Here is a 57671-nt window from a genome sequence, read left to right as displayed (position 1 = left end):
CCTCTGCGCTCATCATTCGGTACATGGCGCTGTCGCGATCGCCTCTGTCTGCGCAGGCGTAAAACTTATGGCGCGAGACATAACAAGCGCGGAGCGGGAAACTGGATCGAGACGGCTAATCGCGTATGTGTCAGCCCCGGCTGAAGTGACGGAAGCCGAGCTTCAGAACTTTGTTGCCGAAACGCTTCCTACCTACATGCTTCCGGAAAGGATCATCCACGTCGGCTGTATTCCGCTGACCAGAAACGGAAAAGTCGATTTTGGAGCATTGCCGGACCCGACCAGTGTTCGTCCTTTATTGCCGACGCCATTCGAGGGGCCGCGAACAGAGCTCGAAGCCCAGCTGTGGCAAATTTGGGCGGGCGTTCTGCGCATCGAGAACATTGGCGTGAATGATCAGTTCATAAGCCTCGGCGGCGACTCGCTCCGAGCAATGCTCATATTGGGTCAATTGCAGACCCAGCTCGGAGTGAGAACGGATTTCAGGCTGGTCCTGAATGGAACGATACGGTCTCTTGCGGCTTCGATCGCGTCCCGAGTCGACTCCAAATCGTGCTCAGCCCCCGCCTACGGAAAGCTTGCGCGAGCACCTCTGACTCGAGTTCAGGAGCACCTATGGTTTCTATCCCAGCTCGATCCATCTGCCAGGAACTACATCATTCAAGGCGGCCTGCGAATAAGAGGCTTCATCGATCTGGCCGCGTTCAACCGTGCCTGGACCGATGTCGTTCATTTCCATCAGGCGCTTTCTGCACGCTTTATCGACGAGGATGGTCCGGTTCAGCTCTTTGATGATCCGAAATGCGCAAAGCTTGACTTGACTGACGCATCTCATCTCACGGCGCAGCAAGCCGAGGAGCTGATCACAGAGCTACGGCAAACAGAGCTGAGTGGCAGCTTTGATCTCAGCCGGGGTCATCTGTTTCGCGCGCGCATGATCCGCTTTCGCCCTGACCACCATCTGATATTGATCACCGCTCACGAAATTATTATCGATGCCTGGTCGATCTCTGTTCTGCTCAGAGACCTTCGACAAACGTACTTACATGCCGCGGCGCCTTTGCCAAAGAACCGTGCCTCACTGTCGACCTACGCGGTCTGGGAAAGACAGCGCGCGACTCCAGAGGCGCTGGCCAAGCAACGTAGCTATTGGCGCCGTCAGATTGGTGATGATCCGCCGGTGCTTTCGCTTGGAACAGGACAAGCGCGGCCGCGGACAAAGTTCCACCGCGGCGCCTCGCATGCGGTGCTGCTCGGCAGCGAACTCTCCAATCAGGTGCGGGAGTTTGCGCGCCGACATAGGTGCACTTCGTCGACAACCCTCCTCGCGTGCTTCAAGCTGCTGCTACGGATGTACAGCGGTCAGGACGATGTTATCGTCGGCATACCGCACGTCGTACGGGATCAACCCGGCAGTGCCGACATTGTCGGCTTTTTTCTGAATATGCTGCCGATCCGTTCCGCGATCGATGTTGGTCAGTCCTTTGCGGTTCATGCCTTGCGCGTCCAGGGCCTAGTCAGCGATGCCATCGCAAACTCGGCATATCCGTTCGGCTGGATGGTAAGGGATAGCCGGCTATATCGCGAAGCGGAACGATCGCCGATCTTCCAGGTCATGTTCAACATGTACTCCGAGGCCGCGGAGCCACCGGATCAGCATGAGTTCGATCTGACATTCCGCGAATACGACACCGGTTACGTAAAATTCGATCTGACCTTGTACGCACAAGATCAGGGCGATGAAATTGCCCTCCAGCTAGCATATGCCGAAGACATATTTTCCAGCGATCTCATCGCCCGCATGGGTGACAATCTGCGCTGTCTGATTGCAGCCTGCGTTGAGAATCCACTTGCGCCCATTAAGGATCTGAGCTGCCTCAGCGGGGCGGATGCCGTTATGATGGACTCGCTGGATGGCTCGGCGCAGTCATACCCGACTGAATGTCCACTTGTCGAAGCGTTCGAGCAAATCAGTGCCACTCATCGCGGCCAGGTGGCATATTTTGGTGATTTCGGTGAGATCACATTCGGCGATCTGCGCGAGCGCGTAACAGCAATCAGGTCCTTACTGGAGGCGTCTGAGGTGGGGGCTGGCGACGGGGTCGCCATGCTGGTCGACCGGTCGCCTGACGTGGCCGCTGTTATTCTTGCGGCACGAGCCTTGCAATCCATCGTTGTCCCCATATCGCCGGATTATCCGCGTGATCGGATGGACCATATCCTGCGAGATAGTCGGGCAAAGCTTTTGGTCCACGCAAGTACCACTGCCCTTGGTTTTGACCTGCCGTCGATTTGTCTGTTGACCCTGGAAGGGTGCGGCACGCTCGCGCACGAGTCTGAGTGCGGCGACAAACCATCAGATCAGGGAATTGCGAGCCTTATATACACGTCGTCCTCGACCGGGAAGGCGAAGGGGGTTCTCATACCGGAGTTGGCAATTCTTAATCGACTGAACTGGATGTGGCGAACCGCTCCGTTCGAGAGCACCGACGTGATGGTTGTCCAGAAGTCCGCATCACTTGTTGCGTCCGCTTGGGAATACTTCGGTGGGCTTCTAAGAGGTGTGCCCGCGCTGATCCTGACCCGAAAGCAGTTGCTGGATCCAGATCTGCTGTTGAGCACGTTGGCGGAACGTCGCGCGACACACTTATTTGCCTCGCCACCACTCCTGACCGGCCTCATTGCCTCCCGAGAGCGGCAGCCAAGATCCACTTCCTTGCGGTTCGTCACAAGCAGCGCTGAACCGATGCCATCTTCGCTTCCAGTTCGCTGGCGTACGTATTTCCCGGACGTGCCGTTGTGGAACTTCTATGGTGCTACGGAATGTGCGTCCAACGCTGCGGTCTACAAAACGTCGGATGCCGACGACGGCGGGTCGCATGTCCCCGTTGGGCGCCCAATCGATAACGTCAAACTCTACGTGCTCGATGCCGCGTTGAAGAGAGTCCCTGTCGGAGCCGCCGGTGAACTCTGCATCGCGGGACGCTGCGTAAGCGCTGGGTACTGGATGGATCAAGAGCGGACAACACGTTGTTTCGTGCCAAATCCTTATGGTGACGGACAGTACAGCGTTCTTTATCGAAGCGGCGATATCGCACGCATCTCAACCAGCGGCCTTCTCGAGATTTGCGGCCGGTCGGACAACCAGATCAAGGTACGGGGGTATCGGATTGAGCTGGAGGAGGTTGAAAAGGCTCTTGAGTCTCATCCCGCAATCACAAAGGCCGCGGTCGCTGCAGATGGCATGGTTGGCGATCGTCGTTTGATCGCCAGCGTGATTCCCGCGCGCGACAGTCTAAGCTCGGAAGAGATTGTCACCCATCTTAAGCAATCATTGCCGTCCTACATGATTCCCGCCGCCTTCCGTTTGGTTGACAATATCCCCCTCACGACAAGCGGGAAGATAGATCGTGCGGGCCTGTCGTCCGTTCCTTACCGCGAGGTCGGGCCTGCTTCATCCGCCGAGCCCGGCACGAGGAAGGAGCGTATCCTTGCTGGGATCTGGCAGGATCTATTGGACGTCAAGCGGGTCGGAATTGATCAGGTCTTCTTTGATATCGGTGGAGATTCTCTTCTAAGCGTGCGCTGCGTCACGTTGGCACGCAAAGCCGGGCTGAATCTTACTGTTGACCAACTCTATCGAACGCCGACAATTAGGGAATTGGCGGCAGATGGAGCGACGGTTGCACTCCGTACCGCCCCTTCCGTGGACGGCTCGTTGCCGGTTACCCCCGCAATTGCATCTTGGAGGCCTCTTGTCGGCTTCGATGAGCACTACAACATAGGCGATCTGTTCTTCCTGCCCGGCGGGATCCTGGATATCCGGCTGCTGGAGCGCGCCCTTGCTCATGTCATGGATAGGCACGAAGGCCTCGGGCTCCGTATCGCCCGAACCGACGATGGTCTACGTCTGACGATCGCAGCTTCCGTGGCCGAACGTCTCGTGGAGGAGATCAATCTTGTCGGAATGACCAGCCTGCGGCAGCGTAAGGCAATCGAGAGCATCTCAGCAAGACGTCAACATATGTTTCGTTTTGACGGCCAGACGCCTCTTGTTAACGTCACGGCGTTCCGCACATCGGAAAGCGGCGACTACTATCTGCTGGTCCTGATGCATCATTTTGTAGCGGACGGGATAGGCTATCGACTGTTCCTCGAAGCATTGGATGCGGCCTACGACGCCCTTGGCTCAGGCCACGCCGTAAGCGGCCCCGAGAATATGCAAATGCTCTCTCCATGGTTGAAGCGCCTTGAGCACTACGCGAACAGCGAGGCGCCAGCCGAACTCGAATACTGGGAGGGGATCGACTACGATCAGTTCAATTTGCATGTCGGTCCCACGTCGGCGGGTAGCGCGAGCTTTTCGCAAGGGACTGCGAGAGAACTTCACTATGCACGCCTTGAAGGCCGCGCGGGTGACGCGAATTGCCGAGTCCTTTGGGAAGATCAGGCCAAGCATCATCTGGAGATTGGCAAAGAAGCGACAGCTGATCTGCTCAATATTGCAGCCAGATCGGCGCATTGTAAGGACATCGACGTATTTCTTGCCGCCATATCCGGCGCCTGTGGACGTGTTTTCGGCAACTATTCACTCTGGATTGATAGCCTTACCTCGACCCGAGGCCGGCTGTTTGAAGATATTGATCCATCGCAGATCATTGGCCATATCAGCGAGCTCGTTCCGCTTTCCTTGAGTGTCGCCGGAACGGAGGCTCGGCCCGATCGTGTTCGTTCAATAAACCGCCAGCGCAATGCCCTGCCGCGCAGGGGAGTAGGGTTTCGGGTCTTGAAATTCGTAAACCGAGATCCAGCCGTGGGGAGCCGGATCAATCGTCTGCCCTTACCTAAAATCGGACTGAATTATCGAGCGGGTTTGCAGCGCCATTTTCCGCGCCGCCTCCTAGCCCAGGACCCGTCTTCAATCTGGATCGGCGAAGACATGGATGAAGCCGCCGCGAGTCACCTCTTCTGGTTCGACGTCGGATATCAAGCCGGCCGTCTGCAGATTGAAACAAGGTATGATCCGACCCAGATCGGTTATGAGGTGACCCGTAATCTTTGCACGGTGTTGCAACAGGAGCTGTTGCTGACGATCAGCGAATTCGGAAGAGCCGGCGACACTGTCATCCATGAATGAGCCGGATGCAGAAGTCGCCGTCGAAAGCGATCGCGATATCATGCCAAAGAACAAACAGCACATTGATCTATCGGATCCCAATCTGTCGAGCCTAATCCTGCGGCTCGCCATTCCGTCTATTGTTGGCTTATCGATCAACGCGTTACAGCAGGCCGTCAACGCGATCTTTGTTGGCGCACTTGGCGCGCAGGCGATCGCAGCTGTCAGCATGACTTTGCCTGTCGTGGTCCTGCTGACGGCAGTCGGTCAGGGAATCGGTGTTGGAACAGCCTCGTTCATATCTCGTCATCTTGGTGCTGGTGAGTACCTGGAGGCAAGTAGGGGCGCGAGTACTGCACTGGCCCTGGCCGCTCCGATCGGCATCATGTTTACGGTTGCTCTGCTTCTAAACCTGCGAGGGATTTTCGTAACGCTCGGGGCAACTCCAACCATCATGCCCGTGGCGCTCGACTATGCGGCGACGCTTTTGTGCGGGTACACCCTGATGCTTCTAAACATCGTCAACGGCTTCATCGTCAGAGCCGAGGGCAACACACGATTCAGCATGTGGACGATGATTACCGCCTTCATGCTGAACGCCGTGCTCGATCCGGCCTTCATCTTCTTACTCGACCTCGGTGTACGAGGCGCAGCCCTCGCAACACTGGTATCTCAGATCGCTGCTATTGCCCTCTATATCGCGTATTTTTCGAAGCTACGCGGGATAGTCCTCGTCAAGATATCTTACATCTCGCTGCGAACAAGTCGCATCAGGCAGCTCGCGTTCATAGGAGCACCCGCGACCATGACCGGTATTTTATCTGCCATTGCCTCAATGCTCTTGTACGGAGCTGCTGCGCCGTTTGGCGACGATTCCATCGCGGCCGTGGGAATAGCTGTGCGATTGCTGACGATCGGCGCACTGCCGGTCACCGGCTTTTGTATGGGCTCTCAAGCTGTCCTGGGTTTCGGTTGGGGCGCACGCGATCTTCCCCGCGTATGGAAGGCCGCAAAGCTCATGCTGTCCATGACTGTCGCCCTTTCGGTTGCGTATTCTGCGGCCGTTGTGATTTTTGCCCGACCTTTGGTCAAGCTGTTCAGCGATAGCGAGAACGTCACGGAAATTGCCGTTTCGGCCTGTATCGTCTTCCATCTCTTTTTTGGGCTTTTTGGTATAGAGAGTTTCGTGACGACGATGCTTCAGTCGTTCGGGAGAGCACGCCTTAGTGTGATTGTGTCCTTGGCCAGGCACGGATATTTCTTCATACCGGCCGTACTGTTGTTGCCAGTTATATCGGGTTTCAACGGACTGTTGGCCAGTCAAGCAATCGCCGAGCTGGGCGCCGGAATGATCGCGCTGTGTGCCATGGTCCACCAGTTCGCTGAGCTCAGACGAGCGCTTCGGAACCCCACTTCAGCAGCGATCGAGAATCGCGGGTCGACCTGACAACGGACATCATCGCGGACGAGAGCACTGAGCCGACCTCGTCGGAGAGGTGTTGCTCTCCAAGACGTGACGCACGTGATGTGCAAGAGCCATGCAGCTCTAGTGGTATCTCTTGGCCTGCTCACCTGTGGTGCTTGAGCGGCAGAGCTTCGCGAGGGCTGCTCCGGGACGCGGCTCTTCGCTCAGCGCCTGCTCCATATTGCCTTATTGCCTTCCACGAAGCGGACCTTGGTACGCTGCACGGTCGAGCCGCCCACGCCAACGCTCGCGGCGATCTCCTCGTCGCGGGCCTCGGCATCAGCGGCCAGCAGAACCTGTGCACGTGAACAAGGTCCATCACACCATCACCCCGGTCGGACCTCGGTGAAGACGAAGATTGGCTACATCTCGATTGAAATGGAGACCGAGCACGGAGTGATCTGAGTCTGTGGCGTCGACGAAGATGGCGTCAAGACGTTCACCGACTTCGCAATCGAAAACCTGATCGAGCTGACCAGGTTCGACAAAGAAAGCCGTGGACTGCTCGCCCGGTGACTCTGCGGTCTGCGCCGAATGGATACGCGCCAGGCGTTGAAGGTAGCGCTTGAGCGGACCGATGCTCCAACGCCGCGAGATGAGCCTTTCCAATCGATACGAATTGGCGGTCTATGGCAGACGGATCGAACCTGAAAATGGCAGGACTGCGTCAGACGTTCCACCTTGCAGAGATTTAGTGACGTCCGAAGTGCGGCGGGCGCTTTGACATCAAACGATGGTTTGGAACGCTACACTACCCCACGCGCCCGGTCTTCAGCTTCAGCAAATCAATGCAAGCTTTTTGGCTTGAACTGCCCGAAAGCTCGCAGCTTGATTCTCGGTTTCCGCCCGACTCGAGCCCCACGATCCGCGATTTCGTCATCTATAGTCGCGGCTTCCGCCGCTTAGAGCGGCGAGCGAGCAGTTTCAATCAAACTTGTAGGAAGCCTGCAGGAACGTGCCCCAGCGTTCCATGCGATAGTTCTCAGGATTGGGCCCTTCGGTAACAGGAAAGCTGCCCTCCTTCTTGGATCCGGTGTCGAGTCCCTCACTATGTTTTGAAGTCCACATGGCCCAATACCGGCCACCGACGCCGACGCTGAAATTGTTGGTGATGAAATAGGACAGGACTCCTTCGACCTGCACACCACCGCCACCGCTCCCGCGCTGATCGTTGAAAGTCGTCAATGGGCGCAACAGATGGTTGTCGCGACCCTGGAAATCGGTCCAGGGCAGGTAAGCAACATCGGCGCTGACGCGCCAACGGTCGAGCAACATGGTCTCAGCACTGAGGCCGATGCGCAGCGCATTCCAATCAGTGTCTTGGCTGCCGATAATCCGTGTATCGCCCCGCGCAAGGCATGGAAAGTCGGGGGAGGCGATCTGCGTGCATCCTGTTGTGTCAGATTTCTGGCTGTAATAGGTCCAGCCCAGGAACCCACCGACCTTGTAGGCGGAGCCGCGCAAGAAGTCATAGCCCGCATCGACCGTGTAGTACATGAACCTTCCGTTCGTTTGGCCCGCGGTCATGTTGGAATAGGCGATGGGAGTTTCAGGAGAGGGTATGCCCCAATCTTCATCGTTCATATGTCCGTTGTTGAAGCGCCCGATCCCGATATTGCCCTTCAGGAAGATCCCCCAAGGGCTGTCCACGCGTTCGAACAACTCGCCGGAGATCCCATCCAGCTTGTGATAGGTGAGCCTTGATACGAGATCGCTCCCGTGGTCCCATTGAAACCTTCCTCGGCTCAGCCAGAACCGTGTGCCGCTTTCCAGCGACCAACCGCGGGTGAAGGCAATCGGCGGCGCGCTGACGGGCGGCGTTGCCGCATGTAGCGGCGTATCGGACCATCCCGGCGTCCGTGGGTCGGCATCAAAATGGTAGTTCAGACCAACTTTGGCGATGTGATAGTTGCTGGAAAGGCTGGTGGTGTTGGCTGGGACCGTTGCCAACGGGAGCCGTGCAGTCGGAGGGGTTGCCACACTCGGTCCGCCGAACCACACATAATCGTACTCAAGTTTGACGGACCATGCAGGCGTCAGCGCTTGCTCGACGCCGGCGCCGATTGTGCTGCCGACCCGACCATACTCGAAATGGGTGGCATTCTGTGGCGCCCAGCCATCTGGGTGGTCTTCGTCACGAAACTCGTTGTTGTTGACGACATGGCCCTGATTGTGTTGCCAAGCCACGCCTCCCTTGAGATAAACCAGCGTATAGCCCTGCGAGCCAAACGCGTAACCCAGGCGACCGGTCCCGGTGACGAAGACGCTTGGACTCGCATTGCAGTTTGCGCTCACAACAAATCCGGAGGCGGCAAGACAGGTGTTTGTACCGTCCGACGCGGCCCCACTGGCATCCACTTCAACACCAAAAACCCAGCTGTCCTTCTGCCAATTGTAGCCGATCTGACCTCCCAGCAGGAACACTAGGGTATCGACAACATCCCCGTAGATTGACGGACCATACGGATCACTGAATGATGTCCGGCCGTAGCCCCCGCCAACGTGGGCGCCGAAATATCCTCCGGTCCAGCTCCACAGTACCGGTGGGACTTCTACTGCGGGCTCAAGATATGCCGAATTGACCGCACCGCTTGCAACGAGCGCAGCTGTTGCTGCACCCCAAGAAAGAACTCCAGATCGCATGTCACCTCACGAAACACAACGCGCGCGCCATCTTGGAACGAGGCCCGAATGGTCGATGTTGTTGGCGCCGCATCCACGCCGCTTGTGGTGTGCAGGATCGAGGCCAGCGGATGCGACGCGCATTGCCTGCGGGTCTTCGTTGGCGATGTCGTCTTTCCTCTCAAGGCTGGCGGATTTGAAACGCGACGCGTCTGATGACGGACACAAAGCACACGCCCCACCCAACGTAGCGGATCATGTTCGATTATCCGAGAATCTCCGTCGTTCTCAGGCCACCGCCTTGAGGTCTTGAGTGCGGTAGGTCCAGGGCAGTAGCCGGTCGGCGCGATTTGGCTGTCCGTTGATGATACCTGTCAGGACGTCGCTGAACTAGGCGACAGGATCGGCGCCGGGCGCCTCAGGTTAAGCGGTCGTCCTTGTTAATCGCTCTTAAGGACAGCAGTTGATCCCGCGTCCCGCCGCCTAGGGGCGGCGCTATGCTGACGCTCCTGCGGCTGCTTTTTCTGGATGAGAAGCTGAGGCGTCCGTTTTGTCCATTCACATTCGAGCTTTATCGGACGACCTCGATCCGAACGAATCGATTCCGCAATCGCGAAGCCGGTGCTGTCCTCGTGAGCTCGCGCTGGTGACTGTCATCACTACCGGCAAACGCAGGCTTTGTTGATGTCCGATGTTGTCGGATTTGCAACAGGGGTCTGCGGCTAGGTCGGGATCACAACAACGTTCTGATAGGCCGCTCGCGCGCACTATCTGCTTTCAAACGCACGAAATTTTTTCTCTGACGCAGTCTTGGCACGATCATTGCCAAACCTTGGCCGAGCACCGTCAACGCCAACAGGGAACTTCGAGGGGAGCATGAGTGCCGTCACCATTCGCAATGTCGCGGAAATCAGGGGCTGCGCTAGGCAACTTATCCGCAATAAGCTGCTCATCGAGCAAGGGCTGAAGGTCTACCCGGAGAAGGCCGCGAAGAGGCGCGCTTGGCCTGTCCGCTTCACTCGTATGAGCGGGAACGAGCCCGGCGGCGGACCTAGGATCATCCGCTGCAGGGACGCTATGCAGCGTGACCTCTCAAAAGCGTTCGCAGCGGTATTCAGCACACTGCATTGTGCGGACGCACTAACGAGGGCCTCGGTGAAGAATGCTCTGCTGACGATTGGTTTCGGATTTCAGCATCCTCTGTCTGCAACATTCGCACCCAAGCGATTGGTCAGGACATGGTTCGGGATCGATCCATTGAATTGGCGCTCTGTCGCGCCTCCCGTCAATATTATCGATATCCTTGGGGTGGCGGCGTTGCGGCAACCGGTCGACGATCTCGCGCGGCGTCTACCTGTCCACGTCACAGCAATTCTGCAGCCATCCAACACAGGCTGGCTCTACGCGGAGACGAACGGAACCGTCGCGAGAGCAGTCGCCTTTGGAATGATGTCGTCCGGACTTCTGGCTCAGATTGCCACAGAAGTATGTTCCGCGCGGCCATTCTTGTGAGTCGGCTACGTAGCAGGAGGCATAGCATGAGAGTGCCGGCCAAACTGCCGTCAAATCGACGCTTCGGCCTGACATTTGGCGCCGTATTTCTTGCGTTGGGCGCATGCGCAGCCATCAAGGGAAAAGTCGCTGCCGCTTACGTGTCGCTCTTTGCGGTTAGTGTCGCATTCGGCGGCATAGCATTGACCGTCCCGCGAATTCTCGCGCCGCCCAACCTACTCTGGTTCTACTTCGGCGAGCTGCTTGGACGGATAGTCAGCCCGCTGGTTCTGGGCATCATCTATTTCGGGCTTCTAGTACCGATCGCCTTCATCGCTCGCGTGCTCGGGCGCGATGAGCTTCATTTGAAGCGACGACCGGTCGCAAGTTACTGGATCAGTCGTAGCCCGCCAGGTCCGACAGGTCAGTCCTTCACACACCAGTTCTGAGGCGCATATGTTTCTCTTCATCAAGGAACTCTGGGCGTTCATGCGTGTTCGCAAAAAGATGTGGCTCGGCCCCCCAATTCTCCTCATGGTTGTCATAGCCGCTCTGCTAGTTCTGGCGCAAGGCTCTGTCATGGCGCCGTTCGTTTACACGCTGTTTTGACCAGTGAATATCCTGGGTATCTCAGCCTACTACCATGACTCTGCCGCTTGTCTCGTCTCAGACGGCGAACTGGTAGCTGCCGCGCAGGAAGAGCGCTTTACGCGGAAAAAACACGATCCAGGCTTTCCTGCCAGTGCGGCTCGTTACTGTCTCCGCGCTGCAGGGCTATGTCCAGCCGACGTCGACTATGTCGTCTTCTACGACAAACCTTTTAGCAAATTCGAGCGGATATTTGAAACCTATCTAGCTTTCGCGCCAAAGGGATTTAAGAGTTTCGCAACATCGATGCCGGTTTGGCTAAAGGACAAGCTGTTTCAAAGAACGTTGATTGCTGAGGCCCTGAAAGAGCACCTCGGGAGTGATGTTGATTGGTCGAGGCGGCTCCGCTTTTCAGAGCACCATCTCAGTCACGCAGCGTCGGCGTTCTTCCCGTCGCCATTTCACGAAGCCGCAGTGTTGACGATGGATGGTGTCGGAGAGTGGACGACAACCTCGCTTGCGATCGGCAAGGGAAAGGACCTATCCGTCTACAAGGAGATTCACTTTCCGCATTCGCTTGGCTTGTTGTACTCAGCGTTCACTTACTACATCGGTTTCAAGGTGAACTCCGGTGAGTACAAGGTAATGGGACTGGCGCCCTACGGCGAGCCAAAGTATGTGCATCTGATAAAGGAGCACCTGATCAACCTCAAGGAGGATGGGTCATTCCACCTGGACATGCGCTTCTTTGACTACTGTACCGGACTAACAATGACCAATGGTCGCTTCGAGACGCTATTTGGTGGTCCGGCCAGACGCCCGGAAAGTGGGTTGACGCAGAGGGAGATGGATCTTGCCGCCTCCATTCAGGCCGTTACCGAGGAGGTCGTCCTAAGGCTTGCAAAAGGAATCCGGACCACAACCGGCCAGAGAAATCTCTGCCTCGCAGGAGGAGTGGCGCTCAATTGTGTTGCGAACGGAAAGCTCATGCGGGAAAAACTCTTCGACAACATCTGGATTCAGCCGGCTTCTGGCGACGCCGGCGGCGCGGTGGGCGCAGCACTCGCCGCCTACCATCTCATGCTTGAAAAGCCCAGGAGCATCCATGCGGGCGACAGCATGAACGGCGCATACCTCGGACCGGAGTTCAGTCAGCGCGAAATTGAAGAGCGTCTAGGAAAGGCCGGCGCGGTATTCACGGCCGAATTCGATGAGGCACTGATTGACAGTGTCGCACATGCTCTCGTCGACGGTAAGGCGGTTGGGTGGATGCAGGGTCGGATGGAATTCGGCCCGCGTGCGCTCGGCGGACGTTCCATCATTGCTGATCCCCGCTCACCGACCGTCCAGAAGCAGCTAAATCTCAAGGTGAAGTATCGCGAGTCTTTCCGCCCATTTGCGCCGAGTGTTCTGCGAGAGGACGTGTCGCAATGGTTTCAGCTTCATTCCGACAGCCCCTATATGCTCCTTGTGGCCGACGTGCTGAGCACGAAGCAGTTGCCGATGTCGGAAAAGCAAAAGCAGCTCTTCGGCATCGATAAATTGAACGTCGTGCGCTCGGACATTCCGGCTGTCACACACGTGGACTACTCCGCGCGCGTGCAGACTGTGCACAGCGCGACCAATCCGCGGTTTCACAGGCTGATATCGAAGTTCAAGGAACTAACCGGATGCCCCGTTCTCGTGAACACCTCATTCAACGTGCGAGGAGAACCGATCGTTTGCACTCCAGAGGATGCGTTCCGCTGTTTCATGGGAACGGAAATCGAAATGCTGGCCGTCGGCAATTCGCTCTTACGGAAGGAAGACCAGAGCAGAACGTTGATGAATGACTATCGTTGTTGCTATGAACTTGATTAGAAAGCCGGGCGTTCGAGCTGTGCGCCAGGCAGCGGTCGTGATTTCTACCTCCTGTACGAACGATTTCGGCGCGCATTTCGAAGAAAAGCCATCCACATGGATGTCAAAATAAAAAACGCAATCTTCGGAATACTTTCAATAACTACTAGCCTGATTATGGCGGCTGCCCTACTGGAATTCTATGTGCGTTTAACGCAGGCAGACGGCACCAATTTCGACATCGAAATGTGGCGTTACGCCAAAGACTTGAAAGTGGTTAGTGAGATACCCGGTGCAGGGCACGAACATGCCCCTGGAAAGGGTGGGGTTTACATGGGCGTCCCAGTAACAATCAACTCAGCAGGGTGGCGTGATCGCGAACATTCCGTGGAGAAAGAGAATGGCACTGTCCGAATCATGATGCTTGGCGACTCCCTGACGTTTGGATGGGGCGCAAGACCTGAAGACGTCACATCATACCGATTGGAAAGGCTGCTGAACGCGAAGCAAAATAAATTCGAGGTCATAAATACTGGGATTGGAAATGCGAACACAGCTATGGAAGCAACGTACTTCATCAAGAAGGCGTACGTATACAAACCTGACATCGTCGTACTGAACTATTTTATCAATGACGCAGAGCCAACACCGCGAAGGACGGAGAATTTCTTTCTTGAGCACTTCTATTCAGCAGTATTCATCGCGGGTCGTTTCGATGTCCTTATGCGAACATACTTCGGCAAGGCTGATTGGCAGCACTATTACCGCGGTCTCTACCGAGAGAATGAACCCGGCTGGTTGGCTGCACAGGGTGCGTTGAATGAGCTTGCGAGCTATTGCAAGGCCCGAAACATCAAACTTATTGTAGTTAACTACCCGGAACTGCACGAGCTGTCCCCATATCCATTTCAAAACATAACGAGTCTCGTAGCCTCCAAGGTGAAAGCTCTCAGTATACCATTTCTGGACCTTCTTCCGGCTGTGGAAAATCAAGCCCCACAATCCCTCTGGGTCACGAAGACAGACTCCCACCCAAACGGAAAAGCGGCCGGACTCTACGCGGACTTGATTGCGAGAGTTCTAGTGACCCAAATTCCCGAAGACTTTCGAGGGTCTGCAAATTGAAAGGATCCTCTTCCACCGAAAACCCTATGGGAGAAAATGATGCGCTGCTGCGAACATCCGCTGCAAGGACGAAGGTCATTCGCTTGGCGGCCCTATTGAATGAAATATGGGTCGTCCTTGGTGTTGCTCTTCTTTTGCTGACGATTCTGGAAATATCGCTGACCTCTTACTACGAGAGAGCTGACAAGAGGGAACGTCAAGGTGCCGCCAAGGCTGCAGCCAATTCTGGCGTATATGCAAATGCCGACCTGGCGGAAGGCTACTTCAAAGAACTCACCGATGCCAAGGCTCGGGTGTGGGCTTCATATACGCAATCACAACAAACGGACTATACGGGCAAATTCATCAACGTACACGAAGGCACCAGACGAACGTGGAACTCCGAGGCAATCAACGATGATAGGCGTACCAGGTTAAAGGTATTCTTTTTCGGCGGGTCCACTTTGTGGGGGTTTGGATCTAGTGACGAGCTCACCATTCCCTCTCTTGTCGCCAAAAAATTGGCCGAAAATGGAATCAGCGCTGAAGTCAAAAATTATGCAGTCGTTGCAGATGTAACTACTCAAAGCTTGTTTCGCTTCGTTCTCGAACTAAGAAAGCAGAATGCTCCCGATTTAGTGGTCTTTTACGGCGGACTGGTTGACGCTATCTCCGCATGTGATGAAGGAAAACCGGGCGTTCCGCTTGGCAACTCAAACCTCGAAAGAATATCTTCTGCGAAAGAAGAAAAAGCGCGTTTAAGTATAAGGCTAGAAAACTTGGCGCTGACGAGACTGCTCACCGGCAAAAAACAGCCCGCCGGGTGCTCGAAGAAATTAGACGTGCTCTCCGACGGAGCTCTGGATGTCTATCTAGGGAATGTTCGCTTGATAGAGGCGATTTCAAGGAGCTTATCTTTTAAAACATTATTCTACCTTGAGCCCCAGCTGTCCGATAAAACACACAAGACACAATATGAAGAGGGTCAGTTTTTAAAATCAGAAAAACGGGTTCTAGGAAGAAGCGATCTTTACTCTCTGATGAGAAGCAAGTTGGTCAAGAGAGAATATGAGAGCTTGGGGCGAAGCGTGACTCATGACTTACGTACGATCTTTGCCGATGTTGCCAGTCCGATTTACATGGATGGCTGGCATTATGGCGAGGAGGGGAATGAGCGGATATCTCGGAAGATCGCAGTCGACATATTGGGACTATATGCTCCGGCGAAGTGAACAACTGAGCTGGTCCCGGTTGTCTGAACAGAGTTTTCAGTCCACCGCTCCGCGCTCATGGCCAAGAACAGCCGCCGGCACCACGGCATCCACCACCGCCGCCACAAGCTGTACTTCTTCTTCGGAAATTACCGCCTGCTGCTTCTCGCAACTGACGTCGCCAACCGAACAGCTGCGGCGGCGACATGCCGTCGGGCTATCGAACAGACTGAGTCGCCGCTCGCTACGATTTACGCAACGATTCATGCCTAGTCCTTGTCGCTCCACTTCTGCCGACAACCCGGCGTCGAGGGGGTCGTAGCTGGCGGCGGAGCAGGCACGGACGACATCATCGATCGCCGCAATGCGCTCGTCAGCCCCAAACAGGTGTTGGACCTCTGAAAACCAGAACTGGGGCGCGGCGGCGCATTCGAAGTTGTCGGTATTGAGCTGGGCCCGGATATTGAGGCGCTCGGGATTGGGAGGTGCTCTTCCCTCTATATTCGACGCGAGGCGGGCAGATGATGGACGAAGTGGCGTCCCGCGGGGGCAGCCAGCGCTTCCATGAGGGTGTGGGGCGGGTGCACCCGCCTCGAGCCGGGACACGGTTCCCTGACGCAGATGGATGTTTTTTCCGAGCTCGGATTGCGTCAGTCCGGCCCGCTTGCGAGCCCTTCGTAGAATGGCTCCCAGTTGTTTTTCGGTGCGGGCGATGTGCTGCGGCATGTGAACCTCGAGCACCAATATACGCGATTGCGTATATATGGTCAGTATACGCATTTGCGTATTTTGGTCGATCCTCTAAATGTCCGCTAAATATTCCGGAGTGACCGAGTACTTTCCCAGCCAATTCCGGGCGAAACCGTCCAGCAAGCTTTCGTCGTCTCATTTTATGAGACGCCTTCGGCCTGAGTCTGACTACTACTTAGACGCTGAAGACCGTGCCGCCTACAGCGGCCCGTCGGCATCGAAGGAACTGCGCGGCGAGAAATTCCAGGTGGTCGGCGCATTGATCTGATAGCGCTCGATTCTGCCAATCGCCGACCCCATCCAATGCGTGGCTGCCGTGCGCGGCGACCAAGCCGACATAGGCATCATCAGGCATTTCGCGCGAGTTGTGGCAGAACGGCTGTTCGATGAAAGCGACATTGAGCCGGAGAATGAGCAGGGAGATGACGACTTCCAGCCGGTTGTTTGGCATCTCCCTGTTTGCGGCATGTTGCGGGAGAAGTGAGTTCGCGAACGATCTCTGAAGGATATTTCCGAATCGCTCGGTATGCTTCCCGTAAACCTCGTTGCCAGCTGCAAATCGAATTGTTCCGTTTCTCACTGTCGCGATCTCTTCGCGCACTGTGAATTGGACGATTCAAATCCGTAACGTCTCGGAGTTTCCCCAGTTTCCGCGCGCCGCTGCGATTGGCCTGATTCTTGCTGTCCTTGTTGCAGCGATAAGTCAAAGCCGAAGACGGGAGGGGGCAGGGCGCGGCAATGGAAACATTTTACAGCGTGATCAGGCGGCAGGGCATCACGCGTCGGAGTTTTCACAAATTTTGCAGCCTGACGGCGACAAGCCTCGGGCTTGAGCCGTTGGCGGCGGGGCGCATCGCCAACGCGCTCGAAACCAAACCGCGTGTGCCGGTGATCTGGATGCATGGTCTTGAATGCACCTGCTGCTCGGAGAGCTTCATCCGCTCCGCGCATCCGTTGGCGAAGGATGCCGTGCTGTCGATGATCTCGCTCGATTATGACGATACCATCATGGCGGCCGCAGGCCATCAGGCGGAAGCGATCCTCGAAGAGACCCTCGCCAAACACAAGGGCCAATACATTCTTGCCGTGGAAGGCAATCCGCCGCTGAACGAGGGCGGCATGTTCTGTATCGACGGCGGCAAGCCGTTCGTCGAGAAACTTAAGCTGATGGCCGACGACGCTATGGCGATCATTGCCTGGGGCGCATGCGCGTCCTGGGGGTGCGTGCAGGCGGCCAAACCCAATCCGACGCAGGCCACGCCCATCGATCAGGTCATCACCAACAAGCCGATCATCAAGGTGCCGGGATGCCCCCCGATCGCCGAAGTGATGACCGGCGTCGTGACCTTCATCACCACCTTCGGCAGGCTGCCCGAGCTCGACCGCCAGGGCCGGCCGAAAATGTTCTACTCACAGCGCATTCACGACAAGTGCTATCGGCGATCGCATTTCGATGCCGGGCAGTTCGTCGAGGAGTGGGACGACGAGGCGGCGCGCAAGGGCTATTGCCTCTACAAGATGGGCTGCAAGGGCCCGACCACCTACAACGCCTGCTCGACCGTGCGCTGGAACGGCGGCGTGTCCTTCCCGATTCAGTCGGGCCACGGCTGCATCGGTTGTTCGGAGGACGGCTTCTGGGACAAGGGCTCGTTCTACGATCGCCTGACCAACATCAAACAGTTTGGCATCGAGAAGAACGCTGACCAGATCGGCATGGCTGCGGCCGGCGCCGTTGGTGCCGCTGTGGCGGTGCACGCGGCCGTCACCGCCGTGAAGCGGCTCGCCTCCAAGCGCGAAGACGCAAATCAAGATCATTAGTCGTCAGGGAAAGTAACGATGGGCATCCAGACACCCAACGGATTCAAACTCGACAATTCCGGCAAGCGCATTGTTATCGATCCGGTCACTCGCATCGAAGGTCACATGCGGGTCGAGGTCAACGTCGACGCAAATAACGTCATCCGGAACGCCGTATCCACAGGCACGATGTGGCGCGGCATCGAAGTCATCCTGAAGGATCGCGATCCGCGCGATGCCTGGGCGTTCACCGAACGGATCTGCGGCGTGTGCACCGGCACGCACGCCCTGACGTCGGTGCGCGCGGTCGAGAATGCGCTCGGAATTACCATTCCGGAGAATGCCAACTCGATCCGCAACCTGATGCAGCTCGCGCTGCAGGTGCACGATCATGTCGTTCACTTCTATCACCTGCACGCGCTGGATTGGGTCGATGTGGTCTCGGCGCTCTCGGCCGACACGCGGGCGACTTCCATGCTCGCGCAGTCGATCTCGAACTGGCCGTTGTCATCGCCTGGCTACTTCAAGGACCTCCAGACACGCCTCAAGAAGTTCGTCGAGTCGGGGCAGTTGGGTCCTTTCAAGAACGGCTACTGGGGCAGCAAGGCCTACAAATTGCCGCCCGAAGCCAATCTGATGGCTGTGGCGCATTATCTGGAAGCGCTCGATTTCCAGAAGGAAATCGTAAAGATCCACGCCATATTCGGCGGCAAGAATCCTCATCCGAACTGGCTCGTCGGCGGCGTACCCTGTCCGATCAATGTCGACGGTACCGGGGCGGTCGGAGCCATCAACATCGAGCGGCTGAACCTGATCTCGTCGATCATCGATCGTCTAACTGAATTCAACGAGCAGGTTTACTTGCCTGATGTGGCGGCGATCGGGTCGTTCTACAAGGATTGGCTCTATGGCGGAGGTCTTTCGGGCAAGAGCGTGCTCACCTATGGCGACGTGCCAGAACACGCCAACGACTACTCCTCCAAGAACCTGAAGCTGCCGCGAGGGTCCATCGTCAACGGCAATCTCTCGGAGGTGTTTCCAGTCGACCATGCCAACCCCGACGAGATCCAGGAATTCGTCGTTCACTCCTGGTACAAATATCCCGACGAGACCAAGGGCCTGCATCCCTGGGATGGCGTCACCGAGCCGAACTACGTGCTCGGGCCCAATGCGAAGGGCACCAAGACGTCTATCGAGCAGCTCGATGAGGGCGGCAAATATTCCTGGATCAAGGCGCCGCGTTGGCGAGGCCACGCCATGGAGGTCGGTCCGCTCGCGCGCTGGGTCGTCGGTTACGCGCAGAACAAGGCGGAGTTCAAGGATCCGGTCGACAAATTCCTGAAGGACCTCGACCTGCCGCTGTCGGCGCTGTTCTCGACGCTCGGCCGCACCGCGGCGCGCGCGCTGGAATCGGTCTGGGCCGGCCGCCAGATGCGCTATTTCCAGGATAAGCTCGTCGCCAATATCAAGGCGGGTGATAGCTCGACCGCCAACGTCGACAAGTGGAAGCCGGAGAGCTGGCCAAAGGAGGCCAAGGGCTTTGGCTTTACCGAGGCGCCGCGCGGCGCGCTCGCGCACTGGATCAAGATCAAGGAAACCAAGATCGACAACTACCAGTGCGTGGTGCCGACCACCTGGAATGGTTCGCCGCGCGATCCCAAGGGAAATATCGGCGCATTCGAGGCCTCCTTGATGAATACTCCGATGGTGAATCCCGAGCAGCCGCTCGAGATCCTTCGCACCATTCATTCCTTCGATCCGTGCCTGGCGTGCTCGACGCACGTCATGAGTCCGGATGGCCAGGAACTGGCGACCGTCAAGGTCAGATAAACCAGGGGTGAAGCACCATGAGGGATGCGGCTGAATGTCGCGCGAAATCCGAGCCGGATATCGCCGCGATCGCAGCGGGCGCGGTCGGTGGACGTGCGATCGGACGTCCCACGGTCTATGTCTACGAAGCACCGGTACGAATCTGCCACTGGGTCAATGCATTCTCTATCGTCGCGCTGATGATGACCGGCTACCTGATCGGAATGCCGTTGCCATCGGTGGAGGGCGAGGCGTCGGCGAACTTCGTAATGGGCTATATCCGCTTCGCCCACTTCGCGGCTGGTCAGGTGCTGGCGGTTTTCTTCCTCACCCGCGTCTTCTGGGCTTTCGTCGGCAACCATCATTCCCGGCAGATCTTCTATCTGCCGGCTCATCGCAAGCAGTTCTGGCGAGAAATGCTGGATGAAATCCGCTGGTATGCGTTCCTGGAGCACAAGCCGAAAATGTATGTCGGCCACAATCCCTTGGCGCGGACCGGGATGTTCACGGGCTTCACGCTGTTCGTGGCCTACATGATCATCACCGGCTTTGCGCTCTATTCGGAAGGCACCGGAATCGATAGCTGGCAGCACAAGCTGTTCGGCTGGGTGTTCGCGATCTGGCCGAACAGTCAGGATGTGCACACTTGGCATCATCTCGGCATGTGGGCGCTCGTGACGTTCGTCATAGTGCACGTCTATGCCGCGATCCGCGAAGACATCATGTCGCGTCAGGGCATCATCTCCTCGATGGTCTCCGGCGAACGGCAATTCCGCGACTGAAGCCGGAAACGAGGCCTATGCCGATATCTTCAACAGACCGCATTCTGGTGCTCGGCATCGGCAATATCCTGTGGGCCGATGAGGGGTTCGGCGTACGGGCGGTGGAGGAATTCCACCGCCGCTACGTCGTATCGGACAATGTCACCATTCTCGACGGCGGGACGCAGGGCCTCTACCTCGTCAGCCATCTGGAAGAGGCCGATCGTCTGATCGTGTTTGACGCGATCGACTATGGGCTCGTGCCGGGAGAGTTGAAGCTGGTGCGCGACGAGGAAGTTCCACGTCTCACGGGCGCGAAGAAGATGAGCTTGCATCAGACAGGATTTCAGGAAGTCATCAGCGCGGCGGATCTGCTCGGGCGCTGCCCGAAGCATCTCGCGTTGATCGGCTGCCAACCGTACGATCTCGAAGACTGGGGCGGCCCTTTGACCAAGCCGGTGAGCGATCAGATCGGGCCGGCGATCGAGCTGGTCTGCGCAATCCTGGCTGAGTGGGGCGCGACGGCGAGTCCGCGCAGCAAGCCGCTGCTGGAGTCCGAACGGCTGCTCACCAACGATATCGACCATCAGCACTACGAGATGAGGATGCGGCCGGTCTGACCGGCGTGCGCGACCGGAGACGCGGGATGTGCCTTGGCCTGCCGATGACGATTGTTGAGACTGACGGCGTTTCGGCGCTATGCGAGTTTCGCGGCGAGCGGCGGCGTGTCTCGATACTTTTGCTCCCCGACCTGCCGGTCGGCAGCAAGGTGCTCGTCCATATCGACACCGCGATCCATCTGCTCGATGAGGCAGAGGCGCGACTGATCGCTGATGCGATCGAGGGGCTGACCGCGGTGCTCGGTGGCGAGAATTGCGACCGTTTCTTCGCCGACCTCATCGAGCGAGAACCGCAACTGCCCGAGCATCTCCGGCTCGACCCAGCGGCCGACCTTCCAAATCCGATCCTCGATGTCACCCGCCTCGCGGGGCGGCTCGGGTTGATCCGCCGCGGATGAAAGACAAGTTTCATTCGAAACCATCCCGCTTCGCGGACGCGAAAATGAAGGATCTATATCAATGAGATCGGCCAGGAAAGGCGATAACTGATCGTGACATGTGCCTTACTAACCTCTCACGTCACAGAAATAGGCTTGCCAGGGGGCTGATGGAATTGCAGCAGGGAAAGCATAATCTGACGCGGCGCGGCCTGCCCGAGGTCGATGCCGCGAGCGTCGATCGGTTTCTTGGCGCGGCCAATGAGGCCGACGCGGTGGCCGTGCTGTTGTCGGCGGGCGATCCCGCGCGTTTTATGGAGGCGATCGACGTCGCGGTCGTGTTGCCGGAACTGATTGACGCTTTTCAGGGGCGGCTGCGGGGGGCCGTGATCGCGCGTCGCGCCGAGAACGAGCTTGGCCAGCGCTTTGGCGTCCGGGTGCAGCCGACGCTGATCTTTATCGCCAAGGGCGAAACGCTCGGATTGATCGCCAAGATCCAGGACTGGTCGGTCTATGTCGACCGCATCGCCAGGCTCATCGACCGTCCGCGCGGCGCGAGCGTGTTGTCATGACAGTCCTCATTCCCCAGCGTCGCTCACAGGGTGTCGAACTATGAAAGCAGGTTTCTGGACCGCGCCTGGAGGCGCCGGGCAGCCGATCAACGTGTTTCCGATCGGCGAGGAAAGCCTGCATGCATCGAGCGGCAGCCTGACGGCCGCGGGCGCCTTGGCGAAGCTTGCCACCCTGGACAGCGCGGAGCTGGCCAAGCGCTGTCCGAATGCAATCGATCTGCTGTCGAAAGTGGCAGCGGTCATCGCAAGCCAAAAGACCGACGTGCCGACACGAGTGTTCCGGCTCGGCAATCTCAATGATCTCGAGCGCAAGCTGATTGCGGACGTGCTCGGCCAAGGTGAGGTTGCCGGCTTCGTCGCGCTGCCGGACAGATCGCTGGCGCAGATCCAGGAATCGGCGCTGGCCGGAATCTGGCACGTGCGGTTCGAGATCGACGCCAATCATGAGTACCTCGAAGTCGGCGCAATCCCGGAAATCGTCAAGCGCGCCGCTGCTGATCTTACCACTGCGGATTTCGAGATCGGGCTGGCGCCGGAAGGCGCGATGAACGCGCTGCCGGTGCTCGCGGAAATCCGCGAGCGCGCGCTGGCCTGGCGGCCGAGCATTCGTTCGCAAATCATCAATTTCACGCTGCTGCCGATGAGCCCCGTCGACATGAGCTTCCTCCATGACACCATCAGGAATGGGCCGATCCAGCTCGTTTCACGCGGCTACGGCACTTGCCGGGTGCTCTCGACGGGTATCCGCAACGTCTGGTCGGTGCAGTTCTTCAACGCCATGGATGCCATCATCCTTGACACGCTGGAGGTTGGCGGTGTGCCGACCGTGGCAATCGCGGCTGACGAGGACTTCGAAGACTCCGCTGAGCGCCTCCAGGAAATCATCGAGGCCTATTTCAAATGAGCGTATTCGAGAATTTTGGCGTTCGCCAGGATGTCACCGAAGGCACGCGACTGGAATGCGGCATCTGCTGGACGGTGTACGATCCCGCCGATGGCGACGATGTCGCGCAGATCGCATCCGGCACGCCCTTCGCGGTCCTTCCTGACGATTGGCGCTGCCCGAACTGTGACGCGCCGAAGTCCAAATTCATGGCCATCGCGTCATGAAACCTCATGCGCAAGCGCCTGCCATTGACGCCGACGCGGCAGCTTGGGGGCAGCGGCTGGCTCACGTCTACCGGGACATCGGCGAGCGCGCGATGCGCGAGCTGCCGATCTACAACGACGGCCTCGACGTCGAGGCAGTCGGCTTCCGCGTATTCAACGGCACGATCATCGGTATCATGGTCACGCCCTGGTTCATGAACGTGGTGATGCCGGCCGGCGAATTGGCGCCGGCGGCCTCAGCTTCGACATTGCGCTCTCGCTTTCCGGCCGGCGATATTGAGTTCATCCTCAGCGACGTCAACCATGTGGGCCGCATCGCGAGCTGTTCGCTGTTCTCGCCCATGTTCGGGTTTGCCGACGTGGCCTCTGCGCGGGCAACGGCGGAAGCGGCCATCAACGAACTCATGTTGCCGGCCGACGGCAGGGAGGCGACCCGACGCCGCGAAACCGCTACAAGCGCGATCGATCGGCGTAGCTTCATGCGGGCTGTTCTGACGGAGCAGCACGAATGAACCCCGGCTTCCGCAACGAGATCGACATCACGGTGTGGCTCGCCAAGGATACGATCGCCGACGTCGCAATCCTGCCCCGGAGCCGGCTGCCGTTGACGCGTCTGTTTGCGGGCAAGCCCGTCTCGTCGCTGCTCTCCGTGCTGCCGCGGCTGTTCTCGCTGTGCTCGGTTGCACATCAGGTGGCGTTTCTGGGAGCGGTGGAAGCCGCGCGCGGCGAGGATTGTCCTCCGGAGACCATGCATCGCCGCGTCACCGCTGTCGTCGCCGAGCGGCTGGCGGAACTGTTCCGTGGTCTGTTCGTCGGCCAGCTCACCCTGGACGGCGCGAGCGCCGCCGCGGTCCGCGCCATGATGCAGGCGACCGCCGTCCTTGGTGGCCTCCTCGGCGAAGGCGGGCAGGTGTCGGCGCGTTGCGAGGCGGTATCGCGCATCAAGGCGGTGCTCGCTGCACTCGGAATCGCGGGCGAAGGAGAGGCGCTGACGCCAGGCAGCGCGCTGGCAGCGCATTTTTCGAGCTTCGATGAGCATGCGCTGCTGCAGCCGGTCGTCGAACACTCGTTTCTTTCCGTCGCCGATGATCTCGATGTCATCATGCGGCTGCTTGCGGATGGCGCGAGCTTCTCCGATGGCCCCGATCTCCACGGTCGAATTCCCGAGACCGGTGTGTGGGCACGCCGGGTCCGGCGCCAGCCGGTCCTGCCGCTGAGCGCCGGACCTGCCGAGCGGCTGATGGCGCGGATTGCGGAAGTGACGCGCCTCTGCTCCTGGCTCGAGACGGGCGACGAGGCGCTCGAGGACGGCGTCGTCGATAGCTACCGGCTTGGCGCCGGCAGAGGTGCGGCGGCCGTCGAATGCGCCCGCGGCCGGCTCTATCAAATCGTCGAGTGCAATAACGAAAACCGCATCGTCCGCTTCGAATCGCTGGCTCCGACCGAATGGAACTTCCATGCACGTGGACCGCTGGTCCGCAGCCTGCAGGGCTCGGCGCTTGCCGCCGGTCGACAGGGGCAGAATGCCGTCCGTACGCTCATCGGCTCCTTCGATCCCTGCGTCGGATTTAACCTCAGCTTCCGTGAGGTTGGCCATGCATGAGATGGCGGTTTGCCAAGGCATCATCGAGATCGTCGAGGAGGAGGCGCGCAGGCGCGCGTTCCCAAAAGTGAAGGCAGTGTGCCTCGAGATCGGCGCGTTGAGCCATGTTGCGCCGGAGGCGATGAAATTCTGCTTCGAAGCGGTCGCCGCACGCACCATTGCACAAGGTGCGACCCTGGACATCGTCGAGACGCCTGGGACCGCCTGGTGCATGGCCTGCTCGACAAGCGTCGAAATCAAGCAGCGCTATGAGCCATGCCCTGGCTGTGGCAGCTATCAATTGCAAATGACCGGTGGAGAAGAGATGCGGGTCAGGGCATTGGAGGTCGACTGATGTGTACAGTATGCGGCTGCGGTGACGGCAAAGCTTCCATTGAGCGTGGGCACGATCACCCCCATGGGCATGATCACGCGCATCTTCATAGTCATCATCACGATCATGGTCACGATGGACACGGTCATCACGGACATGATCATCGCCCTCATCATCACCACGATCGAAACCGCGGAGATCCCGGCCTGCTCGACTGCGGCGCCGACCCGGCAGAGCAGACGATCGCCGGCATGAGCAGCGACCGCATCATCCAGGTCGAGCGTGACATCCTCGGCAAGAACGACCGCCTTGCGGCCGACAACCGCGCGCGGTTCCGCGCGGATGACGTGCTCGCCTTCAACCTGGTCTCGAGCCCCGGCGCCGGAAAGACGACACTGTTGGCCCGCGCCGTGTCCGAACTGAAAGACAATTGCCCGATCGGCGTGATCGAGGGCGATCAGCAGACCTCGAACGACGCCGAGCGGATCCGCGCGACAGGCGTACCGGCGATCCAGGTCAACACTGGCAAGGGCTGCCACCTCGATGCGGCCATGATCGGCGAGGCCTATGACCGGTTGCCCCGGCTCAACGGCGGCATCCTTTTCGTCGAGAATGTCGGCAATCTCGTCTGTCCGGCAGCGTTTGATCTCGGCGAGGCCTGCAAGATCGTGGTGCTCTCGACCACCGAAGGCGAGGACAAGCCGCTCAAATATCCCAACATGTTCGCAGCGTCCTCGTTGATGCTGATCAACAAGATCGATCTCGCGGCCGTGCTCGACTTCGATCTAGCCACGACGATCGAATATGCACGGCGGGTCAACCCAGAGATCGAGGTGCTGACGGTATCGGCGCGGACCGGAGAGGGATTTGCGGCATTCTATGCTTGGATCCGGAAGCGCGCCGAGAAGGCGAGGGCGGGATCCCTGAGTGTTGTATCGGCATGATGATGAGCGGCGGAACCGCAGCGCGCGATGGTCGGAGGCTCCGCCTGCACGTGCGCGGCGCCGTGCAGGGCGTTGGCTTTCGGCCCTATGTCTATGGCCTTGCCATACGCTATCGCCTCGGCGGCTTCGTGGCCAATGACCCGCACGGTGTTGTGATCGAGGTTGAAGGTGCGCGCGCTGCCGACTTCGTCGCTGCGCTGCGACTGGAGAAACCGCCGCTGGCACGGATCGACGGGATCTCCGTGCAGCGGATCGGCGCCATTGAAAGCGACGAGTTCATTATTCGCGCCAGCGAGCAGGGCAGGGTGTCGACCCGGATCGTCGCCGACGCCGCCACTTGTACCCAGTGCCTGAGCGAGCTGTTCAATCCGAGCAGCCGCTTCCATCTTTACCCCTTCGTCAACTGCACCCATTGCGGTCCGCGCTATACCATTGCCGAGCGGCTGCCATATGACCGCCGCTCCACCGCGATGAAGCATTTCGCGATGTGCGCAGCTTGCGCCGCAGAATATGCCGATCCCGCAAGCCGCCGCTTTCATGCCGAGGCGATCGCCTGTCCATTGTGTGGTCCGCGCTTGAGCCACGGCATCGAGCAGATCGCCGCTGAGATCGCAGGCGGAAAAATCGTCGCGCTCAAGGGACTCGGTGGATATCAGCTCTTGTGCGATGCCCGAGACGACGAGGCGGTGCGGCGTCTGCGGCGGAGGAAGCAGCGGGAGCGGAAGCCGTTTGCGGTCATGGTTGCCGCAGTCGACGCTGTCGCGAAGATCGCTAACGCGGATGCAACAGAGCTGGCATTGTTGGAGTCGACGCCGCGCCCCATCGTATTGCTGACATCGCGTCGGCAACTCGCGCCGGCAATCGCGCCGGACCTGTCGCGGATCGGCGTCATGCTGCCGGTCGCGCCGCTGCATCATCTGGTGTTCCATGTGCTGAACTCGGCGCACCCGTGTGCGGACGGCTCCCCCTGGGTGATCGTGGCGACGAGCGCCAATCCGGGCGGAGAGCCGCTAGTCATCGAGAATGACGAGGCGGAGCGGCGGCTCGCCGGCATTGCCGACCTGATCGTCACCCATGATCGCGATATCGTCACGCGCGCTGACGATTCCGTGCTGTCGGTCGTTGCCGGACGCGCGCAATTCATCCGGAGGGCCCGCGGCTATGTTCCCGAGCCGATTCGGTTGGCGTGTGCCGTGCCGCCGGTGCTCGCAGTGGGCGGCGCGCTGAAGGCATCTGTCACGATCATGCGCGGTGATGAAGCCTTCGTCTCCCAGCACATCGGCGATCTCGATACCGTGGAGGGCATTCGCTTCTTCGAGGAGACGATCGAGCACCTGATCTCGACGCTGGATGTCGAGCCGGCCGTCGTGGCGCATGATCTTCACCCCAACATGGCCTCCACCCGCTTTGCCGAGGCGAGCGGCCGCGGGCTGATCGCGGTTCAGCACCATCATGCACATGCGGCGTCCGTGATGGCGGAGCACGGTATCAACGAGCCCGTGCTGGCACTGGTGCTTGACGGCTTTGGTCATGGTAGCGACGGCGGGAGTTGGGGCGGCGAGCTCTTGCGATGTGAGGGCGCGCGCTTCCGGCGGATCGGACATCTGGTGCCGCTCAGGATGCCAGGCGGCGATCGCGCCGCGCGCGAGCCTTGGCGGATGGCTTCCGGCGTGCTTCAGGCGCTCGGGCGCGGCGCGGAGATTCCACGTCGCTTTGCGGCGCAGCCGTTGGCGGCGGGTGTTTTGGCCCTGCTCGACCAGCCCGACGTGCCAACGACGACCAGCGCCGGTCGGATGTTCGATGCAGCCGCCGGATTGCTGGGGCTCTCCACGCGGCAGAGCTATGAAGGCGAAGCCGCGATGAAGCTGGAGGCGCGTGTTCGCCGGACACGCGTCGCTGAGGATGCCTGGACAATCGAACAAGGCGTGTTGTCGCTGTATCCGCTGTTTGAACGTCTTGTGGCTGATGCCCCCGGTCCGACCGTAGGCACGGAGCTGCTTCATGGCACGTTTGCCGCGGCCTGTGTCGACTGGATCGCCTGTGCGGCACGAGAGACCGGCCTCACTACCGTCGTTTTGAGCGGCGGCTGCTTCCTCAACGCGATCCTGAGCGAGGAGGTGCAGCGCGGCTGCGTCGCTGTCGGGCTCAATCCGCAGCTCGCTCGCCAGGTGCCGCCGAATGATGGCGGCTTGAGCCTCGGCCAAGCCTGGGTTGCCGCTCTCCAAATGCTCGAACAACAAAGGCTGGAAGGAAACGCCTGATGTGTCTCGCCATACCTGCAGAGGTTACAAAGCTCCTTCCCGACGAGATGGCCGTCGTCTCGATCGACGGCGTCACCAAGGAGATTTCGGTGGCGCTGATCGAAGATCTTGCCGTCGGCGACTACGTGATCATCCATGTCGGCTATGCCCTGAGCAAGATCGATCCGGATGAGGCGAGGCGGACGCTGGAGCTCATGCGTGAGCTCAGCACCGAAGGGCAGGGAGCAATGCGGTGAAATACGCCGACGAATTTCGCGACAAGGCAATCGCGCTGGGCTTGGCCAGGGCGATCCGGTCTGAGGCCAATCCGCAGAGGTCCTACCGCTTCATGGAGTTCTGCGGCGGACATACGCATGCGATTTCGCGCTATGGCCTGGAGGACATATTGCCCAAGAACGTGCGGATGATCCACGGCCCCGGCTGTCCCGTCTGCGTGCTGCCGGCGGGACGTATCGACATGGCGATCCGGCTGGCCGATCGGCCGGAGGTGATCCTTTGCGTCTATGGCGATCTCATGCGGGTGCCGGGCTCGCAAGGTGCCTCGCTGTTGAAGGCGAAGGCACGTGGCGCCGACGTCCGCATGGTCTATTCCACGGTCGATGCGATCCGGATCGCGGAAGAGAATCCGGAGCGGGAAGTCGTGTTCTTCGCGATCGGCTTCGAGACCACGACGCCGCCGACCGCAATCTTGATCCGGCGCGCTGAGAAGAAGCAGCTCGAAAACTTCAGCGTGGTCTGCAACCACGTGCGGACGCCGCCGGCGATGCAGAACATTTTGGAGAGTCCCGACACCCGCAGCATCCGCCGCGTCGAGATCGACGGCTTCGTGGGGCCCGCGCATGTCAGCATCATCATTGGCACCGAGCCCTACGAGGTCTTTGCAGAGGAATTTGGCAAGCCGGTGGTGATCTCGGGCTTCGAGCCGCTTGACATGATGCAGGCGATTCTGATGCTGGTGCGTCAGGTCAACGAGCACCGGAACGAGGTGGAGAATCAATACAGCCGTGCCGTAACGCGCGATGGGAATCCGCGCGCCAAGGAGGAGGTCTCGAATATTTTCGAGCTGCGCGATCAGTTCGAATGGCGAGGCCTCGGGCTCGTGCCCTATAGCGGATTGAAGCTGAAGCAAACCTACGCCAGATTTGATGCGGAGATACGTTTCGCCTTGAACGAGCTGCGCGTCTCCGACAATCCGGCCTGCGAATGCGGCGCGATCCTGCGCGGTGTCAAGAAACCGGTCGACTGCAAGCTGTTCGGAACGGTGTGCACGCCGGAGACCCCGGTGGGATCCTGCATGGTCTCCTCGGAAGGCGCATGTGCCGCGCATTGGACCTATGGTCGCTTCCGCGATCGTCAGCAGAAGCGGGCGTCATGAGAGCCCATCAGCGCAAGCTCGACATCAAGCACGGCTGCGTCGACCTGTCCCACGGTTCCGGCGGCCGTGCGATGTCGCAGTTGATCTCGGGCCTGTTCCACGAGGCGTTCGGCAACGAATGGCTGGCGCGCGGCAACGATCAGTCCGCCTTCGACGTCGGCGCCGGGCGCATGGTGATGACGACTGATGGCTATGTGGTTTCACCGCTGTTCTTTCCCGGAGGCAATATCGGCTCGCTCGCGGTGCACGGCACCGTCAACGACATCGCCATGGCCGGTGCCCGACCGCTTTATCTGTCTGCGAGTTTCATTATTGAGGAAGGCTTTCGGTTTTCAGACCTCAAGATGATCGCGGACTCCATGGGCGAGGCGGCGCAATCCGCCGGCGTTCATATCATCCCCGGCGACACCAAGGTGGTCGAGCGCGGCAAGGCCGATGGCCTGTTCATTTCGACCGCGGGCGTTGGCCTGGTGCCTGAGGGACTGGATCTCTCCGCCGAGAATGCGAGGGTCGGAGATCGGGTGCTGATCTCGGGCACGCTTGGCGATCACGGCGTCGCGATCATGTCAAAGCGCCAGAACCTCGCCTTTGAAACGGAGATCGTCTCGGATTCGGCCGCCCTGCATGATCTGGTCGCCAGGATGGTGGCGGCGGGCGGCCGCGGCATCCGTCTGATGCGAGATCCCACGCGCGGCGGCCTCGCGGCGACATTGAACGAAATTGCCCAGCAGTCCGAACTAGGCTTCAGCCTCCAGGAAGAGGCGATCCCGGTCAAGCCGGGGGTGGCGGCTGCCTGCGAGTTGCTCGGGCTCGATCCGCTCTACGTCGCCAATGAGGGGAAGCTGGTCGCGATCGTGTCGCCTGATGTCGCCGGAGCCGTGCTGGCCGCCATGAGAGCGCACCCGCTCAGTCGCGACGCCGCCGATATCGGCGAAGCGGTGCCGGACGATCATCACTTCGTGCAGATGGCGACGAGCTTTGGCGGTGGCCGGATCGTCGACTGGTTGTCGGGCGAGCAACTGCCCCGGATCTGTTGAGGCCCAAGATGCGCATTCAGCCCCATGCCAACGCCGCGTCCTATACCTACAAAGCACGAGAGTTCAGTCCGGTGGATCCGCTTGAAATCTTCGATATCGCGAGCCAGCACTGTGAGGAGCATTCAATCGAAGTCCTCAACGTTTCATTAAAGTATCTCTTCGCTGGCTGTGCACTCCGGATTGACCGACAAGACCCAATGGCTCAATGCAAAGCGCCCAGACCGAAATCCCTCCATCGGCAAGTCAACCTAAACGACCGCAGAGCAGCAAGACTTCGCATCTTCGCTTCATTGTTGACCCAAGCCACGTAGTAGAATACTGGAGAAGTGCAGCCAGATATGTCGTGACTCAGGAGGTCGAGTCCCAAAGACGACGCTTGCGGAAGAGATCGGCTTCGGCCGACGCCGAAGGAGCAACCGCCCCGGAAACTCTCAGGCAACAAGGACCGCGTGTGACGAAACAACATCTGGAAAGAGGTGCCTTGGCACCCGCCGACGGGATAATACTCTCAGGCAAATAGACAGATGGGGCGCATTTGAAATCAATCACTTGATTGAGGTGTGCGCCCATGTCCCAGACTGTCGAACAAGTCACCACGCCCAGTTTATCGGCCAGGCGCCTAGCCGGTCCGATCAGTGTCCTCGATCTCTTCACGATCGGAATCGGCCCCTCCAGCTCGCATACTGTTGGACCGATGCGCGCGGCCCATCGATTCATCGAATGCTTGGGCGAAGATCTATGGCGCTGTCGCTTGGTTGTCGTCGAGCTCTACGGGTCGCTGGCGCTGACTGGCAAGGGTCACCGCACCGATATTGCCCTTCTGCTGGGACTATCGGGGTGGCTCCCAGAATCTGTTGATCCTGAAGCCATATCCATTATTGCCGGGCTGATCCGATCGCGTTCCGAGATCTTGCTTGGCGGTCGTCATGCGGTTGGCTTCGATGAGCGTCAGCACCTCACCTTCCGCACCGGCGAGTTCCTGCCGGGGCACTCAAATGGTATGAAATTCGCAGCGCATTCGGATACGGGCGTCCTGCTTCGTCAAACCTATTACTCCGTTGGCGGCGGCGCGATCGTGTGCGAAGGCGACCAGCCGAGCAACCCCGCTGTTCGAAACGTTGGATGTGAGCCGTACCCGTTCACGTCAGCGCATGAGCTTCTTGCGATAGGTGAGAGGACCGGCTTGTCGATTGCCGATATCGTTGCTGCCAACGAGCTATCGCATAGGGAGGAGACTGAAACCAACGCATTCCTGGATAGCGTTCGCGATGCAATGATGCGCTGCATCGATCGTGGGTGTGTCAACGGGGGTGTTCTGCCCGGTGGCCTGAAAGTACCGCGCCGTGCGCCAGGCCTGCTCAGCAAGCTCAAGACGACGTCAAAGGGGGCGGCACATCCATTTCACGTGATGGAATGGGTCAGCCTTTTTGCTCTCGCGGTCAATGAAGAGAACGCAGCCGGGGGACGGGTCGTGACTGCGCCGACGAATGGAGCTGCCGGCGTCATACCCGCGGTCCTGAAATTCTCCGAGATGTTCTTCCCGGATCCGAGCCCGGCAAAAGCCCGCATCTTTCTCCTGACGGCGTCCGCGATCGGTATGCTCTACAAACGAAACGCTTCGATATCCGCCGCCGAAATGGGTTGTCAGGGCGAGGTCGGCGTTGCTTGCTCTATGGCGGCAGCAGGTCTTGTGGCCGTCCTGGGTGGCACCAACCGGCAGATCGAGAACGCCGCCGAGATCGGCATGGAGCATAACCTCGGTCTCACATGTGACCCGATCGGTGGCCTCGTGCAGATCCCGTGCATTGAGCGCAACACAATGGGTGCGATCAAGGCGATCAACGCGGCGATGCTTGCGTTGCATGGTGATGGCCGACATCACGTGTCCCTCGATGCCGTCATTGAAACGATGCGCCAGACGGGGGAGGACATGCGCACCAAGTACAAGGAAACCAGTCTGGGCGGCCTAGCCGTCAACGTGGTCGATTGCTGAAGGCGAGGTACCCCGAAACAATCGTTCTTCAAGGGGCGCTCGATTCGGACAATGCTCTGATCGCGCGACGCGTTCGGCTTAACAGCGCCGCTGGTCGAGACCCGCTGCATCTTCACCCCGCAACCGGGAAGCCAATCTGTCGGGAATTCCGCCGTCGATGGGCAACGTCGAGAATGAGAGTTCGCAGCCATTGCAGCCCGGGATCTCGTTCATGCGAGATGCGCCACTGAAGAACGTCGGTCATGAGGGGGAGGGATATGGGAGCTTCCACTTTCCTTATCGGCAGCGTGGCCGCTGCCCGATCTGCGAGGTCCGCGGGGATGAGCGCGAGGAACTGGGTCCCGATTAGGGCTTGCGGAAGCAGGGTGAAGCTTGGTGCCGTTATGCCGGCCTGCGGAGCGCGACCGAATTGCTTGAAGAACCAAGCTTCTATAAACGTCGCTCGTTCGCTATAGGCCTGCGCATGCCGCATCTCGAGAAACTGTTCGAGCGTCAAGCTATCTCCGACGCTTTCGTTCTCCTTCCATACGATACATTCGTAGCTGATCGAAGGGAGGGCGGCGAACGGACAATCTTCCAGCATGAATCGATCCGGAACGATCAGGAAATCGATTTCGGTGCGAAAAAAGCGGGTGCTTGGACCTTGGTAGAATATATTGACCGAGGGGGCGACAGCGCGCAATGCGGCGAGGATATCGACGATGAGAGTTGCCCAGACATAGTCAGAGCACGCGATCGTAAAATGTCGCTCGGAGGTCGCTGGGTCGAACGAGGTTCGCATTGCCAAGAGTTTTTCCGTTTCGGTCAGGATGGCGCGGAGCGGCGCCACCAATTCCTCTGCGAGAGGGGTGAGGGCCATTCGGCGGCCGTTCCGAACCAGCAACTCGTCCTCGAAGTGCTGGCGCAGCCTGGATAGAATCCCACTGGTCGCCGACTGGCTGAGCAGCAGTCGCTCGGCCGCCCGCGATATGTTTTGATGGGTCAGGATCGCGTCCAAGGCGACGAGCAGATTCATGTCGAGGTGCCGGAACCGCATGGGTGTTCTCTTCGAAGTTTCCATGGTCTGTCGGGAGCCCTTTCGCTCCCTTCCCTGGCACGAGTGTACCCGAGGCGCATTTGGCGACTGGGGGCGTTTGTGCTTGGCCCGGGCGGGCAAGCCGCTTGACATTAAGTCGTATGTGATCACAATACGAGATCAAATTTATCGGGGTTCGTTTCTCTCACGGGCACTTGCCCGCAGAGACCAGAAGAGGAGGGACTTATGCCAAAACTGCACCAAGTTTTTGGGGTTCTTGCGGTCGCGATCGCCGCCTCGTTCTGGACAACGACAGCGTCCGCCCTGGACACCGTGAACGTCCGGTTTAGCTGGAAGCTAAAGGGCGAGTATGGCTTCCTCTATCTGGGTAAAGAGAGAGGCCTCTACCAAAAGAAGGGAATCGATATCGTTCTCGGAGAAGGCGCGGGTGCACAAGCAGCTCTCGGAGGTCTTGTACGCGGCAACGAAGATGTCGTGGTCGTTCCGGCCATATTTGCCATCTCGGCAATCGGAAAAGGAATGCCGGTCAAACTCGCGGCGATTTATCAGGAGCGAGCGCCCTTCGCCCTCATTTCTTGGCCCGACAAGGCCGTGACAACACCCGCGCAGATGGAAGGCAAGTCACTTGCGATCTCCGTCGGAGACCCTGCCACGACCTATCTGGACGTCTTCTGCGCGATCAACAAAATCAACTGCGACAAGATCAGCAAGGTTCAAGTCGATCCGCAGGTAAAATTTCCCCAATTCATGCAAAGGCGCGTCGATCTCATCAGCGTTTATACCAACGTTGATCTGCCCCTTATCGAAGAGCGAAGTGGCACAAAATTTCCTGTGTTGGACATGCCGAAGTTCGGCCTTGGCGTACCTGGGCTTGCCGTCGTGGTGAGCGACAAGGGAATCGCCGAAAAATCTGAACCGCTCAGGCGTTTCCTCGCCGCGACCGAGGAGGCAATCGAGTTGACCAAATCAGAGCCGGGGGCAGCGACGGCGGCGCTGAAAAGCGCTTGGAGTGCGGCTCCCTCGGACGAGCTGATCAAAGCGCAGATCGTTGCAACTTCAGCCACTCTGAATTTCGAGAAGGGCCGGCCAGCCGGCTGGATCAACGACAAAACGATATCGGACGCGTTGAAATTGATGTCCGCAACCGAGAGTATCGACCCGAACAAGCCGGTTACAGACTTCTACACCAACGATCTACTGAAGAAATAGCTCACGCCAAGTTGGTGGCGACGGTCGATATACAGCTATTCAAACTTCTGTTGCGGTCCCGCCGTCTCTTCGAGCCGATCGGCATGGCGTGGCTGTCGTGGACGAGGTGAAGCGCTGTGGATCGTCGTGGATTTCGTCCTTGGATGGGTCTACCCAGGTCCGCCTTCACCTACGGAGGTGCATGGTCGGGTGCCGGAGAAGAGCAAATGTTTTGCTCGCTCAGGCCGTGCGAGCGTCAGTGTCCTCAAGGCAGGCGCGAATGATCGTGCGGTATGCCACATCGACTGCGAACTCCTGAACGCATGGGCTCTCAGCTCTGCCAGCGCGGGAAGAATGGTTACATGTTCGGATCTCTTCGCATCTCCACCAAGCTCTTGATCGTCGTCTTGTTGTCAATTCTCGGGATGGTCGGCACCGCCGGCATCGGCCTATCGACCCTGAAGGATACCCTGCTCGCGGATAGAAAGGCGAAGGTGAGGGAGCTAGTCCTGCTCGCTCGCACCGCGATCGAAGCCGACTACCAAGCCGGGCGCAAAACCGGCCTGTCAGAACTGGAGGCGCGTGAACGATCGAGAGCGCTGCTTCGCATGCTGCGCTACGACAAGGACAACGCCTTCTACGCCGCGACCAAAGAAGGCATCCTCGAAGTGCATCCCAAGCAGGCTGTCGAGGGCAAAGATATGACGCAAACGAAAGATGCAAACGGCGTCTACTTCTTTCGTGATGCGGTCGCAGCCGCTGCACGCGGCGGCGGTTTCGTGACTTTCAGCTTCCCGCGCCCCGGCGGCAGCGAGCCGGTGCAGACCCTGACTTATGCCACTGAAGTTCCAATATATGGGTGGGTTCTGACCAGCGCCCTTTATATCGACGATATCGATCAAATTTTCTGGACAGAAGCGCGCCGCCTGGGAGGGATCGTCTTCTTCATCCTCTTGCTCGTGGCCGGAGTATCTCTCCTGATCAGCCGGAACGTTGCCAATCCTATCGCGGCGATGACGACGGCGATGCTCAAGCTCTCGAGCGGGGGAACCGAGGTGACAATTCCCGCTCAGGACAGAAAAGACGAAATTGGCGCAATGGCCAGATCCGTCCAGGTTTTCAAGGAGAGCATGACCGAGACCATTGGTTTGCGTCACGCTCAGGATGAGTTGAGGCAGCAGAGCGAAGCTGAGAAGAGGCAGTTCATCACCAAGATGGCTGATGAATTCGAAAGCGAGGTCAGGAGATCGCTCGATACGCTCGCCAAGGCTGCGCGCGAAATGCATATCACGTCGCAGCGCATGTCGACGTCATCGGAGGAGGCGACCGAACAGGCGACCACGGTCGCGGCAGCCGCAGAGCAAACCTCCGCCAATGTGCAGACAGTCGCTGCCGCAACGGAGCAGCTTTCCGCTTCCGTTCATGAGATCGGGCGCCAGGTGGATCAATCGACCACGATTGCTTCAAAGGCCATGGATGAAGCCAAACGCACGAATGAGGTTGTGCATGGGCTGTCGTCCGCGGCCCAGAAGATCGGGGATGTCGTGAAATTGATCACCAATATTGCCGGTCAGACTGATCTTCTGGCTCTCAACGCAACGATTGAGGCCGCGCGTGCTGGAGACGCTGGTAGCGGCTTCGCAGTGGTGGCCAACGAGGTAAAGTCGCTCGCAGGCCAAACAGCCAAGGCAACTGAGGCAATCTCCGCGCAGATAGAAGCCATGCAAGTCGCGACCACGGAGGCCGTCGAGGCCATCGAGGGTATCGGTAACACGATCGTCTCGATCAACGAGATCACGGTGGCGATCGCCGCGGCCATTCAGCAGCAGGGCCTCGCGACCGGTCAGATCGCGCGCAACATACAGGAAGCGGCACGCGGCACCAACCAGGTCTCGGATAACATCGTTCGCGTCAATCGAATGGCAGGCGAAACCGGCGCCGCGGCGCAACTCGTGTCCCGTTCGGCCGAAGAACTCAGTAAGCAGTCTGCAGGCCTGCTTGTCGACGTTGAACGCCTCGTTGCCGACATTCGCGGCGCATAGGCTGCTGCCAAGGCAGCGGGCGGCGATTTGTCCGCGGTACCTCGGGTGTACTATCGGTCAGGTCGATAGTTGGGCTCCAGGAAACCGATTTCCGCGCTGTTCTGGAATTGAATAACATCCAGCCCTTAGGTGGTGATTGCAGCGATGGTGGGCCAGTCGCTCATGGCATGCGTCGGATTGGAACGATGGTCGATTCAGAACATACGATGGAAGCAAGGATTCGCAGGGTCCATTACGTTGCTTGCGATATAGTGAGCATCGAGCTCGAATCCGCAACGTCAAATGAACTCCCGCCTGCTTCTGCCGGATCGCATGTTGATGTCCATGTCTCCGACAAGATCGTTCGGCAGTATTCTGTTTGCAATGACCCCTCACAGTCAGGCTATTACAGACTTGCAATACTCAACGACCCGGGCTCGAGAGGGGGATCCAGGGCGATCCACGAGACCTTCCGCGAGGGAATGATCGTTGAGATAGGACGGCCGCGCAACAATTTCGGGCTTGTTGAGGATGGCGGGCGCGCGATCCTCCTCGCAGGGGGAATCGGAATCACTCCGCTGCTCTCGATGGCCTATCGGCTTCAGTCGATCGGCAATGATTTCGACTTCCACCTGTGTGTTCGGACCCGGGATCGTGCGCCCTTCGTCGATGAAATCTCGGCCTCGCCGTTCGCTGGGCGATTTCGACTCCACGTTGACGACGGGCCGGCGGAGCAGCGATTTCAGCCAGAGCTGGATCTCAACGGAGTATGCTCCAGCACGAGCATCTACATCTGTGGACCGAGAGGTTTCATAGACTTTGCCGTCTCCGCTGCGAGAAGGGCTGGCTGCCTCGAGGAGAGGATTCACACCGAAAGCTTCTCCGCCGGCGACGTGAAGGGCGGGGCGTCGTTCACGGTTGTGGCCTCTCGAAGCGGCCAACGACTTGTTGTGCCCGGCGACAAATCGATCGCATCGGTCCTCGAGGAGAATGGAATTAGCGTCGAACTTTCCTGCGAACAAGGAATATGTGGAACGTGCCTTACGAGAGTCCTCGCGGGACGACCTGAGCACAGGGATTCCTTTCAGACCGACGCCGAGAAGCAAATGAACGACAGGATCGCAATTTGTTGTTCTCGATCTTTGTCCGAGGAACTGATTCTCGACGTCTAGCCGGGTCCGGATCGCGCGTTCGAGTCAATCCGCCTGCGCCATCGTGGCCTTGGATGACCGGCCGATCTGGCAGCCGCGCATGGCGTATTGGCGCTGATATGGAGGTGTCAGATCAACTGTAACAGACGCCCGCATGGCCCGCCCTTGCCACAGTCAGCTAGTTCTTGCGCTGCGCGACGCAAAAAAAAAGCCGCCGATCTGATGCGGCGGCCAAGTCAGGGAGGGGCAGACGCCCGGTCTGCCAGCGGAAACGATCGACCTTGCTTGCTGAGCAGCTTGAGAGACTCGTCGCCCGCCGTCTGGCGATCAGGTGCCAAATGCTACGCCGTTACGACTGTTCGGCTTTGAGCTGAGCCTCCACGATCCGCCGTGCCCTGACCGCCGGGCCGTCGGTCTGTAGAAGAACTGGCTTGAGCGACATCAAATCCTGGGTGTTCACCATGCGCTGCTGAGCCTCGATGACCGGCTTGTCTTCATCATCGAAGAGAGCCACGCCGGCCTTTAGCAATTCCTGGCTGAGGTCATCTTCATCCTGGCGGAAATCGCGCGACATAGCCCAGAAGTAATGTGTCGACGTTTCTGTCTCCGGAGTGAGCAGGTGAGACGTTGGAATTGAAAGGCCTTCTTCTACCGGCCTGTTGACGCCCGTCATGCCGACGTCAAGCAGAAGGAGCGACGGAGCGTTCCACCGCATGAAGTTGCGATGGTCGCCCCGCTGATCCGTTGGAAATCCCAGCATCTGAAAATACTTGTTGGGCAGTTGATTAGGACGCGAGAATTTTGCCCAGACTTCATTGGGTTGCGGTTCCTTTTCGGCCTCGAATTTGGGTGGCCCCTCCGCATTCTTGAACATCGGGTGAAGGTACTGCCCATGGCTCAGATCCAGCAGATTGTCAGAAACCAGCTGATAATTCGCCTGGACGTGGAGGTAGCTGCTGACCGTGCGAAACTTCGGGTTGGTTAAAACACTGAAGTCCGCGATCAGCGACTCGTCGGCCTTGCTTGCGTCTCCCAGCCAAACCCACGCGACGTCATGTTTCTCCACGACCTTGTAGCTCTTAACTTTGGCTGCCCTCGGGATCGCGCCATCGCCATGTGGATTGAGGGTACATGCGCCGCTCGGATCGAAGCACAGTCCGTGATAGCCGCACTCGACGATGTCGCCTTTGAGCTTCCCGAGGTGAAGCGGGACAAAGCGATGTGGGCACCGATCAGTAAGAGCGGCGACATCGCCGGCTTCCTTGCGGTAGAAGACAATGCTCTCGTTGGCGATGGTTCGTGACAGCAAGCTGCGTGTGATTTCATGCGACCATGCTGCGGCGTACCAAGTGTTCTGGATGAATGACATTGGCTCCTCTTTGCTCCGTTCTGTCGGACGGCTGTCGGAGGAAACTCTCACCATTAGAGCAGTTTTAAAAATCGGCATTTTCAATGCCAACTATCGGGATCTCCGATAGTTCACCGATTGAGCGGCCCTTCACGATGCCAAGGAGGGGGGATCGAGATGCGCCAATGAGCTCTGCGTCCTCGTTAATGCTGAGGCGCGTGGTCCCGCCGCTCTACCGGCTCTCGTCCACTTCATAGACGTGTCGTTCGAACCGATCCACCAGCGTGTGCATCACCCGGCGTGCTTGGCTAAACGCCTCTGAGCCGGCTCGCGCTGCCATATCCGCCTCGTATGCTGCCCGCGTGGCAAATCTACACTCCCACCTCACGTCGGGCCCATTTCCCTCACGCAGGACAAGGATTTCGCCAGGCTCCAGGCCGAGCTCGCGCCGGATGCTGGTTGCCTGGCGGCGCTGTTGGAGCACCGCCGGCGCCTGACCTTGCTTGGCAAAGTAGTTTGTTGCTTCGACGATCGTCAATTTTTCCTCCTCTGACAAGCGGGCTGTCGGCGCCCACGCCATGCGCAATGCCGGCGCTGGGACACTTGACCGCCCGTCGTCATGATCATAAAGTGTGATCACGATAGATGATCTTGGTTTCGATCTTAGCAAGCTGAGTGCGAAACCCAAACGAAATAAGGCAGGCCATTTGCCCACGATCAAATCCGTCGAAACATTGATTGTCCAACTGCCGACGCGGCGAGAGCACAAATGGGCAGGTCTGACTGAGGTGATCGGTCGATACGTCATCGTCAAGATGACCGACAGCGACGGTCGCGTCGGTTGGGGCGAAGCGCCGGCGCTCAAGGACTGGGGTGGTGAGTTCGGTCGGTATTTCGGCGAATCCGCTCTGATCACGCGAGTCGTGATCAACACCTATCTGGCTCCCGCGATTGTCGGTGTCGAGCTCGGGAACATCGCCGAACTGCACGCGCGAATGGACGCAGTCATCAGGGGCTACCCCTATTCCAAGGCTGCCGTCGAGTTCGCCGCCTATGACCTTGCCGGTCGTTGGCTCGATGTTCCCGTCAGTACCCTGCTCGGCGGCAAAGCGCGCGATCGTGTGCCCGTTACCCATTCGATCGGCTTGATCTCGATCGACGAGGCCCGCGTTGAGGTCGCAAAGCTCGTCCAGGAGGGGGTGCGAACCATCAAGGTGAAGATCGGGGTCGATCCGGATCGAGACGTTGCGATGGTCGATGCCGTTCGCGAGGTCGCCGGCAATGCCGTCGAAATCTGCGTGGACGCCAACGAAGGCTACAAGACGCCCGGCGAGGCCGTTCAAGTCGTTCGTCGGATGGAGAAGAATCGACTGAAATATGTCGAGCAGCCCGTCATGGGCATCGAGCGCATTGCCGAGGTTGGTCGCCGCATCGACGCACCCGTCATGGCCGACGAGTCGGCCTGGAACGCGCACGATTCGATCCAGATCGTTCGGTCCGGCGGCATCCAAATCGTGTCGATCTACACGACAAAGGCTGGTGGTCTTTACAAGGCCATGGAGGTCGGGGCGGTGTGCCGGGCCGCGGGCATCATCTGCAACGTCAACGGTTCGATCGAGACCGGCATCGGGAATCTCGCCAACGTCCAACTCGCCGCAGCCTCACCCTCCGTGACCCTGTCTTGCGTCATTCCGATTTCGACGCCGGCGGAGTTCCAGCACGGTCAGGTTGCCGGCATCTACTACAAGGACGATCTGCTCGTCGAACCCATGAAGGTCGCAGATGGCGCAATCGTCGTGCCATCCGGACCGGGGATGGGTATCGAAGTCGACCGGAAGAAAATCGAAAAGTACCGCGTGCGGGATTAAGCGCGCAGCAAGAAGTTGAAAAAAGGGAGCAGTCATGCGGACGGAAATCGTCGCGAAACAAGTCAAGTCAATGTCTCAGCATGGGCTGGATGCCATCATCTGCTCTTCGCCTGAGAATTTCTCGTACACAGCGGGGTTCGTGGTCCCCTCGCAACCGCTCATCCGTCACCGCCACGCAATGACCATCGTGACCGCCGACGGCCGCACGGCATTGTTCGGCGTCGATATGGAGGCGTCGACGATCATGCGTCGCCAGCCGGACGTGCCCACGCGCATTTGGGCGGAGTTCTCCGACGATCCCATGCTTGTGCTCGCCGACCAGCTCGCGGGGCTCGGGCTTGCTCAGGCTCGCATTGGACTCGAAATGGACTACCTGCCGGCAGGTGATTTTGCCCGTCTGCTCGCGGCCATGCCGTCGGCGAAGTTCGAGCGCGCCGAGCCGATTCTGGCACGGCTTCGTCAAATCAAGACCTCGGAGGAGATTGCGCTTTTGCGCAAGCTTTCTCGTATTGCCGACCAGGCCATTACCGACACGCTCGCCGTGGTCGACGAGGGCAATTCCGAAATGGACATCGCCGGCCACCTGACCCGGAATGTCTATGCTCTTGGCGCCGATCACTTCAAGCTGATGATCGTGGCGACCGGCGAGCGTAGCGTCTTGCCAAACGTCGGCCCGTCGGAGCGCGTCTTGAAGCGTGGGGACGTCTGCCGGGTGGAGATCTTCTCCGTCATCGAGGGGTATCAGGCTGGCGTATGCCGTACGGCGATCGTCGGCGAGGCGCCGCCCATGGCCGAGAAGATCTGGGCGCATCTGGTCGAATGCAAATACGAAATCATGGAGAAAGTGAAGCCGGGCGCGAGCTGTCGCAACGTCTACGATGCGTTCATCGCGAAGCTCGCCAAGCTCGATCTGCCGCCGATCTCGTTCGTGGGCCACGGTATTGGCCTGCACCTGCACGAAGATCCTTACCTCGGAATGACGCCGGTGCTGGGCAAGCCGGGTACCGACGCGCCGCTCGAGGAGAACATGGTACTCGGTTTCGAGCCGCTTTGCTATGACACCGGACATGGCTTCGGCATGCAGAACAAGGATATGCTGCTGGTGACCGCCAACGGGTCGGAACTGCTTTCCGACTACGCTGACACCGACCGGTTGATTCCCGTGGGTACGGCCAAGAGAGGCGAGACCGTGCGCAGGGCCGCCGTCGCTTGACGGAGGCTCCGAGAGGGACGGGCTGCTTAACTTGGTTGAAGGCGCTCCAAATTGCCCGACGTAACGGCGCGGTGACCGGCGGGGCGGTCGTGATGGTAGAATATTGGGTGAAGAGGCATGCGCACGCTGATCAAGGACTTGAATTTCGCCTTCACGGTCGACAAGAACGACACGGTCGTGCGCAACGCCAGTCTCGTGGTCGAGAACGACCGCATCTCGGATATCGGTCCGGCCGATGAAGTGGCCGCGCGGCAAAAGAACGTCGGTTTCGACAAGGTGATCGACGGCAAGATGCTCGGCGTCTGCCCGGGCTTCGTTGACAGCCACGTTCATCTTTCGGAGACGCTGTCGCGGGCGGTCTTTCCGGACAATCTCAATACCCGCGCCTGGGTGTTCCACTGGGCCAAGCCATTTTACGCTCATATCACCGAAGAAGACGAATATTGGGGTGCGCTGCTGGGCATCACCGAGATGCTGCGTTGTGGCACCACCTGTTTTCTTGACATGGGCTCGCAATACGATCCCGGCATCGTCGTTCGCGCGATGGAAAAGGTCGGCATTCGCGGCATCACCGGGCGGCATGCGGCCGACAATCCCCCGCCCGAGCTCCCCCGCGGCTGGACCAAGGAGATGGTGGATCATCATTTCTTCCCGAATGCCGAGGCGGCCCTCAAGGTGCTCGAGGATTGTGTCGTCCGCTACAACGGCGCCCTCGACGGCCGTGCGCGTTGCTGGGTCAATATCGAAGGCAAGGAACCGTGCAGCCTCGAACTCCACGTTGGAGCGGTGAAATTGGCTGAGAGGTTGGGCGTCGGCACGACCTATCATCTCGCCACCTCGATCGAGGAGGCGAGGGTTTGCGAGAAAAAATACGGCAGCTGGCCGATCACCCGCATCGACCGGGCCGGAGGCATTCGCAAAAATTTGGTCATCGCACACGGTGCCGCCGTCTCGGACGAGGAGGTTGGCCTGCTTGCTGAACGGGGGGCCAGCGTCGCGTTCTGTCCGTGTTCGTCGTTCAAGCTAGGCAAAGGCGCGACCGCCATTGGCAAGTATCCGGAGATGGTGAAGGCCGGCGTTAAAGTCGGTCTTGGCACCGACGGCGTGTCGGCCGCCGGCAATATGAACCTGATGCGGCAAATGCTGCTCGTCGCCGGCATGTTCAAGGACGCTCGCCTGCAACCGGACATATTCACCGCCCGACAAGCACTGCGCGCCGCGACCATCGAAGGTGCGAAGGCGTTGATGTGGGACGACGACATCGGTTCGCTGGAGATCGGCAAGAAGGCTGATTTCATCCTCTTCGACCTGGACCACGTCGAATGGACGCCATTTCACGATCCATTGCAGGCTTTGGTATTCTCAGCATCGACAGCCTCGATCGCGCAGACCTGGGTTGATGGGAAGGCGTCATATGTCGACGGCAAGGTGCAGGGTGTTGATGAGGCGGAGATTCGGCGCAAAGCCAGGCAACTGGCTGCTGCGGCGGTCGAGCGCGCTGGTCTGCACGACGAAGCGGTCGAGACGACCACGACGCTTTACGACGTCGGCAATTGAAGAGCCGGCTCTAGGTGCGGAGGCGTAAGGCAGAAGAACCTATCACGTTCAACAGGCTGCATGGGAGAGATCGGCCGCCGTCGTGACGGTATTGGCCGGCGCCGAAGGAGCAACCCCCAGGAAACTCTCAGGCAAAAGTGACCATGTAGCTGAACGATCTGGAGAGTGGCACTTCGAGTGCCCACCGAAGGGGACCGCCGTACCGGCCGAGCCGTCGCGGTTAATCTCTCAGGTACAGCGACAGATTGGGGACAAGCCGCGGGCCTCGGCCCGCTTCCCAACTCTGATCGCGGAGAGTGAAATGCCACATGTTGTCGTCATCGGCGCCGGTATCACCGGCGTGACGACCGCCTACGCCCTTCTCAATCGCGGCTATTCCGTGACGGTGATCGAGCGTCAGCGCTACGCGGGCATGGAAACATCGTTCGCCAATGGCGGCCAACTTTCCGCAAGCAATGCGGAGGTCTGGAATAGCTGGTCGACCGTCTTCAAGGGAGTGAGGTGGATGTTGAGGCGCGATGCACCGCTCCTCATGAATCCAGCGCCGACCTGGCACAAATATTCCTGGCTTGGCGAATTCATCTTCAACATCAAGAACTATCGCGACAACACGGTTGAGACGACACGGCTCGCCATCGCCGCACGCAAGCATCTCTTCGCCATTGCCGAGCGCGAGGGCATCGACTTCGACCACGAGCGTCGCGGCATCCTTCACTTCTATCGGGATAAGCAGAGTTTCCAACACGCGCTGAAGGTCAATGCCATTCTCGTGGAGGGGGGCTTGGACCGTCGTCCAGTGACGGCCTCGGAGGTGAAGTCGATCGAGCCGACGCTGCACGGCGACTTCTTCGGAGGCTTCTATACCCCATCGGATTCAACCGGAGACATCCACAAGTTCGTTTGCGGTCTCGCCAAGGCATGCGAGAGACGTGGCGTGCGCTTCGTTTTTGACGCCACCGTGAGGGAGATCGCTCGGGACGAAATTCTCCGCATCCAGTATTCGCGTGACGAGCCTTCAGGCGGCGCTCGTGTCGATGAGATCGATGCCGACAGTGTCGTCATATGCGCCGGTTCCGCGAGCCGCGACCTCGCGGCGATGCTCGGCGACCGTCTCAACATCTACCCTGTAAAGGGCTATTCGATCACGGTGCACCTCGACGACGAGCGGAGTCAGAAAGCTGCGCCTTGGGTCAGCCTGCTCGATGATGGCGCCAAGATCGTTACCAGTCGATTGGGCGCTACGCGCTTTCGCGTCGCGGGAACGGCAGAGTTCAACGGCATGAACCGCGACATACGCCAAGATCGCATCAAGCCGCTGGTTGACTGGACGCGAGCCCTGTTCCCCTCTGTCGACACCAACCGCGTCGTGCCCTGGGCCGGTTTGCGTCCGATGATGCCGAACATGATGCCGCGTGTCGGTAGGGGCAGGATGCCGGGCGTTTTCTACAACACCGGTCACGGCCACCTGGGCTGGACCCTTTCGGCCGCAACAGCGGAGACGGTTGCCGAATGCCTTGCCGGCGAATTTGGGCCCAGCATCACGGAATGGCTCCGACTGGCAACGTAGCCCGTCTAACCGTCGAGTGGTTGCATGCGGCGTCCGCAATTCTCTCGCTTGACAATCACAACTGTGATCATAAGCTGTGATCAAAGTTGGCTCTCGGGTGGCGCGGATTGCGCTTCGATCTGCGGAGAAAAGAATGAAGGTTGCAGTACTCGGAGGAGGAGCGGGGGGCGCAGCCTCGGTCGCAGAATTGGTTCTCGCAGGCCACTCCGTTCATTTCTGGGCGCGTTCGGCCCAAACGCTTGAACCGCACATCAAGCTCGGCGGCGTAGCATTCGACGGCAAGCTCGGCGAAGGAGTTGCAAAGCCTACGCTGATTTCGACGGATCTCAAGTCGGCCATCTCCGGAGTCGACGTGGCGGTCGTGGTCCTGCCGACTTTCTCGCACTCGGCCATAGCCAACGCACTCGCCGCGGCCGGTTGGCCGTCGAACAAACCGGTCGTGCTGAACCCCGGCCACACCGGAGGGGCGCTGGAATTCGCCGAGGCCTATTCCCGCACCGGCCGGCCAGTGCCGCCGGTGGTTGAGTTCTCGACACTTACCTACGTCGCGCGCAAATATCGTCCTGACGGCGTCACCATTAGCGGTCGGGCGAAGCAACTGAAGGCCGCCGCTCTCAGGGGAGGAGCGGAGGCGCTGGAGGTTGCTGCGAAATTGTATCCGGGCGTCACGCCCGTTCGTGACGTTATCGCCTCCGACCTCTCCAACGTGAACATGGTCCTGCATCCCCCCGGGGCGGTGCTGGGAGCCGCGTGGGTCGAGGCGACCGGCGGCAACTTCACTTTCTATGTCGATGCCATGACGCCTGGGGTTGCCCGGGTCATGCGGCAATTGGACGACGAGCGCTTGGCGGTCGCCCGGGCATTCGGGCATGAATTGCCGAATTTGATTGAAGAGATGAAGCTGCTCGGCACGGTGGAGGCTGACGTGATTGACGTCACCGATTATCGCGCCGCAATCGCGGGCGGCGAGGCCAATCGCCGTATCAAGGGACCGGATTCGCTCGAGTATCGCTACTACAAGGAGGATTTCGGTCACGGCCTGCTACCCTTCCTGGAGTTCGCGCAGATCGCCGACGTCAACGTGCCCGTCGCGACATCGCTCTATCGCCTGGCGCAGGCTGCGGTCGGAACAGACTATCGGATCGGTGGCCGGACCGCAGAAGCAATGGGCATCACCGGCATGTCCAGGGATCAGCTCATTGAGAAGGTAAGGGCCCCATGAGTTGGCAGAATAAAGTCATCGCAATCGTAGCCGGCGACGCACGCGAACAGGAAATAGCTCGCTGCGCCGTGCGGGCTGGAGCCGCCGTTCGAGCCTACGGTTTCCCCTGGCCCGATGGGGGCATCGAAGGCGTCTATCATGCTGCAGATGCAGCTGACGCATTGAAGGGCGCCGACATAGCGCTGTTTCCGATTCCGGGCATCAGCGCGGAGGGTGCGCTTTTTGCGCCGAAGTGTCCGCAAAAGATCATTCCGACGCGCGAGATGTTGGCCGGCATGAGGCGGCCCGGCAACATCATACTCGGTTGGGCAGACGACAATCTAAAGGCCCATTGCAAGGCGCTTGGCATCGCGCTGCACGAGTACGAATGGGACGTCGACCTCATGCTATTGCGCGGGCCGGCGATCGTCGAGGGCGTATTGAAGGTGATCATCGAGAACACGCAGATCACCATCCACAAGTCCAACGTCTGCCTGGTTGGTCAAGGTACCATCGGCTCGCTTCTGACGAAGACGCTGGTCGGCCTCGGGGCTCATGTCCACGTCGCGGCGCGCAACCCGGTTCAGCGTGCAGCTGCCTATGCGACCGGTGCAGAGGCGCTGACACTCGAACAATTGTCTTCTGTCCTGCATCGTATGGACATCGTTATCGGCAGCGTTCCAAAGCGATTGCTCGAGCGCGACCAGCTGGCTTTGCTGCCCAAGCACGCGCTGCTGGTCGACGTCGCCGCGCCTCCCGGAACGATCGACCGCGACGCGGCCGCTGAACTTGGACTGAAGGCCGTCTGGGCGCGCGGCATGGGCGCGCGTGCACCGATCACCGTCGGCCGCAGCCAGTGGACCGGCATCAGCCGGCGCATCGAGGCAATACTGGAGCAAGGACAATGAAAGCGGATCTGGTCATTAAGAACGCGCGAGTGGTTCGCCACGACGGAGAATTCCACGGCGGCGTCGCGGTGAAGGACGGCAAGATCGTCCTGACCGGGGCTGACGAAGTCCTTCCCGACGCCAAGCGCACGATCGACGCCGAGGGCCGGGTGTTGATGCCGGGCCTGATCGACCCGCACTGCCATCTCGGCGTGAAATTTCCCTTTGCCGAGGATATGCGCACCGAGACAGCGGCTGCGGCCTCCGGCGGCGTGACGACCGCGCTTCTCTATATCCGCAATTTGAAGGAGTCCTATCTGCCGTTCTACGCCGAGCGCAAGGCGATCGGCGAGGAAAATTCGGTTATCGATTTCGGCTTTCATTTCGGGATCCAGCGTGAGGAACATATCGCCGAGATTCCGGAGGTCATCGCCAAGACCGGCGTCAAATCCTTCAAATGCTATTTCGGCTACGAGCCGGACAATCCGATCGGCATCGTGCCGGCTACGGACGGTTGGGTCTATGCCGCGATGCGTATCCTGTCGAAGGTTCCCGGCGGGGTGATCAACGTTCACTGCGAGAACACCCAGATCGCCTCCTGGATCAAAAAGGAGATCGCGGCCACCGGCCGTCAGGATCTCGGCGCATACACGGAATCCCGCCCGGCCTTCTGCGAGGTGGAAACCATCCGTCGCATGCTCTTCCTTGCCGAGAAGACCGGCTGTTCGCTTCATCTGGTCCACACCTCCGTCGGTATGGGTCCCGTGCTCGCTGCCGAGGCCCAGGCGCGTGGCGTGCGCGTGACGGTAGAGACCTGTCCCCACTATCTCACCCGCACGTGCTACGACGAAGATCTCGACATGCGTGCGAAGATATCGCCGCCGTTGCGCGACCGGAACGAACTCGAGGGTCTTTGGCACGGCGTCATGAATGGTTCGGTCTACAGCCTTGGGACCGACCATGTGCCGTTCCTGCCCAAGAAGCTGGAGGATCTTTGGACCGAATTCCCGGGTGTGGTGAGCTTTCCCTGGGAGCTGTCGCTGATGCTTCATTTCGGCGTCCATCAGCGCGGTTTGCCGTTGACCCGGCTTGTCGAGCTCAACTCTTTCAACCCTGCGCGACGCTTCGGGCTCTGGCCGCGCAAGGGCCACATCGATGTTGGTTTCGACGCCGATCTTGTGCTGGTCGATCTCGATGAGCAGCGCACGGTCAAGCACACCGGCAAGGGCACGTGCATCTATGAAGGATGGACGCTCAAGGGTTGGCCGGTGATGACGATTGCTCGCGGCGACGTCGTCTATGAAAACGGTTCCGTCGCCGACAGCCATTTTGGTCGCGGTCGATGCGTGACCCTGCCGTCATGAGTGGCACGGACCTCCATCGACTGGAGCTGGCGGGCCGAGAGTCGCTCTTGCCCGCTCAAATGTCGGTGAGCGAGGCGGTCGCCCGTATCGTGGCGCGGAAGGCCACGGTCCGCCAGGAACGACTGTCTGGTATCCACAATCCATGGGGACATGCGATCGGCTTGACCGATCCCTGGGCTTTTCTGGGCCTTTGCGAGAGCGAGGGTGTCGTCGATGCAGCGCGCGACATCCTGGGCTCCGACATCATCCTGTGGGACAGCGAGCTGTTCATGGAAGCGCGCGGTTATGCCGACTTCCTGCGCCAAGGGCGGGAAGGTCGCTATTGGCCGGTTACGCCATTCGCCGGAGCGATCGTCTTGATACCCGTTGGTCAAGCGGATCCGAAACCGAGGGCGATCGGTGTGAACGAGATCGGAAAGAATGTGCTCGAGATGTTCGATCCGTCGGAACCGATTTATGTCATCCGGCTGATGCCGGGCACTAGTCATTTCGATCGAGACCCGCAGCATTCCGCCCATCGCGCATGCATGGAGGAGCAGGTCTTGATCAACTATGCCAACCGTCCACTGTGGCTGCTCAGCGGTGTCGATCGGGCAAGGAACGATCTGGTTACGGGCTTCGCGGCTGTCGCGCCCACTTGGGCATCCGGCGCTCTGCCCACTTAAAAAGGAGGAGATTTCTAATGCCGTTTGTCGTCGTCGAAATGTGGGAAGGCCGCACAGTCGAACAGAAGCGCCGACTTGTAAAGGCCATCACCAAGGCAATGGTTGAGGAGGCCGCCTGCAAGCCTGATCATTTGCATGTGGTGATCCATGAAACCCCGAAGGACAGCTGGGGCCGCGCCGGCGTGCTCGGTATCGACATGGTGGAGGACAAGAAATGAGCCTTGAAGCCCTCGACTATCGCAAATCAGCCCTGCTGGTCATCGATCTCCAGAATGCCTTCATCCACGAGAAGGGCACGCTGGGCATTTCCGGAGTGGATACGAAGCGCCTGTCCTCAATCGTTTCGCCGCTGGCAAGGCTGATCAAGCGGTGCCAGGACGTCGACATTCCCGTCATCTGGACAATGCAGGAGCATTTTGCCGTCGACAGCAATCGCGCCAAAAAGAAGTTGCTCGGCCATACCGCCCGGCGCAAGCAGGTGTCCGCGCTCGCCGGTAGCTGGGACGAGGAGATCATCGACGAGCTCAAGCCGCTGGCCGAGTTCAATCCTTCCTTCGTGATCCGCAAGCACCGCTTCGGTGCGTTCTACGAAACTCGGCTCGAAATGATGCTGAAGATGCTGGGGACGCAGCACCTGTTCGTCACCGGGGCAACCACCAACGCCTGCGTCGAAACGAGCATCCGCGAAGCCTATCTCCGGGATTTCGATGTGATTGCCGTCGAGGATTGCGTATCGGGCGTCAATGCGGATTGGGAAGCAACCGCCAAGCAGGTCTGGAAGCAGTACTTTTGCGAGATAGCGCCGTCGTCGGAAGTTCTCGACTGGATCGCCGAGCAGGTGAAGCCGAGGGTTACCAACTACGGCCACCAGTTGATCATGGTCAATGACATCGATAGGTCGGTCGACTTCTATACCCGTCAACTGGGATTCACGGTCAGGCCGGCCAAGCCGCTGGCTGACGGACGGCCCTTCGTTGCTTTCCAGCAGGGCATAGCTCTCATCAACGGCAAGGCTGCTGACCATCGTCAGCTCGACCACATCGCCTTTGAGGTCAATGATGTGCGCGCGCTCGATGCCAAATTGAAAAAAGCCGGCGTGCACTACTACAATGAGCTGCATGATGGGCCCTATGGCTTGACGATCTACATCGCCGATCCGGACGGAACCAAGGTCGAGCTATATCAGGTTGGGGCAAACGCTTAATCCCAGGGCGGTGCTCCAGACAACGTTGTATGCGCCAGTCGGCAGGCCGAGCCAACCTTGGCGTGCTGATTCGCGGCATCACTGCTCCACGCTGCGGTTGCCGCCCGCTCTCAAATCTACTACTGATCACGGTATGAGATCACAGGATGCAGGCCATCCAAGTCTTGTCCTCAGGCATATCGGATGGCGCGTCGCGACGTCCTAAGAGAAAGAGAGTCGGGAGATGCGGACCGAGAAAGCGGAAGTTGCCGCAAACGGCAACGAAGAAGGCAAGCGGCAGCGGGGGCACATCTACGAACGTGTGCTGAGCTACATGCGTAGAGGACTTATGGTTGGGGCCTTTGTTCCGGGTCAGGTCATGAGCTTGCGCAAGCTGGCGGCGGGGCTCGGCACCAGCCCAATGCCGGTGCGCGAAGTGCTGAGCCAGCTCGTCGCGGCGAATGCATTGGAAGAGACCAAGGGGGGCTCGGTACGCGTGCCGAGGTTGAGCGCTGAGAAGCTGAGCGACATCTTTTCAGTGCGCGAACTGCTCGAAGGTACGGCAGCCGAGCTCGCCGCCAAGAAAGCTTCACCTGCGCTGATTAGCGGACTGACGTCCATCAACAAGCAGTTGCTTCAGGCGATCGCCAAGCGTGACATCCTGAACTGCCTTTCCTTCAACCAGAAATTCCATTTCACGCTCTACCAGGCGAGCGAATCCGAGACGCTCATGCTCCTGATCGAGTCGCTTTGGCTGCAGTTCGGGCCGACCATGTACATGTCCCTACTGATCCCCTCCATGCCTTGGAGTGCGTCTCATCACGAGGACATTCTGACGGACTTGAAGGAAGGCAACGCAGCCGCGGTCAAACGCGGAACCATCCGGGACATCCGTTCGACCTGCCGGGCCTTGCTCAGCATCGCCGGCTCGCAGGGGGCCGAGCTGCCCTTCGCGCAAGGAATGGAACTGCAATTCGACGACTGAGAACAGAGATCCGGAGTACCGCGCCATGGAAGCAAAGATCGATCACAAACTGGCTCAAATGGGAATTAACCTGCCCGCAACCGCGTCTCCAAGCGCCAACTACGTTCCCGCGCGCAGGCTGGGTAGCCAGATCTACATCTCCGGGCAGGTCCCTAGCGAGGGCGGAAAGGACAAGTACACCGGTAAGCTCGGCTCGGACTTCTCCGTGGAGGAAGGTCAAAAAGCTGCGCGTCTCTGTGCAATCAATATCCTTGCTCAGCTCAAGCAGGCACTGGACGGCAATCTCGACAGGGTGGTTGGGGTCATTCGGCTGGGTGGCTTTGTCAATGCTGAGCCGGACTTCAAAGATCATCCCAAGGTCATCAATGGGGCGTCTGACCTGATGGTGGAGGTGTTTGGCGAGGCAGGGCGCCACGCCCGCGCGGCGGTGGGCTGCAGTTCATTGCCGCGCAACGTTCCGGTCGAGGTCGACGCAATATTCGAGGTCAACTGAATCATGCAGCCTGCCGCTCCCTCCCTCGACGCGCGGATTCCGGTTCATGTGCTGACGGGGTTTCTCGGAAGCGGCAAGACAACGTTCCTTCGACACCTGCTCGGGGAGCCCGGTCTCGCCGAGACTGCGGTGATCATCAATGAATTCGGCGAAATAGGACTGGACCACCTGCTGGTGCGGGAGGTCGCGGAAGATGTGGTCCTGCTGTCGTCTGGGTGTTTGTGCTGCGCTGTGCGCGACGATCTCGTGTCAACCTTGGCCGAGCTTCTGGCGATGGCGCGCTGCGGCGCGGTGACGCCTTTCCGCCAGGTCGTGGTCGAGACCACCGGCCTCGCCGATCCTGCGCCTATCATACATGCGGTGATGAGCGCCTCCGAATTGCTGCATGGCTATCGAGCCGGCAGCATCATTACGACTGTGGACGGCGTCAGTGGCCTCAACAGCATTCGAAATTTCGCAGAAGCGGCGCAGCAGGTGGCGTTAGCGGATTGCGTTGTCATCACCAAGTCGGATCTTGTCGAGCGTTGGCAATTGGACACGCTTGAGCTCGATGTCGCCAAGGTCAACCCTTCAGTGCGCTCGCTGACCTCGAGCAAGCAGGCGATGCCCTCGGCCGCCGACGCCCTGGCCCATGGCGACGACTGGGAGTCACGTTATCTGCGAGTATCTGACAGGCCTGGGCGGGGAGTCCACAGCCACGGCATAAAGACCTTCACGGTCGAGGTGACGCGTGAAGTCGAATGGCCGGCCTTTGTCGATTGGCTGGAATTGTTGCTGGCTGCACGCGGTGAATCCATTCTCCGTGTAAAGGGGTTGTTGCCGGTCAGAGGCGACGAGCGACCGGTTGTCGTCCACGGTGTGCAACACGTCGTCTATCCGCCAGAATATCTGCCACGCTGGCCGGAAGGTTCGCCACGCGGCTGGCTGGTGTTCATCGCGCGCAACCTGACGCGCACCGCGATCGAAAATTCCCTGCCGAGTATCTTTGCCGCCAGGCACTGACGGTCGAAAGCGCAACCGCGCCGATACGATATCGATCGCAATCTTCTCCATCAACCTGCGAAGCCGAGCCGCTCATCGAAGGCACGGGCAATTCGTCGCCATGCTTTCCTGCTCATGTTTGCGGCGCAGAAATCACTCGAATGCATGAAAAATGGCCGGAGGCAGCCGATATTACACGCTTGACAATGTGAAACTGTGATCACATCATGAGATCAAATAAAAGTTGGTTTGGGAAGTGATGCCATCGCCCCGCAGGGACACGCCGCATGAGTCGTGATGTCCGGGTGGCGAAACCCAGCCCAAGATTGACGGGGATGAACGGGTGAATCTCGCAGCAGCAGTGTCGGCCCTGAGGGCGCGCCGGCGAGCCGGGTTCTTTCGACGAGATCGTCGGGCGGTCGTCAGATCCGCGCGACCTCTCCTTGATTGGTTCGTTGAGGAAGTCCGACTGTGCCTCGAGAGCGCGCTTGTCGGCGAAGTGTTCGTTGATGTGACAAGACCATCGAAGGCGTCGGTGGACGGTTCTGCCAAAACAACTGTAATCTTCTAACGCGGTGAGGCTACGGTGGCGAGTACGGATATTGTCAGTGCCGGCAAGGCACAGCGGAAGCAGGGCAAAAGCATGAGCGGCAAGAAACGCGCTCGCGGCAGCTCGCTAGAACGGTATTCGGCGCTCCTCGTAGCTGCAGCGCTGATCGGTGCTTGGCAAATTCTAGTGCCGCTGTCGGGTCTTTCAGAGTTTGTCCTGCCGACGCCGTCGGCCGTCGCCACCCGAATGATCAATGACGCGCCGCTGCTCGCCGCCCACCTCTATGTGACGCTGTTCGAGGTGATCGTCGGCTTTGGCGTGGGCGTGCTGGTCGGTGTCCCTCTGGCGTTATCGATCTTCTACTCCAAGCCCTTCGAGCGCGCCATCTATCCGATCCTCGTGGGTCTACAGACGGTACCCAAGGTGTCGCTGGCACCGATCTTGGTACTGTATCTCGGCTACGGTTGGGCACCGAAGATCGTGCTTGCCTTCTTGATCTCGTTTTTCCCGATCGTGATATCGACCGTCGTCGGCCTGCAGTCCCTCGACAAGAATCTCGTCAACCTGGTCCGCTCAATGGGCGCAAACGAGTGGCAGACCTTCTTCAAGCTGCGCTTGCCGGCGGCGCTGCCCAACATCTTCGGCGGCTTCAAGGTGGCCATATCTCTCGCCGTCATCGGTGCGGTCATCGGTGAGTACGTGGCAGCCGAACGGGGGCTTGGCTATCTGCAGCTTCAGGCAAATTCACTGTTCGATACCACGCTTAACTTCGCGACCGTAGTGACGATCTCACTGCTCGGCGTGATCCTTTACTACATCATCGATGTGGTCGAGGCGCGCGTTTCCTACAAGCGTGACGACGCCAAATGAAATGCCTTTAGGTGACGATTGATAACAACGATGCACAGTTACAGCGAGGCAGTACGATGAATGCCATCCAAACATCAGGTGCGGCAGTCGAAATTTCGCAGCTTTCGAAGGTCTACAAGACCCGCGAAGATGATGATGTCGTCGCCATCGAGCGGATAGACCTTCAGTTCGAGCCAGGCACCTTCGTCGCTGTGGTGGGGCCGAGCGGGTGCGGCAAGAGCACCTTGCTTTCAATGCTCGCGGGCCTTGTCTCCGTCTCGACCGGCAAGATCGCCATTGACGGGGACGCGATCAGCAAGCCGCATCCCAAGATCGGCGTCGTCTTTCAGTCGGATCTCCTGCTCTACTGGCGCACCGTGCTCGACAACATCTTGCTGCCGATCGAGATCAAGAAGCTCGATCTTTCAAAGTTCCGAATGCGTGCCGAGGAGCTACTTGAGCAAGTTGGCCTCAAGGGTTTCGGCAACAAGTTTCCATCGGAGCTCTCGGGCGGCATGCGTCAACGAGTGGCAATATGCCGCGCGCTGATCCAGGAGCCGGGCCTGCTGTTGATGGACGAGCCCTTCGGTGCGCTTGACGCGCTAACTCGCGAGCAGATGATCATGGACATGCAGTCTATGTGGCTGAGGGTTCAGAACACGGTTCTGTTTATCACGCACGGTATTGACGAAGCTGTATTCCTCGCCGATCGCGTGCTGGTCATGTCTCCGCGCCCCGGTCGAATCGATCTTGACCTAAAAATCGATATGCTCCGTCCCAGACAGTGGAGCAAGGTCCACGAGGACAAGGTCTATCATGGCTACGTGCGCCAGATCCGCGACATCTTTGAGGCTAAAGGCGTGCTCGTCGCCCACTGAGCAAGGATAGGCGCGTCAGTTTTCAAGCGAACCAGGCATGAGTGCCGCAGGATGATTTTCTGCGGGAGATGACTCGCGTCCCGACTCATGCGGGCGTGAGCCTATTCAGGGACTTCATGCGGAATTGGGTGCGGTCCGCATTGATGTGGCCGCCGCCATTTCCGAGGCCGCGTCGCATTCCGACTATCGCGTTGAGTATGCCCGACGGGCAGCTCGTTTTTGAAGAGGGGGACTAAACATGCTTTCTGCCAAACTTGTGAGTCGAACAATACTTGCGGTCAGTCTGATCGCTTGCGCATGTACTGCAAGAGCTGCGGATGAACTGGCACCAGCCAAGGCAAAGCCAAAACCCGTTGCGGACGCTCCGTTCTTCCTGGTGAATGACAACCGGCTCACCTACTCCTACCAGTTCACGGCCACGGATCCCGGTGCGTTTAGCACCCGGCCGGACGGGACCATCAACGGCAAGACCGCAAAACAGGTCTATTCATTCACCCATTTCGACATATGGGCTTACGGCACAAACTTCTTCAACGTTGATATGTTGAAATCCGATCACAACGATCCTGCCTCCCCTTGCTCGCCCGCTGGTGTTCTGCCATTTGGTCCCCAGGGAATTTGCGCTGGAGTGACGGAATTCTACGGCATCGAGCGGAGCACGTTCGGCTGGAATGAGATATTCAACACGAACGCCTTCAAGATCGGACCGCTGCGGAATATTTCGTTCGAGGTCGGCGTCGATCTCGGTACTGCAAATAGTTACTTTGCACCCACAACGAACAACGTCGTTGGCGGTCTGCAATTCGCCTTCGATCTTCCGTACAAGGGCTATATCAACGTGGCGCCCCTGGTTGTCGCAGGGCTCGCTAGCCACAAATCGTTTCTTCAGTGTGGCCTCTTCAGTCCAGGCTCTCCGGACGTGACCTGCCTCTTGGATGGCAACAGAAGGTTCCCACCCACTTGGAAGGTTGAAACCAATTACTACATGGATCTGGGATTCCTCCCCGAAAGCATCAGGTATTTCGCCATCAGCGGCCGTGTTTCCGTGACGGGAGCGAAGGGCGATATCAACACGCTCCCTGCGCTGTCCGGCGTTGGACGGTTCAGCAACGCCAGCAAGATCGAATTGAACAGCGAGCCGATCCGCTTGACGTTTGACGCCAGCAAAGCGTTTATGGGCCCTAAATACAGTCACTTCGTTGACGTCTGGGTTGCCTATCGCTACTGGCAGAACAAGTATGGCCTCGATGCGAATGCCACTCCCGGCACCTGCACCGTCGCGGCAACGGGCGTCAGCACCAACAGCTGCACGGAAAAATCAGCCAGCGCGGGTGTCTCAGTAAAATTCTAGTACCTGGTCTCATTCGCACAGCAAGATGGCGCGGCGCTCAATCACGCGGCGCCATCAAAGCTCCTGATTGAACCGACATGACCATTTCCGCCGGCTCACCACTGAAGATGCTGAGCTGCGTCAAATCACCAACGTCGTCACTAGTGAATCAATTCGGCCGGCGTTCGTAACGCTGCACGCCGCCGTGTTCGCAAGCATGGTGGCCTGCTTGTGACGTCCTGATCGTCCGATTCGCAAAGCCGGTCTGCGCTTGGACGGTGTGAGGCTCGGCTTGGCTTGGAGGCGTCAGCCCACGCGAGAGATGGTGGAAATCGAAGGGGAATTTATGACTGCAAGGCACCGCAACGCGACGCGGAACAGCACCGTGGTGGCAGCCATGGCGCTGCTCGCAGCTATCGTCTTCTCATCGGCTGCCTTGGCGGCCGACGATGTGCGAGTGCGTTTCAGCTGGAAGCTCAAGGGTGAGTATGGGCACCTCTACCTGGCGCAGGACAGAGGCCTTTATACTGCCAAGAACCTCGCCGTACGCATGGGGGAAGGTGCGGGTTCGCAGGCGGCACTGGGCGCGCTGGTTCAG

General features: G+C 59.2%; 51 protein-coding genes, 2 pseudogenes and 2 riboswitches (2 of these 55 cut by a window edge). Of the genes and pseudogenes, 45 read left to right on the top strand and 8 right to left on the bottom strand.

Translation table 11 applies throughout. From position 1 onward, the window contains the following. Together ACFDR6_RS29940 and ACFDR6_RS29935 are read left to right on the top strand one after the other, a co-directional pair. On the top strand, positions 1-5137 hold the 3' portion of the coding sequence (locus ACFDR6_RS29940; RefSeq protein ID WP_375860501.1) for a non-ribosomal peptide synthetase. It extends 1331 nt beyond the left edge of the window; only the last 5137 of its 6468 coding nucleotides appear in the window; its start codon lies off the left edge, out of view; it ends in the stop codon at positions 5135-5137. Continuing rightward, positions 5130-6563 carry an MATE family efflux transporter gene (locus ACFDR6_RS29935; protein ID WP_375860500.1) on the top strand — a complete coding sequence of 478 codons (1434 nt, stop codon included), beginning with the start codon at positions 5130-5132 and terminating at the stop codon, positions 6561-6563. Before ACFDR6_RS29940 ends, ACFDR6_RS29935 begins: the two co-directional genes overlap by 8 nt. A gap of 159 nt (positions 6564-6722) precedes the next feature. Here ACFDR6_RS29935 and ACFDR6_RS29930 read toward each other — a convergent pair. From ACFDR6_RS29930 to ACFDR6_RS29920, 3 genes and pseudogenes are all read right to left on the bottom strand, one after another. After that, positions 6723-6886 (bottom strand): annotated as a pseudogene (locus ACFDR6_RS29930) (IS630 family transposase); the annotation flags it as partial. Between the two features lie 13 nt (positions 6887-6899). Then, positions 6900-7190, bottom strand: coding sequence for a hypothetical protein (locus ACFDR6_RS29925; protein WP_375860499.1), 291 nt, complete (start codon positions 7188-7190; stop codon positions 6900-6902). A gap of 315 nt (positions 7191-7505) precedes the next feature. Next, positions 7506-9224: an outer membrane beta-barrel protein gene (locus ACFDR6_RS29920; RefSeq protein WP_375860498.1), complete on the bottom strand. Its 1719-nt coding sequence runs from the start codon at positions 9222-9224 to the stop codon at positions 7506-7508. A gap of 855 nt (positions 9225-10079) precedes the next feature. Here ACFDR6_RS29920 and ACFDR6_RS29915 point away from each other — a divergent pair. The 6 genes from ACFDR6_RS29915 to ACFDR6_RS29890 all read left to right on the top strand — a co-directional run bounded on the left by ACFDR6_RS29915 (position 10080) and on the right by ACFDR6_RS29890 (position 15457). Then, complete coding sequence (locus ACFDR6_RS29915; protein ID WP_375860496.1) at positions 10080-10715, top strand: hypothetical protein; 636 nt, start codon at positions 10080-10082, stop codon at positions 10713-10715. Between the two features lie 26 nt (positions 10716-10741). Next, positions 10742-11143, top strand: a complete 402-nt coding sequence (locus ACFDR6_RS29910; RefSeq protein WP_375860495.1) for an SxtJ family membrane protein — start codon at positions 10742-10744, stop codon at positions 11141-11143. Between the two features lie 7 nt (positions 11144-11150). Further along, positions 11151-11303 carry a DUF5989 family protein gene (locus ACFDR6_RS29905; protein WP_270163034.1) on the top strand — a complete coding sequence of 51 codons (153 nt, stop codon included), beginning with the start codon at positions 11151-11153 and terminating at the stop codon, positions 11301-11303. Positions 11304-11306: 3 nt separating this feature from the next. Continuing rightward, the gene (locus ACFDR6_RS29900) at positions 11307-13142 is read left to right on the top strand and encodes a carbamoyltransferase family protein (RefSeq protein WP_375860494.1); all 1836 of its coding nucleotides are present in this window, start codon (positions 11307-11309) and stop codon (positions 13140-13142) included. Positions 13143-13238: 96 nt separating this feature from the next. Then, the gene (locus tag ACFDR6_RS29895; RefSeq protein ID WP_375860493.1) at positions 13239-14246 is read left to right on the top strand and encodes an SGNH/GDSL hydrolase family protein; all 1008 of its coding nucleotides are present in this window, start codon (positions 13239-13241) and stop codon (positions 14244-14246) included. Next, positions 14243-15457: an SGNH/GDSL hydrolase family protein gene (locus tag ACFDR6_RS29890; RefSeq protein WP_375860492.1), complete on the top strand. Its 1215-nt coding sequence runs from the start codon at positions 14243-14245 to the stop codon at positions 15455-15457. The genes ACFDR6_RS29895 and ACFDR6_RS29890 overlap by 4 nt, the downstream gene beginning before the upstream one ends. Positions 15458-15493: 36 nt before the next feature. Here the strand turns inward: ACFDR6_RS29890 and ACFDR6_RS29885 are convergent, their stop codons facing one another. Further along, positions 15494-16162, bottom strand: coding sequence for a helix-turn-helix transcriptional regulator (locus tag ACFDR6_RS29885; protein ID WP_375860491.1), 669 nt, complete (start codon positions 16160-16162; stop codon positions 15494-15496). A 199-nt stretch (positions 16163-16361) separates the two neighbouring features. Further along, positions 16362-16787 carry a hypothetical protein gene (locus tag ACFDR6_RS36370; protein ID WP_434056903.1) on the bottom strand — a complete coding sequence of 142 codons (426 nt, stop codon included), beginning with the start codon at positions 16785-16787 and terminating at the stop codon, positions 16362-16364. Between the two features lie 137 nt (positions 16788-16924). Here ACFDR6_RS36370 and ACFDR6_RS29870 point away from each other — a divergent pair, with 137 nt between their 5' ends. The 17 genes and pseudogenes from ACFDR6_RS29870 (at position 16925) to ACFDR6_RS29790 (ending at position 32758) form a co-directional block, all read left to right on the top strand. Next, positions 16925-18004, top strand: a complete 1080-nt coding sequence (locus ACFDR6_RS29870; protein ID WP_375860488.1) for a hydrogenase small subunit — start codon at positions 16925-16927, stop codon at positions 18002-18004. Positions 18005-18022: 18 nt separating this feature from the next. Beyond that, positions 18023-19813 (top strand): nickel-dependent hydrogenase large subunit, encoded by a 1791-nt coding sequence (locus ACFDR6_RS29865; protein WP_375860487.1) that lies wholly within the window; start codon positions 18023-18025, stop codon positions 19811-19813. Positions 19814-19830: 17 nt separating this feature from the next. Continuing rightward, positions 19831-20574, top strand: coding sequence for a Ni/Fe-hydrogenase, b-type cytochrome subunit (gene cybH / locus ACFDR6_RS29860; RefSeq protein WP_375860486.1), 744 nt, complete (start codon positions 19831-19833; stop codon positions 20572-20574). 17 nt (positions 20575-20591) lie between these two features. Beyond that, the gene (locus tag ACFDR6_RS29855) at positions 20592-21173 is read left to right on the top strand and encodes a HyaD/HybD family hydrogenase maturation endopeptidase (RefSeq protein WP_375860485.1); all 582 of its coding nucleotides are present in this window, start codon (positions 20592-20594) and stop codon (positions 21171-21173) included. A 26-nt stretch (positions 21174-21199) separates the two neighbouring features. After that, positions 21200-21487, top strand: a pseudogene (locus tag ACFDR6_RS29850) (HypC/HybG/HupF family hydrogenase formation chaperone); the annotation flags it as partial. 233 nt (positions 21488-21720) lie between these two features. Then, positions 21721-22122 (top strand): thioredoxin domain-containing protein, encoded by a 402-nt coding sequence (locus ACFDR6_RS29845; protein WP_375860484.1) that lies wholly within the window; start codon positions 21721-21723, stop codon positions 22120-22122. A 40-nt stretch (positions 22123-22162) separates the two neighbouring features. Further along, on the top strand, positions 22163-23026 hold the full coding sequence (locus ACFDR6_RS29840) for a hydrogenase expression/formation protein (protein ID WP_375860483.1): 864 nt from the start codon (positions 22163-22165) through the stop codon (positions 23024-23026). Continuing rightward, the gene (locus ACFDR6_RS29835) at positions 23023-23232 is read left to right on the top strand and encodes a rubredoxin (protein ID WP_027544465.1); all 210 of its coding nucleotides are present in this window, start codon (positions 23023-23025) and stop codon (positions 23230-23232) included. Before ACFDR6_RS29840 ends, ACFDR6_RS29835 begins: the two co-directional genes overlap by 4 nt. Then, positions 23229-23744, top strand: coding sequence for a [NiFe]-hydrogenase assembly chaperone HybE (gene hybE / locus ACFDR6_RS29830; RefSeq protein WP_375860482.1), 516 nt, complete (start codon positions 23229-23231; stop codon positions 23742-23744). Before ACFDR6_RS29835 ends, hybE begins: the two co-directional genes overlap by 4 nt. Continuing rightward, complete coding sequence (locus ACFDR6_RS29825) at positions 23741-24835, top strand: nickel-dependent hydrogenase large subunit (protein ID WP_375860481.1); 1095 nt, start codon at positions 23741-23743, stop codon at positions 24833-24835. The genes hybE and ACFDR6_RS29825 overlap by 4 nt, the downstream gene beginning before the upstream one ends. After that, a complete protein-coding gene (hypA, locus tag ACFDR6_RS29820; protein ID WP_375860480.1) occupies positions 24828-25169 on the top strand; it encodes a hydrogenase maturation nickel metallochaperone HypA in 342 nt (113 codons plus the stop codon). The genes ACFDR6_RS29825 and hypA overlap by 8 nt, the downstream gene beginning before the upstream one ends. After that, entirely contained in the window at positions 25169-26092 is a 924-nt protein-coding gene (gene hypB / locus ACFDR6_RS29815; RefSeq protein ID WP_375860479.1) for a hydrogenase nickel incorporation protein HypB, read from the top strand. Before hypA ends, hypB begins: the two co-directional genes overlap by 1 nt. Further along, positions 26089-28353 (top strand): carbamoyltransferase HypF, encoded by a 2265-nt coding sequence (gene hypF, locus ACFDR6_RS29810; protein ID WP_375860478.1) that lies wholly within the window; start codon positions 26089-26091, stop codon positions 28351-28353. The genes hypB and hypF overlap by 4 nt, the downstream gene beginning before the upstream one ends. Next, positions 28353-28589, top strand: a complete 237-nt coding sequence (locus ACFDR6_RS29805) for a HypC/HybG/HupF family hydrogenase formation chaperone (RefSeq protein WP_375860477.1) — start codon at positions 28353-28355, stop codon at positions 28587-28589. The genes hypF and ACFDR6_RS29805 overlap by 1 nt, the downstream gene beginning before the upstream one ends. Beyond that, on the top strand, positions 28586-29728 hold the full coding sequence (gene hypD, locus ACFDR6_RS29800; protein ID WP_375860476.1) for a hydrogenase formation protein HypD: 1143 nt from the start codon (positions 28586-28588) through the stop codon (positions 29726-29728). Before ACFDR6_RS29805 ends, hypD begins: the two co-directional genes overlap by 4 nt. Continuing rightward, the gene (gene hypE, locus ACFDR6_RS29795) at positions 29725-30765 is read left to right on the top strand and encodes a hydrogenase expression/formation protein HypE (RefSeq protein WP_375860475.1); all 1041 of its coding nucleotides are present in this window, start codon (positions 29725-29727) and stop codon (positions 30763-30765) included. Before hypD ends, hypE begins: the two co-directional genes overlap by 4 nt. Before the next feature lie 369 nt (positions 30766-31134). Next, a riboswitch (glycine riboswitch) is annotated at positions 31135-31223 on the top strand. A gap of 110 nt (positions 31224-31333) precedes the next feature. Then, on the top strand, positions 31334-32758 hold the full coding sequence (locus ACFDR6_RS29790) for an L-serine ammonia-lyase (RefSeq protein WP_375860474.1): 1425 nt from the start codon (positions 31334-31336) through the stop codon (positions 32756-32758). A 112-nt stretch (positions 32759-32870) separates the two neighbouring features. On the opposite strand, the gene ACFDR6_RS29785 is transcribed toward ACFDR6_RS29790, so the two are convergent. Next, the gene (locus tag ACFDR6_RS29785) at positions 32871-33794 is read right to left on the bottom strand and encodes a LysR family transcriptional regulator (RefSeq protein ID WP_049823377.1); all 924 of its coding nucleotides are present in this window, start codon (positions 33792-33794) and stop codon (positions 32871-32873) included. 225 nt (positions 33795-34019) lie between these two features. Here ACFDR6_RS29785 and ACFDR6_RS29780 point away from each other — a divergent pair, with 225 nt between their 5' ends. The 3 genes from ACFDR6_RS29780 to ACFDR6_RS29770 all read left to right on the top strand — a co-directional run bounded on the left by ACFDR6_RS29780 (position 34020) and on the right by ACFDR6_RS29770 (position 38175). Next, positions 34020-35003 (top strand): ABC transporter substrate-binding protein, encoded by a 984-nt coding sequence (locus ACFDR6_RS29780; RefSeq protein WP_375860473.1) that lies wholly within the window; start codon positions 34020-34022, stop codon positions 35001-35003. Positions 35004-35344: 341 nt separating this feature from the next. Next, on the top strand, positions 35345-37024 hold the full coding sequence (locus ACFDR6_RS29775) for a methyl-accepting chemotaxis protein (protein WP_375860472.1): 1680 nt from the start codon (positions 35345-35347) through the stop codon (positions 37022-37024). 185 nt (positions 37025-37209) lie between these two features. Continuing rightward, positions 37210-38175, top strand: coding sequence for a PDR/VanB family oxidoreductase (locus ACFDR6_RS29770; protein WP_375860471.1), 966 nt, complete (start codon positions 37210-37212; stop codon positions 38173-38175). A gap of 328 nt (positions 38176-38503) precedes the next feature. Here the strand turns inward: ACFDR6_RS29770 and ACFDR6_RS29765 are convergent, their stop codons facing one another. Together ACFDR6_RS29765 and ACFDR6_RS29760 are read right to left on the bottom strand one after the other, a co-directional pair. Continuing rightward, positions 38504-39523: a Rieske 2Fe-2S domain-containing protein gene (locus ACFDR6_RS29765; RefSeq protein WP_375860470.1), complete on the bottom strand. Its 1020-nt coding sequence runs from the start codon at positions 39521-39523 to the stop codon at positions 38504-38506. Between the two features lie 211 nt (positions 39524-39734). Beyond that, positions 39735-40040 (bottom strand): hypothetical protein, encoded by a 306-nt coding sequence (locus ACFDR6_RS29760; RefSeq protein ID WP_375860469.1) that lies wholly within the window; start codon positions 40038-40040, stop codon positions 39735-39737. Between the two features lie 169 nt (positions 40041-40209). Between ACFDR6_RS29760 and ACFDR6_RS29755 the strand changes: the two genes are divergently transcribed. The 17 genes from ACFDR6_RS29755 to ACFDR6_RS29675 all read left to right on the top strand — a co-directional run. After that, the gene (locus ACFDR6_RS29755; RefSeq protein ID WP_375860468.1) at positions 40210-41370 is read left to right on the top strand and encodes a mandelate racemase/muconate lactonizing enzyme family protein; all 1161 of its coding nucleotides are present in this window, start codon (positions 40210-40212) and stop codon (positions 41368-41370) included. 34 nt (positions 41371-41404) lie between these two features. Next, positions 41405-42583, top strand: a complete 1179-nt coding sequence (locus ACFDR6_RS29750; RefSeq protein ID WP_375860467.1) for a M24 family metallopeptidase — start codon at positions 41405-41407, stop codon at positions 42581-42583. Between the two features lie 117 nt (positions 42584-42700). Then, positions 42701-44140: an amidohydrolase family protein gene (locus tag ACFDR6_RS29745; protein ID WP_375860466.1), complete on the top strand. Its 1440-nt coding sequence runs from the start codon at positions 42701-42703 to the stop codon at positions 44138-44140. Between the two features lie 51 nt (positions 44141-44191). Then, positions 44192-44294, top strand: a riboswitch (glycine riboswitch). 147 nt (positions 44295-44441) lie between these two features. Further along, complete coding sequence (locus tag ACFDR6_RS29740; RefSeq protein ID WP_375860465.1) at positions 44442-45707, top strand: D-amino acid dehydrogenase; 1266 nt, start codon at positions 44442-44444, stop codon at positions 45705-45707. Between the two features lie 133 nt (positions 45708-45840). Then, positions 45841-46929 carry an NAD/NADP octopine/nopaline dehydrogenase family protein gene (locus ACFDR6_RS29735; RefSeq protein WP_375860464.1) on the top strand — a complete coding sequence of 363 codons (1089 nt, stop codon included), beginning with the start codon at positions 45841-45843 and terminating at the stop codon, positions 46927-46929. Further along, on the top strand, positions 46926-47816 hold the full coding sequence (locus ACFDR6_RS29730; RefSeq protein WP_375860463.1) for a dipicolinate synthase subunit DpsA: 891 nt from the start codon (positions 46926-46928) through the stop codon (positions 47814-47816). The genes ACFDR6_RS29735 and ACFDR6_RS29730 overlap by 4 nt, the downstream gene beginning before the upstream one ends. Continuing rightward, positions 47813-49159 carry a dihydroorotase gene (locus tag ACFDR6_RS29725; RefSeq protein ID WP_375860461.1) on the top strand — a complete coding sequence of 449 codons (1347 nt, stop codon included), beginning with the start codon at positions 47813-47815 and terminating at the stop codon, positions 49157-49159. The genes ACFDR6_RS29730 and ACFDR6_RS29725 overlap by 4 nt, the downstream gene beginning before the upstream one ends. Next, entirely contained in the window at positions 49156-49824 is a 669-nt protein-coding gene (locus ACFDR6_RS29720) for a resolvase (protein ID WP_375860460.1), read from the top strand. The genes ACFDR6_RS29725 and ACFDR6_RS29720 overlap by 4 nt, the downstream gene beginning before the upstream one ends. Positions 49825-49841: 17 nt before the next feature. Then, on the top strand, positions 49842-50042 hold the full coding sequence (gene thmT, locus ACFDR6_RS29715) for a 2-hydroxymuconate tautomerase (RefSeq protein ID WP_375860459.1): 201 nt from the start codon (positions 49842-49844) through the stop codon (positions 50040-50042). Beyond that, positions 50039-51028: an isochorismatase family protein gene (locus tag ACFDR6_RS29710; protein WP_375860458.1), complete on the top strand. Its 990-nt coding sequence runs from the start codon at positions 50039-50041 to the stop codon at positions 51026-51028. Before thmT ends, ACFDR6_RS29710 begins: the two co-directional genes overlap by 4 nt. Before the next feature lie 223 nt (positions 51029-51251). Then, positions 51252-51992: a GntR family transcriptional regulator gene (locus ACFDR6_RS29705; RefSeq protein WP_375860457.1), complete on the top strand. Its 741-nt coding sequence runs from the start codon at positions 51252-51254 to the stop codon at positions 51990-51992. A gap of 25 nt (positions 51993-52017) precedes the next feature. After that, the gene (locus ACFDR6_RS29700) at positions 52018-52485 is read left to right on the top strand and encodes a RidA family protein (protein ID WP_375860456.1); all 468 of its coding nucleotides are present in this window, start codon (positions 52018-52020) and stop codon (positions 52483-52485) included. Positions 52486-52488: 3 nt separating this feature from the next. Beyond that, entirely contained in the window at positions 52489-53487 is a 999-nt protein-coding gene (locus ACFDR6_RS29695) for a CobW family GTP-binding protein (RefSeq protein ID WP_375860455.1), read from the top strand. Positions 53488-54052: 565 nt separating this feature from the next. Beyond that, positions 54053-54886, top strand: coding sequence for an ABC transporter permease (locus tag ACFDR6_RS29690; protein ID WP_375860453.1), 834 nt, complete (start codon positions 54053-54055; stop codon positions 54884-54886). Positions 54887-54942: 56 nt separating this feature from the next. Next, the gene (locus ACFDR6_RS29685) at positions 54943-55743 is read left to right on the top strand and encodes an ABC transporter ATP-binding protein (protein WP_027544493.1); all 801 of its coding nucleotides are present in this window, start codon (positions 54943-54945) and stop codon (positions 55741-55743) included. A 238-nt stretch (positions 55744-55981) separates the two neighbouring features. After that, entirely contained in the window at positions 55982-57094 is a 1113-nt protein-coding gene (locus tag ACFDR6_RS29680; RefSeq protein WP_375860452.1) for a hypothetical protein, read from the top strand. A 301-nt stretch (positions 57095-57395) separates the two neighbouring features. Further along, positions 57396-57671 carry the beginning of an ABC transporter substrate-binding protein gene (locus tag ACFDR6_RS29675; RefSeq protein WP_375860450.1) on the top strand. 750 nt of this gene lie beyond the right edge of the window, so 276 of the gene's 1026 nt are visible here — the first part of the coding sequence; the start codon lies at positions 57396-57398; its stop codon lies beyond the right edge, outside the window.

Source organism: Bradyrhizobium tunisiense, assembly GCF_042263385.1.
Taxonomy (GTDB): Bacteria; Pseudomonadota; Alphaproteobacteria; order Rhizobiales; family Xanthobacteraceae; genus Bradyrhizobium; species Bradyrhizobium tunisiense.
This window is presented reverse-complemented; position numbering and strand designations above follow the sequence as displayed.

What these genes read in the sequence shown, in the direction of transcription:
- ACFDR6_RS29935 (WP_375860500.1), top strand. Translation starts at nt 5,130, where the DNA reads ATGAATGAGCCGGATGCAGAAGTCGCCGTCGAAAGCGATCGCGATATC.
- ACFDR6_RS29920 (WP_375860498.1), bottom strand. Translation starts at nt 9,224, where the DNA reads ATGCGATCTGGAGTTCTTTCTTGGGGTGCAGCAACAGCTGCGCTCGTT.
- ACFDR6_RS29915 (WP_375860496.1), top strand. Translation starts at nt 10,080, where the DNA reads ATGAGTGCCGTCACCATTCGCAATGTCGCGGAAATCAGGGGCTGCGCT.
- ACFDR6_RS29910 (WP_375860495.1), top strand. Translation starts at nt 10,742, where the DNA reads ATGAGAGTGCCGGCCAAACTGCCGTCAAATCGACGCTTCGGCCTGACA.
- ACFDR6_RS29905 (WP_270163034.1), top strand. Translation starts at nt 11,151, where the DNA reads ATGTTTCTCTTCATCAAGGAACTCTGGGCGTTCATGCGTGTTCGCAAA.
- ACFDR6_RS29895 (WP_375860493.1), top strand. Translation starts at nt 13,239, where the DNA reads ATGGATGTCAAAATAAAAAACGCAATCTTCGGAATACTTTCAATAACT.
- ACFDR6_RS29885 (WP_375860491.1), bottom strand. Translation starts at nt 16,162, where the DNA reads ATGCCGCAGCACATCGCCCGCACCGAAAAACAACTGGGAGCCATTCTA.
- ACFDR6_RS29870 (WP_375860488.1), top strand. Translation starts at nt 16,925, where the DNA reads ATGGAAACATTTTACAGCGTGATCAGGCGGCAGGGCATCACGCGTCGG.
- ACFDR6_RS29865 (WP_375860487.1), top strand. Translation starts at nt 18,023, where the DNA reads ATGGGCATCCAGACACCCAACGGATTCAAACTCGACAATTCCGGCAAG.
- cybH (WP_375860486.1), top strand. Translation starts at nt 19,831, where the DNA reads ATGAGGGATGCGGCTGAATGTCGCGCGAAATCCGAGCCGGATATCGCC.
- ACFDR6_RS29855 (WP_375860485.1), top strand. Translation starts at nt 20,592, where the DNA reads ATGCCGATATCTTCAACAGACCGCATTCTGGTGCTCGGCATCGGCAAT.
- ACFDR6_RS29845 (WP_375860484.1), top strand. Translation starts at nt 21,721, where the DNA reads ATGGAATTGCAGCAGGGAAAGCATAATCTGACGCGGCGCGGCCTGCCC.
- ACFDR6_RS29840 (WP_375860483.1), top strand. Translation starts at nt 22,163, where the DNA reads ATGAAAGCAGGTTTCTGGACCGCGCCTGGAGGCGCCGGGCAGCCGATC.
- ACFDR6_RS29835 (WP_027544465.1), top strand. Translation starts at nt 23,023, where the DNA reads ATGAGCGTATTCGAGAATTTTGGCGTTCGCCAGGATGTCACCGAAGGC.
- hybE (WP_375860482.1), top strand. Translation starts at nt 23,229, where the DNA reads ATGAAACCTCATGCGCAAGCGCCTGCCATTGACGCCGACGCGGCAGCT.
- ACFDR6_RS29825 (WP_375860481.1), top strand. Translation starts at nt 23,741, where the DNA reads ATGAACCCCGGCTTCCGCAACGAGATCGACATCACGGTGTGGCTCGCC.
- hypA (WP_375860480.1), top strand. Translation starts at nt 24,828, where the DNA reads ATGCATGAGATGGCGGTTTGCCAAGGCATCATCGAGATCGTCGAGGAG.
- hypB (WP_375860479.1), top strand. Translation starts at nt 25,169, where the DNA reads ATGTGTACAGTATGCGGCTGCGGTGACGGCAAAGCTTCCATTGAGCGT.
- hypF (WP_375860478.1), top strand. Translation starts at nt 26,089, where the DNA reads ATGATGATGAGCGGCGGAACCGCAGCGCGCGATGGTCGGAGGCTCCGC.
- ACFDR6_RS29805 (WP_375860477.1), top strand. Translation starts at nt 28,353, where the DNA reads ATGTGTCTCGCCATACCTGCAGAGGTTACAAAGCTCCTTCCCGACGAG.
- hypE (WP_375860475.1), top strand. Translation starts at nt 29,725, where the DNA reads ATGAGAGCCCATCAGCGCAAGCTCGACATCAAGCACGGCTGCGTCGAC.
- ACFDR6_RS29790 (WP_375860474.1), top strand. Translation starts at nt 31,334, where the DNA reads ATGTCCCAGACTGTCGAACAAGTCACCACGCCCAGTTTATCGGCCAGG.
- ACFDR6_RS29785 (WP_049823377.1), bottom strand. Translation starts at nt 33,794, where the DNA reads ATGCGGTTCCGGCACCTCGACATGAATCTGCTCGTCGCCTTGGACGCG.
- ACFDR6_RS29780 (WP_375860473.1), top strand. Translation starts at nt 34,020, where the DNA reads ATGCCAAAACTGCACCAAGTTTTTGGGGTTCTTGCGGTCGCGATCGCC.
- ACFDR6_RS29775 (WP_375860472.1), top strand. Translation starts at nt 35,345, where the DNA reads ATGTTCGGATCTCTTCGCATCTCCACCAAGCTCTTGATCGTCGTCTTG.
- ACFDR6_RS29770 (WP_375860471.1), top strand. Translation starts at nt 37,210, where the DNA reads ATGGTCGATTCAGAACATACGATGGAAGCAAGGATTCGCAGGGTCCAT.
- ACFDR6_RS29765 (WP_375860470.1), bottom strand. Translation starts at nt 39,523, where the DNA reads ATGTCATTCATCCAGAACACTTGGTACGCCGCAGCATGGTCGCATGAA.
- ACFDR6_RS29750 (WP_375860467.1), top strand. Translation starts at nt 41,405, where the DNA reads ATGCGGACGGAAATCGTCGCGAAACAAGTCAAGTCAATGTCTCAGCAT.
- ACFDR6_RS29745 (WP_375860466.1), top strand. Translation starts at nt 42,701, where the DNA reads ATGCGCACGCTGATCAAGGACTTGAATTTCGCCTTCACGGTCGACAAG.
- ACFDR6_RS29740 (WP_375860465.1), top strand. Translation starts at nt 44,442, where the DNA reads ATGCCACATGTTGTCGTCATCGGCGCCGGTATCACCGGCGTGACGACC.
- ACFDR6_RS29735 (WP_375860464.1), top strand. Translation starts at nt 45,841, where the DNA reads ATGAAGGTTGCAGTACTCGGAGGAGGAGCGGGGGGCGCAGCCTCGGTC.
- ACFDR6_RS29730 (WP_375860463.1), top strand. Translation starts at nt 46,926, where the DNA reads ATGAGTTGGCAGAATAAAGTCATCGCAATCGTAGCCGGCGACGCACGC.
- ACFDR6_RS29725 (WP_375860461.1), top strand. Translation starts at nt 47,813, where the DNA reads ATGAAAGCGGATCTGGTCATTAAGAACGCGCGAGTGGTTCGCCACGAC.
- ACFDR6_RS29720 (WP_375860460.1), top strand. Translation starts at nt 49,156, where the DNA reads ATGAGTGGCACGGACCTCCATCGACTGGAGCTGGCGGGCCGAGAGTCG.
- thmT (WP_375860459.1), top strand. Translation starts at nt 49,842, where the DNA reads ATGCCGTTTGTCGTCGTCGAAATGTGGGAAGGCCGCACAGTCGAACAG.
- ACFDR6_RS29710 (WP_375860458.1), top strand. Translation starts at nt 50,039, where the DNA reads ATGAGCCTTGAAGCCCTCGACTATCGCAAATCAGCCCTGCTGGTCATC.
- ACFDR6_RS29705 (WP_375860457.1), top strand. Translation starts at nt 51,252, where the DNA reads ATGCGGACCGAGAAAGCGGAAGTTGCCGCAAACGGCAACGAAGAAGGC.
- ACFDR6_RS29700 (WP_375860456.1), top strand. Translation starts at nt 52,018, where the DNA reads ATGGAAGCAAAGATCGATCACAAACTGGCTCAAATGGGAATTAACCTG.
- ACFDR6_RS29695 (WP_375860455.1), top strand. Translation starts at nt 52,489, where the DNA reads ATGCAGCCTGCCGCTCCCTCCCTCGACGCGCGGATTCCGGTTCATGTG.
- ACFDR6_RS29685 (WP_027544493.1), top strand. Translation starts at nt 54,943, where the DNA reads ATGAATGCCATCCAAACATCAGGTGCGGCAGTCGAAATTTCGCAGCTT.
- ACFDR6_RS29680 (WP_375860452.1), top strand. Translation starts at nt 55,982, where the DNA reads ATGCTTTCTGCCAAACTTGTGAGTCGAACAATACTTGCGGTCAGTCTG.